Here is a 54,971-nt window from a genome sequence, read left to right on the forward strand (position 1 = left end):
TCCATAATTGAATTTGTGGGCACAACTGCTGTGCCAAAATTCGATCATGGCTGGGAGCGATTCTTACGTCCAGACGGCGCTGGCTTTACGCTTACACTTTAACAGCAAATGGGAATGGCGAAAACATTTCGACCGAGATCAGCATTAACCCGGCTAAAGCGCGTTCACGGTTCATGCGGTGAGCCGCCATCCTGGCCTGCATCGCCATGGAAGGGTGCACTGATGTTCACCGTTGGACACGTGAGATCATTGCCTGGTCATGCAACACGGGCACCGTGTTCAGTGGCGACGAAATGCGTCCAACCAGGCAAATGGTCAGGCGCCTGGACGACATATATAGCGCTTCGCATGTCGACTTTCATCGAGTTCCACTTCTATCGGGCCATGCTCCGTGGCACCAGCTTCGAAATAGAGTGACACACCCCTCTCGGCGACAGGTTGGCCCAGCCGAAAAATAAGTTCGCCTTCTGATATGCCCGGTGCGAAAGACTCGCAAACTTCGGTGTTTCTATAGCTTGGCCGACAAGTTTTTTTGCGCCACACATTCTCTGGTCTGAGATGGCGCAGATTCTTTTCGCAGTCGAAAAGTCGCAATCAGCGCCATGCCGAGGAAGAAGGCAAGGGCCAACTTTGATGGGCTATTTAGCATCGCTGAAGGTGACGTTTGTAATGAGAGGCGGCGGTTTGGCCCGACGGACGAGATCCTTCGATGGAAGGTTAGGCCTCAATCACCACCCCAGGTGCACTTGGCGAAGCCGCCAACCTGAGTTATCCGTGCTTGTTGGGCGTAAGTGCCGGCTGCAGACGTATCACCAATCAGAACGGAGAAGTCAGACAATTCGGCACTGGCGTTTGCTTCCCAGCAGTTCGCTCTTGTAAGACTCTCCGGCGGCGCGATCCTTACGGACGGTTTGGCTTCATCGAGCTTGATCCGTGTGAAGTTCGCCTTGAAGAACCGCCCCGCACCATGGAACACACCAAGTGCCGGACGAAACTCCAACTCGCCACCATCGTTTGGTTCGAACCTCAAAATGCCTGGCACCATGAGTTTTCCTACTACGTGCACAGAGCCGTAGATGCTTGCTTGGTCTGCCGACACCACAGCGGGGAGACGGTTCGCGGTGCGGCACTCCAGTAACGCCGCATCGCCGTCGCGGGCGATCTTGGTGTTGCCACGAATCGATTTAATCTCGAGGCCTGGTGGAAGTGCCGCCGTCAGTCGTGACGGCGTGGTCTCGCACTGATCCTCTTGACCACAAGCGATTCGCACGCAATCCTGGGCAAGCGCCGCTTGCGGCGGCGAAAGCAGGAGAGCGGACAAGAGAATCTGTGGTCTCATGCGGCCCGACATTGAAGGTTGCGTGCGGCGGCAGTCCCGCAGGCGCGTAGGAAGCCCAAAGAGCAGAATTGGGCCATCCAGTTGAACGAAAAGTTAGTAATCAGCGGCATAAGCTTCCATTAAAAGGCCTGCAAATTCATCAGGCAGTTGAAAAAGCATTGGTTCGATGGCTGCATATTTGCTTTCCCTGTCGTGAGACAAGCAATGGCCCGAATCAATCGCGGACAGCACAAGCAAACAACAAATAACGAACTCCCGTTCATGCCCGGGCTTGATCGAGTTAGCGCCCAACTCGATGACCTCTAAGGGGAACCAGAACTCACCATCCTTGAATTTCCCTTGATGCTCAAAGACTAGTTTGTTTAGCTCAGCGTAATGCCTTGCTTTATCTTGGCCATAATCGAGACCGGAAATAAACGCCAACTCGGCAGGGTTAGCAGTGAATACGAACGGGTGCATGGCTTACAAACGAGCAGGATAACCAGCGGTTGAAGCGGACAACGCGCAAGCCGTCCGCATGCACATTATCGCTGGATTCATTGGTTGGGCAGAGTCATGTGCGATAACGACGCATTGAGAGCATCCATCAGTTCACGGCGAGATGTTTGAACGCTCGGTCCATCCGCACGAAAACCTTTGAGGTCGCGAAGGAGCGAGCCGATGTTCGACGGCGCGAAAGACCAGCCTTCAATATCTGACCAGCCTTGCACAATTTCGAATCCTTCGCTCGTAGCAGTGCATCGTAACCAGCCAGTGTATTGGTCAGAAAAGTCGTATGGCAAAAAAGCGACTTCAGAAACAACCAGGTGTTCCAGTGTGTCCTGCCACTGCTTAAGCAGGCGCCGCAAGATTGCTCGAATTTTAGCGACTCCCTCCCCTTCCAGAGGTGGGGAATCATCGATAACCAAGTAATAGGAATCGCAGATTTGTTCATTCCCCGCGAAACGCAGCACGATGTCATTGTGCCCAGTTCCGTTATCGATGAAAGAGAGACTTAGTTCCATGGAAAAATACCCTAACGCGTCAATTCCTCTGCGCCTGCGGCGCCGGTTGGAATGCATTGTTGGGCGCATGTTCGTCGGCGAACTTGCGCGCGGCTATTAGCACCTCGACCAAGCGCGCTCGATTCTTCGGCGCCTTGAGTTTTGCGGGAAGGCGGCTAAGCCAATGCTGATTCGGCCCCCAATCCTTCCCACAAAGTCTAGAAAGCGCTCGTGAAGTCGGTAATGGTTTGCGAGAAAGCACATCGATGTAATGATCGATGTGAGCGCGTGAGCAGAATTGAAATTCGTACTCGTCGAAAGCCACATTCAGTACAGCAAACCCCTTGTGCGAAGTTTCAGGCGGAGCAGGAGGAAAAAACTCGCCAGGGGCATTTGCAACCGGTAAGTGAACCCATAACGCACCGTGAACCCAGCGCCAGTTGCCACGGAAAATAAAGCTGAACTTAGCACTCATGGATTTGCAGCCAAACGTGGGACGTAACCGGACGCTGTAAAGCGCATTGATGTAGCGATCCGGTTGACGAAGGGATTTGGCCTAATCATCGAGGTCACCAACGGACAAGTCTTCGCCTAGGAGGTCCAGGCCACCAATTACGCCGTCGCTTCGCGCAGCATCGCGAAGTTTGTAAGCGGCCGAGAAGCAAACGACTACAGAGAGCAGACCCAATGAATAGCACCAGAATGCCTCGACACCATGAGGGGAGCGCAGCAGGTGATCCAGTAGCGCAGCAACGAAGACGACAGCAAAAGAAGTGAAAACAAACTTCCACTTCCGTTCGAATCGAACAAATTCCTCGGTGTTCATCAATTCAGCCATAGGTTGTCCCTTTCACTGTTCGCATGTTCTTTTCAATCCATTGCCTTGCCAGCTTCACACAGGCGCTTCGAGAAGGTGTTGTTAGCGATCGGATTGCCGTCCACCGGGAGACGTACAGAGGCCGACGACGTTACGGAAATCGTCTGGTAACCCAGGCCATAGATGGTAGCGTACTTCCCCGATGGATCAGGGACGAATGCATAGGCTCCATCAAGCCTCGTTTTTTCTAGCTGCTGGCGAAACTGTTCGGCAGCGCTAGCGTCGCCGCGTACTGCGCGTAGCAGCAAATCGCTTTGAAGGCTCGCTGGCGGTTTTTCAATATAGGCAGTGTCAATGCCTTCGATTTCCACGAAGCTCTCATGCCAGCACTGATGTTCGTAGCCGCTCGCCCGCAGCGCTTTGAATGATGTTTTGCCGACTCCGTTCGAGTAATCGAAGAATGCGACCGACAAAGTCTTGGAACCCGCGCTTGCAAGCATTGGGCTACACAACAACAAGGAGAGGAGCGTCTTGCGGACATTCGATTTCATGTGGCGTTCAGTTATTTTTAGAATTCTGCCGCTCAGGAAACCAATACCAATAGAGTGCGGTTTCATTGGCGACTTCCTCCTGGGTGCGGTAAACGAACCGGTCGAAGCCTCCTATCTCGAATCCGTTTCGCAAATACAGTTTGCAGGCTGCGACGTTGTTGGTCTGTGTCTCGAGTCGCAGGCCTTTAAGTTGCTTGCCAACCGCCCACGACTTCGCGAAGTCGATCAAGCCGGTTGCAATGCCATGCTGGCGAAGACCGCGCGCAACGACGATTTGTTCAATTGATCCGAGGTCGTTCCAAGCCGTCGTAAGATCGATCTTCCCGGCCAGTGCACCGTTTACAAATGCCCCGTACGACTCGACGTCCTCGGTCGGTGCCTCCTCTGCCGCATACGTCTTGGTGAACTGTTCGACATTGCGCGCAGTCAGGCGAATTTTTCCATCGACGAGAAGAATGTCGAACACTTCGCTGGAAGTGAATGCATTCTCTTCGCAATCCAGCGGACCGGATGCCGCTTCCTCAAGCCGCACAATCTTCATCTCATCTCCAGTATGCGAAATGCGGGAGCGACAATCAGCCCTTCGACAAAGCTTTGAGCGCTTGCTTGATGCCGTCTGAGACCGAGGAACCCGCGGGAACGGTCTTCAACGCCTGCAGGGCCTCCTTGTCGGAGTATCCCAGCGCCAGCAGAGCATTCAGGATGTCGGATTGCGAGTCGTGTACCGGATGCGCGCCAGCGGCGCCGATGTCGGCACCGAGTTTGCCCTTCAATTCCAGCAGCAAGCGTTCTGCGGTCTTCTTGCCGATGCCAGGGATCTTCACCAGGCGGCCAGCTTCCTGCAACGTGACGGCTTGCGCCAGGTCGGCGATCGAAAGGCCGGACAGGATCGACAGCGCGGTGCGCGCGCCGATGCCGCTGATCTTGATCAGTTGGCGGAATACCGCGCGCTCTTCGGCATTGCCGAAACCGAACAGCAGGTGCGCGTCTTCGCGGATCGTCAGATGCGTGAACAGGCTGACCTTCTCGCCGACGCCGGGCAGGTTGTAAAAAGTGGACATCGGTACGTCGACTTCATAGCCGACGCCCTGCACGTCTACCAGCAGTTGCGGGGGGTTCTTTTCGAGCAGGATGCCGGTGAGACGTCCGATCATGTTCTTCCTTGGGATGCGGTTAACCCACCAGGCGACCGCGCTTCATGCGCAGGCCGGACAGAGCGGGATGGGCGTTGGTGACGATGGCCAGCGTGGCCTGGCTGTTGGCGTGGCAGATGGCGATGCCAAGGGCATCGGCGGCGTCGGTGCCGGGCAGTCCGGGCAGCGCCAGCAAGCGCGCGACCATATCCTGCACCTGCGCCTTGGTGGCGCGACCGGTGCCGACTACCGCTTGCTTCAACTGCGTCGGAGAGTATTCGGCGACTTTGAGCTCGTGCGTAACTAGGGCGCAGATTGCGGCGCCGCGGGCTTGGCCGAGCAGCAGCGTGGATTGCGGATTGACGTTGACGAAGACTTTTTCGATTGCTGCGCAATCGGGCTTGTAAGTGGCGGCCACTTCAGCCACCCCATCCAGAATGACTTTCAGCCGCTGCGGCAGGTCACCCTCGCCGCTCTTGATGGTGCCGGAGGCGATGTAGCGCAGCTTGTTGCCCACTTTTTGGATGACGCCAAAGCCAGTGGTGCGCAAGCCGGGGTCGATGCCGAGAATAATCATTCCCGGATTGTACCTTTTGTCCACCTCGGGGTCAGGAACGGAAGTGGACAATTTTTGCTTGTTAGCAAAAAATGTCCACTTTTGTTCCTGACCCCGAGGTGGACAAAGATTGCTTGAAGTACTTAGTGGCGGAAGTGGCGGGTGCCGGTGTATAGCATCACCACGCCGCGCTCGTCGGCGGCGTCGATCACTTCCTGGTCGCGCATGGAGCCGCCCGGCTGGATCACGCAGGTGGCACCTGCATCAACCACCACGTCCAGACCGTCGCGGAACGGGAAGAATGCGTCGGAAGCGACCACGGAACCAGCCAGCGACAGGCCGGCATTCTGCGCCTTGATCGAAGCGATGCGCGCGGAGTCGATACGGGACATCTGGCCAGCACCCACACCCAGGGTCATATTGCCGCCGCAGAACACGATGGCGTTCGACTTGACGTACTTGGCCACGCGCCATGCAAACATCAGGTCCGCCAGCTGCTGCTGGGTAGGCTGCAGCTTGGTCACCACGCGCAGTTCCGACTGCAGCACGTTCTTGGCGTCGGCCGACTGCACCAGCAGGCCGCCGCCCACGCGCTTGAAGTCCATGGCGTTCACGCCTTCGCCCTTTGGAATTTCCAGCAGGCGCACGTTCTGCTTGGCCGACATGATCTGGCGCGCTTCGGCGGTGAAGGAAGGAGCGATCAGCACTTCGACGAACAGCTTGGCCAGTTCAGTGGCCGCTGCGCCGTCCACTTCCACGTTGAAGGCGATGATGCCGCCGAAAGCGGAGGTCGGGTCGGTCTTCAGCGCGCGCTGGTAGGCTTCCAGTGCGCTCGCGCCCAGGGCCACGCCGCATGGGTTGGCGTGCTTGATGATCACGCAGGCGGTGGAGCCCATGGACTTCACGCACTCCCACGCTGCATCGGCGTCGGCGATATTATTGAACGACAGTTCCTTGCCCTGCAGCTGGCGATAGCTGGCCAGCGCGCCGGCAACCGGAGCCAGGTCGCGGTAGAAGGCTGCCGACTGGTGCGGGTTTTCGCCGTAGCGCATGTCCTGCACTTTTTCGAAGGCCACGTTCAGGGTTGCCGGGTAGGCGGAACGGGTTTCGTGCTTGCGGTCCGGGCCCAGGCTGGAGAAGTAGTTGGTGATGGCGCCGTCGTACTGCGCGGTGTGCGCGTAGACCTTCTTGGCCAGGTTGAAGCGGGTTTCGTACGATACGTAGCCTGGGGCGTTATCGGTGCCCTTCATCTCCGCCAGCACCACGCCGTAGTCGGTCGGATCGCAGATCACCACCACGTCCTTGTGGTTCTTGGCAGCGGAACGCAGCATGGCCGGGCCGCCGATGTCGATGTTCTCGATCGCGTCTTCCAGCGAGCACTCGGCCTTGGCCACGGTCGCCTGGAATGGGTACAGGTTCACCACCACCATGTCGATGGTCGGGATGCTGTGCTCTTCCAGCTTGGCGACGTGCTCAGGGAAGTCGCGGCGGGCCAGGATGCCGCCGTGCACTTTCGGGTGCAGCGTCTTCACGCGGCCATCCAGCATTTCCGGGAAACCGGTGTAGTCAGCCACTTCGGTGACCGGCACACCGTTATCGGCCAGCAGTTTCGCGGTACCGCCGGTGGACAGGATATTGACGCCCATGGCCGACAGGGCCTTGGCGAAATCCAGCACGCCGGTCTTGTCGGATACGGAGATGAGAGCTTGTTTGATCATAGCTGTGGGGGGAAGGTTACGGAAATCTGTACAAACCAACCGGCCCCCACGGCCCGTCGCGGCCAATAGGGACCGGGACGCGGAATCAGCCTTACAGCAGGCCGTGTTCCTGTAATTTCTTGCGCAAAGTATTGCGGTTAATACCCAGCATCTGGGCTGCGTGCGACTGGTTGCCGTCGGCGCGGCCCATCACCACTTCGAGGATCGGACGCTCAACGGTCATTACTACCATGTCGTACACGTTCGAAGCTTGCTGCTCGCCCAGGTCATTGAAGTAGTCTTCCAGGCTTTTCTGGACTACTTCCTGAATGCTTTCTTTGCTCATTTTTTATCGATCTTGCTAATTATTTGCCAATGCAGGCGCGGTTCACGCAGCCAGCGGTTCTTCGGCGAGGCGGTATTGTAACCGCTCGCCGTACTTCCATTGGGATTCGAAGAAACTGTCGACTGCGCGCAGTTGTTCTGCGGTCGACTCGAGGCGGTTCATCTCCTGCCGGAATTCCTCCCCGCCCGGGAGGTCGCGCACGTACCAGCCAATATGCTTGCGCGCGGTGCGCACGCCCAGGAATTCGCCATAGAAGGCGTAATGGGCCTGCAAGTGTTCGTCCATCAGCTTGCGCACTTCGGCCACCAGCGGCGCCGGCAAGTGTTCGCCGGTGCGCAGGAAATGGTCGATTTCGCGGAAGATCCATGGACGGCCCTGGGCGGCGCGGCCGATCATCACGGCGTCGGCGCCGGTCTTATCGAGCACATAACGCGCTTTCTCAGGGGTGGTGATGTCGCCGTTGGCGACCACCGGGATTTTCACTGCGGCCTTGACGGCGGCAATGGTGTCGTATTCGGCGTCGCCGGTGTAACCGTCGGCGCGGGTGCGGCCGTGCAGCGTCAGCATCTGGATGCCGGCTTGCTCGGCGATGCGGGCGATGCGCAGGGCGTTCCTGTTTTCGCGGTTCCAGCCGGTGCGGAACTTCAGGGTCACCGGGACGTTCACGGCCGGCACCACTGCTTCCAGGATGCGCTGGACCAGGTCTTCGTGCTGCAACAGGGCAGAGCCGCACCAGTTATTGCACACTTTTTTCACCGGGCAGCCCATATTGATGTCGATGATCTGGGCGCCGCGGTCGACGTTGAACTTGGCGCAGTCGGCCAGTTCTTCCGGCACCGCGCCGGCGATCTGCACTGCCTTGGGCTCCATCTCGCCGATATGGTCGGTACGGCGCGAGGACTTCTCGCTGGCCCACAGGCGGGGGTTGGATGCAGCCATTTCGGACACCGCATAGCCCGCACCCAGCTCCTTGCACAATTGGCGGAACGGGCGGTCCGTCACACCTGCCATAGGCGCGACAAATACGTTATTGCGGAGCTCGTGAGGTCCGATATTCACTTGATAAATCCGTAACACTGCTTGGGAAGGGGGCTATTTTAACCGATCTACTGCCCAAAAACTAAGCACTTTTTAAACAATGTCGTCCAGGCTTGCGGACAGATGGGTGACCTCCCCCCATTGGTCGAGCGACAACACCCCTTTATTTAAGGTAAAGCGATTGATGCTGGCGTTCTTGATCTGGAAATCGCGCGGGCCGTCGATCGACAGGCCGCGGGCAGCGCGGTAGGCGCATTCAAGCACGCCGCCGTGGGCCACGACCAGGATGGATTGCTGCGGGTAACGTTCGGCCCAGCGCGCAATGCCGTCCTGGCAGCGCTGATAGAACTGGCGGAAACTTTCGGCCACGCGGCCGCCGGCCGGCATCACCGCATCCACGTCCCTCGCCTGCCATTCCGCGAATTCAACCGGATAGCGTTCGGCAATCTCTGTATATAAGAGGCCTTCGAAGGCGCCGTAGCCGCGCTCGCGCAGGCCTGGGTCGGTGTGCAGCGGCAGGTGGAGATGGTGCGCGGCCACAGCCTGCGCGGTTTGCAGGGCGCGTCCCAGGTCGCTGGAAATGATAGCGTCCAGCTTTTCGGCAGCCAGCGCGCGGGCCAGCGCTTTGGCCTGGCGCTCACCTTCTTCATTCAGGGGGATATCGGTGTGGCCTTGCAGGCGGCGCGCGGCGTTCCACGCGGTTTCGCCGTGGCGGATCAGCAGGATTTTTGTCATTCAAATAGCGAGTAGCTGCCGATCACCTGCGCCTCGTCGAGGATATGGCCGTGGATGGCTTGCAGCACGTCCAGGCAGGTGAAACGGCCTTCCAGCTCCAGGCGCGGGATGTCCAGCGCGTACAGGCGGAAAACGTAATGGTGGGGGCGCTCGTCGTTCCATGGCGGGCATGGGCCGTCGTAGCCGTAATAGTCGCCGGCCATGCCCTTGTCGCTGGCGAACCAGCCGGTGTAGTCGTTGATGCCTTGGCGCAGGGGCGCTGGCAGGCTGGCCGTCTTGCCCTTTGGCGTCACCGCTTTCGAGAATTCGCCGGCCGCGATGCTGGTGCGGGTGGTCGGGATATCGATCAGGGACCAGTGGTAGAAGTCGGCGCGCGGCATCGCTCTTGGCAGCGTGTGGCCTTCCTGGTTGACGTGCGTGCCGTCGGTGGGAGCGTCGCCGTCGATGCAGAGCAGGACCAGGGATTCGGTGCCTGATGGGACTTCGGACCAGGCCAGGTGAGGGTTCTTATTGGACGACAGGCGCACTTTCGTGGCTTTGTCGCGCACAGCGAAGGCAAACTCGCCGGGGATGGCTGCGCCATTCTTGAATGAATCGCTCCAGATTTTCATCTTTATCTCCCAGCTGCTTTTTTTGAAACCGGTAAACCAGGGTCTGACCCAAGGGTCAGACCCCGTCTGCTCGACTGCCTGGGGGTGGGTTAGAGGCTTTTGACTTTCGACGAAGATCAAGAGCCTAGAACCAACACCTCCAGCAGCTGCGCTGACTGGGTCAGACCCTCGGGTCTGACCCAGGCTTACCGGTTTTATGTTCTAGGACTCACCTGCAACCAAAACGTCACCGGCCCATCATTGGTCAGCGACACCTTCATATCCGCCCCGAACACGCCCGTTCCCACAACCGCATGCTTGGCACGCGCCTGCGCAACAAAATACTCAAACAGCCGTTTGCCATCCGCCGGCGCGGCCGCCGGGCTGAACGAAGGCCGGGTGCCCGAATTGGTATCCGCCGCCAGCGTAAACTGCGGCACCAGCAGCAGCCCGCCCGCCACATCGGTCACTGACTTGTTCATTTTGCCAGCATCGTCGGAAAACACGCGATACGACAAAAGCTTGGCCAGCAACTGGTCCGCCTCCTTCTCCGTATCGCCCTTCTCCGCGCACACCAGCACCATCAGACCGCCGTCGATAGCGCCGGTCGTCTCGCCATCGACAACGACCTTGGCCGAAGTAACCCGCTGCAGCAGCCCGATCATGCCGACAGGGTCACTTTAGCGAACTTGCGCTTGCCAACCTGCATCACGAAGGTGCCTGCCTCAATTTTCAGCGCCTTATCGCTGATGACAGTGCCGTCGATACGCACACCACCCTGGTCGATCATGCGCAGCGCCTCGGAAGTCGAAGCACACAGGTTAGCCTGCTTCAACAGCTGGCCAATGCCAACCGGCGCGCCGGACAGTGCCACTTCCGGCACATCATCCGGAATCCCGCCCTTGGAACGATTGACGAAGTCCGCCAACGCCTCTTCCGCCGCCTGGCGCGAGTGGAAGCGCTCCACGATCTCCTGCGCCAGCGCCACTTTGGCGTCGCGCGGATTGGCACCGCCCTCAATCGCCTTCTTCAGGCCGGCGATGTGCTCGATCGACTGCCACGACAGCAGGTCGTAGTAACGCCACATCATCACGTCCGAAATCGACATCACCTTGGCGAACATGGTGTTGGCCGGCTCGGTGATACCAATATAGTTGCTCTTGGACTTGGACATCTTCTCGACGCCGTCCAGGCCTTCCAGCAGCGGCATGGTCAGGATGCACTGCTGCTCCTGGCCGTAATCCTTTTGCAGCTCGCGGCCCACCAGCAGGTTGAACTTCTGGTCGGTGCCGCCCAGTTCCAGGTCAGCCTTCAGCGCGACCGAGTCGTAACCCTGCATCAGCGGGTACAGGAACTCGTGCACCGAGATTGGGGTGCCATTCTTGAAACGCTTGGAAAAATCGTCGCGCTCCATCATGCGCGCCACGGTGTAGCGCGAGGACAACTGGATCATGCCGCGCGCGCCCAGCGGATCGCACCATTCCGAGTTGTAACGGATTTCGGTCTTGGCCGCGTCCAGCACCAGCGATGCCTGCTTGAAATATGTCTGGGCGTTCAGCTCGATCTGCTCGCGGGTCAGCGGCGGACGGGTCACGTTGCGGCCCGATGGATCGCCGATCATCGAAGTGAAGTCGCCGATCAGGAAGATTACCTGGTGGCCCAGGTTCTGCAACTGGCGCATCTTGTTCAACACCACGGTGTGTCCCAAGTGCAAGTCCGGAGCGGTCGGGTCCAAGCCTAATTTGATGCGCAACGGCACGCCGGTCTTTTCCGAGCGCGCCAGCTTTTGGGCGAATTCGCTTTCGATGATGAGCTCGTCCACACCACGTTTGGTGATGGCGAGGGCTTCCTGGACGCTGTCGGTCAGCGGCAGGATTTTCTTGTCTGTATCCATTTTTTGCGAAATTCTCTCAAATTGTTGGCACGGCTCAGGACTTTGTTATAATGCCCGATCCCATCAATCTTGCCCGATGAAAACGAATTAAATCAACAACTTAGAACAAAATACCAAGAATCCTAAAAGTTCAAGCGGCAAATTTTAACTGATTGCATGAACCCTATAAACAAGTTCACAAGCTCACGCTTGCACAATCTGCTCGGTTCGACGCGTAAGTCGCGAATCATTAGCGCATCGGCGATCTTCCTCGCCGTCTGCGCTTTTGGCGCTGCTGGCGTGGCTCCGCTCGCGCCCGACGCGAGCGACCTGCCCGTGAAGACCATTGCCCAGGATATCCAGTTACCTGACTTGTCCTCGCAGATTACCGCCCTGCAGCAGCAAGAAGTTTCCCAGAAATACGTCCACGAAGAAAAGATCCGCGCCGGCGACACGCTCGCGACGCTGCTCAATCGTTTGGGCGTGGAAGACGACGCTGCAGAAAACTTCATCAAGAAAGACAAGACCGCGCGCGCCATTATGCAGCTGCGCAGCGGCAAACGCGTGCAGGCGCAGACCGACGACAACGGCAACCTGCTGTGGCTGAAGGCCACCGTTGTGGACGGCAAAGACAACCCCGTCAAGAATATTATGGTCTCCCGTTCGGGCGACGCAGAGTTCACGGCTGAAGAGACCGCCGCGAAACTGGAACGCCGCGTCGAAATGCGCGCGCGCGAAATCACCTCTTCCCTGTATGCCGCGACCGACTCGAGCTCCGACGGCAGCAGCCTGCCCGACACCGTCGTCGCGCAGATCATTGAAATGTTCTCCACCAATATCGACTTCCGTTCCGACCTGAAGCGCGGTGACCGTTTCAACGTGGTGTACGAAACTTTCTGGCAGGACGGCGAGTTCGTGCGTGCCGGCCGCATCCTGGCTGGTGAATTCACCAACAAGGGCACCACGTACCAAAGCGTATGGTTTGAAGATCCGCTGACCAAATCGGGCGGCGGCTACTTCAGCTTCGACGGCAAATCGCTGAAGAAAGCCTTCCTGAAATCGCCGCTGGAGTTCTCGCGTATTTCGTCCGGCTTCGGCATGCGCTCGCACCCGATCTCCGGCAACTGGAAACAGCACAAAGGCACCGACTTCGCTGCCGCGACCGGCACCCCGATCCGCGCAGCGGGCGACGGCGTGATCGATTTCGCCGGCGTGCAAGGCGGCTACGGCAACGTAATCGTGATCAAGCACTGGGCCAACTACACCACCGCTTATGCGCACATGAGCCGCTTTGGCTCCGGCATGAAAAAAGGCGCCAAGGTCAGCCAGGGCGACATCATCGGCTACGTCGGCACCACCGGCTGGTCGACCGGCGCCCACCTGCACTATGAATTCCGTGTCGCAGGCGAAGCCAAGGACCCGAACAAGCTGAACATCACGGCGCAAGCACCGCTGACCACGGGCGAGCTGGCCCGTTTCAAATCGGTGGCCGGCGACATGATCCACCGCTTCGCGCTGCTGCGTCCGAACAGCAACACCAGCAACCTCGCAGCCAAGTAAAAGTCGGTGCCAGGTCTGTCAAACGGACAAAAGGCGCACAAATGTGCGCCTTTTTTTTATTTGACTCAACCGAGCCCGCACTACAATAGGACCATGAGCTTATATATCGGAATGATGTCGGGCACCAGCCTGGACGGCGTGGATGGCGTCCTCGTGGACTTTTGGGCCGGGGCCGCGCGCACCATGTCGGCAGCCTACGTGGAATTCCCGCCACCGCTGCGCGACGAGCTGATGGCGCTGCAGGCCGCATCAGCAAACGAAATCGAACGCGAGGCGCTGGCCGCCAACAAGCTGGCCGAGCTCTACGCCGACTGCGTGGCCGAACTGCTGGCCAAGGCCGAAATGAAATCGGCCGACGTGCGCGCCATCGGAGCGCATGGGCAAACAATCCGCCATCGCCCCGAGCTCGGCTTCACCCGCCAAATCATCAACGCCTCCCTGCTGGCCGAACTGAGCGGCATCGACGTGGTTGCCGACTTCCGCTCGCGCGATGTGGCGGCAGGCGGCCAAGGGGCTCCGCTGGTGCCGGCTGGCCACAGAGCCCTGTTCGGCAAGGAAGGAAAGATGCGCGTGCTGGCCAATATCGGCGGTATCGCCAATATCTCGCTGCTGCACGGGGATGGCACCGTCGGCGGCTATGACACCGGCCCTGGCAATGTGCTGATGAATGGCTGGATCTCGCGCCACAAAGGCGTCGAATTCGATGACAACGGCGCCTGGGCCGCTACCGGCAAGGAAGTGCCCGGCCTGCTGGCCGCGCTGCTGTCCGAGCCCTATTTCGCCCTGCCCGCCCCGAAAAGTACCGGCCGCGACCTGTTCCACGCCGACTGGCTGAACGCCCGCCTTGCGCCCTTCTCCGCAGCAAAACCGGAAGACGTGATGTTCACCCTGCTTCGCCTGACGGCGGTCACGCTGGCGCGCGAAATCGCCCCGCACGAGGCAGATGCACTCCATGTTTGCGGGGGTGGCGCCTACAACGCCACGCTGATGCGCGAGATCCAGGCAGAACTGGGCGGGACCACCAAAGTAGAATCGACAGATGCACTGGGCGTACCGCCCAACCGGGTGGAAGCGATGGTATTCGCCTGGCTGGCGCATCGCTTCGACGAACGCCAAGCCGGCAACCTTCCTTCAGTCACCGGCGCCCGAGGCGAGCGCATCCTCGGCGCCTTATATCCCCGTTAACGGCAGAGCCCGTGTCCCACCATGGGGTCACACCCCATTTGAGACACGGGCTCGACAATTCAGCAGCAGAGACCGTGTCTCATTTCGGGTGTGACCCCATGGTGGGACACGGGCTGAGCCGTAGTGGATTGCTTAGACGGAGAAGGAGGAGCCGCAGCCGCAGGTCGACGTTGCGGATGGGTTCTTGATCACGAATTGCGCGCCTTCCAGGTCGTCCTTGTAGTCGATCTCGGCGCCTACCAGGTACTGGTAGCTCATCGAGTCGATCAACAGCTGGACGCCGTTTTTCACCATGGTGGTGTCGTCTTCGTTGACGATTTCGTCAAAGGTGAAGCCGTATTGGAAGCCGGAGCAACCGCCACCCTGCACGAATACGCGCAGCTTCAGGTCCGGATTGCCTTCCTCTTCGATCAGTTGCGCTACTTTCTCGGCCGCGGCGTCGGTGAAAACGATCGGTGCCGGAATCACGTCTTCGGCTACTGCAGTCATGTGTTACTCCTACTTAAAATCAGTTGTCCCATTATAGTCCATGCCGGACTTGGCCGCTTTAGAGGCTGCGCACGGTCCTTGTCTCATCGGCAACGACTTTGCCGTTTTCCGACAGGCTGACCTTGACCGCCACCACTTTGGCGCCTTCCGGCACTTCCAGCGTGCCGTCGATGCGCTGGTAGCGATCCACTTTCAGGTCGTAGCGCTCGGCGCTGTCTTTCGGGTATTCGAGCACCGCTTTCTTGCCATCCTGGATCACAGCGACCGCCAGCTTGAGCCGGCCGGCGAAGGCGGATGGGCCCTTCTTCTTCGCACCATATTGGAGCAAAACCGTGTAATGCAAGAGCTTGGGCGCAGCCATGCGGGCTTGCATGCCGCGGATGAGCAACCCTGAACCGGCCTTCGCTGGCGCTAGCGCCTCTTCCAGCAACGCCAGGTCGGCCTGCAATCTTGCCAGTTCGGCTGAGGAAGCGGGCGGCGCCGCCACTGCGGCTGGGACTGCTTTCAGCTTCGCTGCCAGTTCATCGCGCTCAGCCGACACGCGCGCCAACTCCAGCTCGGCGGCCGCAAGTTGTTTGGCAACGCTAGGGCCGGACTCGCCTTTCGACACGCCGACTACCCGCTGGCCCAAGTCGACGCCCCACATCACCAGCACGCCGCCGGCGACCAGGACCGCAGCCAGGCCAAACACGCGCACCAGCAACGGCACGCGTGCCTTCTCCACGCCTGCTTCCACTTAAGGCATCAGGGCGATGGTTTGCAGGCCCAGGCCCTCATCCAGGCCGAACATCAGGTTCATGCACTGCACAGCCTGGCCGGAGGCGCCCTTTACCAGGTTGTCCTGCACCACCAGCACGATCAGGGTGTCGCCATTGTCCGGACGGTGCAGCGCCAGGCGCAGCATATTAGCGCCGCGGGTGCTGCGGGTTTCCGGGTGCGAACCCCACGGCATCACGTCGACGAAGGGCTGGTTGGAGTAGGCGTCTTCGAACAGCTTTTGCAGCGCTTCGTTGCTCACTTCCTTGGTCAGGCGCGCGTACAGGGTCGAGTGCATGCCGCGGATCATCGGGGTCAGGTGCGGCGTGAAGATCAGGTTGACCTTCTCGCTGGTATAGCGCTGCAGCTGGGCCGCGGTTTCCGGGGTGTGGCGATGGCCGCTCACGCCGTAAGCCTTGAAGTTGTCCGACGATTCGGAGAACAGGGTGCCGATTTCCGCCTTGCGGCCAGCGCCGGACACGCCGGATTTGCAGTCGGCGATCAGGTGGCCGGCATCGATCAGGCCTGCCTTCAGCAGCGGCACGAAGCCCAGCTGCATGGTGGTCGGGTAGCAGCCAGGATTGGCGATCAGCGTCGCCTTCTTGATGTCGTCGCGGTTCAGCTCCGGCAGGCCGTACACGGCTTGCTCCAGCAGCTCGGGCGCGGTGTGGTCGATCTTGTAGGTCTTTTCGAACACGGCGCGGTCCTTGATGCGGAAGTCCGCAGCCAGGTCGATCACTTTCACGCCCTTGGCCAGCAGCTCAGGCGCTTGCGCCATCGCCACGCCGTGCGGGGTGGCGAAGAACACCACGTCGCATTGGGTCAGGTCGACCTTGTCGGGCGAGGAGAAAGCGATGTTCACGCGGCCGCGCAGGGAAGGATACATCTCAGCCACCGGCAAGCCGTCCTCTTTGCGCGAGGTGATCGCGGTCAGTTCGACTTCTGGGTGTGCGGCCAACAGTCGCAGCAGTTCCACACCCGTGTAACCAGTGCCGCCGACGATGCCTACTTTGATCATGATCTCTTCCTTGCGAAGTAAAAATTATACGAGGGGGCCATTTTAAGGCAAAAATAAAAAAAGCCGCTGGAGACCAGCGGCTTTTTGTACGAGAGCGTAAAGATTAACGCTTCGAGAATTGCTTTGCGCGACGTGCTTTGCGCAGACCAACTTTTTTACGTTCAACTTCACGTGCATCGCGAGTGACGAAGCCGGCACGTGCCAGGTCGCCCTTCAGGCCTGCATCGTAGTCGATCAGTGCGCGGGTGATGCCGTGACGCACTGCACCTGCCTGGCCGGACTCGCCGCCGCCGTGCACGTTGACTTTGATGTCGAAACGTTCAACGTTGCCGGTCAGTTCCAGCGGCTGACGGATCACCATCAGGCCGGTTTCACGGGAGAAGTACTCAGCTGCTGGCTTGCCGTTCACGATGATCTGGCCGGTGCCAGCTTTGATGAACACGCGAGCAACTGCACTCTTGCGACGGCCGGTGCCGTAGTTGTAGTTACCGATCATGTCAGTTCCTTAGAATTCGAGTGCTTTAGGTTGCTGGGCAGCGTGTGGGTGGGAACCCTCAGCGTACACTTTCAGCTTCTTGATCATGGCGTAGCCCAGAGGACCCTTCGGCAGCATGCCTTTCACTGCCTTTTCCAGGGCGCGGCCTGGGAAGCGCTGTTGCATCTTCAGGAAGTTGGTCTCGTAGATGCCGCCTGGGTAACCGGAGTGACGGTAGTAGGTCTTCTCGGTTGCTTTGGTACCGGTCACGCGCAGTTTGCCTGCGTTCACGACAACGATGAAGTCGCCGGTGTCAACGTGAGGGGTGAATTCTGGCTTATGCTTGCCGCGCAGTCGGCGTGCCACTTCGCTGGCAACACGGCCGAGGACTTTGTCCGTCGCGTCAATCACGAACCAATCGCGCTGGACTTCATGGCCCTTAGCGGAAAAAGTTTTCATGTTTGAACTTTCTGTGAAAGATAAAAAACGCTCTATCGGTGGTTCCGCCCCTATGTTTCAGCGGACGCAGCCTTCTTGTTTATTTCCCGAGCGAAAAGGAAAGCTGATGATTATAGCCCGGCCCGGCCCGCAGGGTCAACCCCGCCCTGTATCGGGTTGCCGTTGCTAAGCAGATATTGCCGAGCTACTATGGAAGCCCAGAATCACAAGAGGAGACCGCCATGCGATCGCTCATGCTGGCCTCGCTGTTGGCACTGGCGCCGGCCCTTGCCCTGGCCCAGCCCGGCAAGGATTGCCACCTGCCCGGCACCGAGGAATTCCTGCGCTGCCTGCGGCTGACGGTCCCGCTCGACCACCACGCCGCCGGCGCCACGCTCAGCCTGCACGTGACCGTCGCCCCCGCCCTGCGCGAATCGGCCCGGCGCGATCCGCTGTTCCTGCTGGCCGGCGGCCCGGGCGAGGCAGGCTCCGACCTGGTGCCGCTGCTGAATACCACCTTCCGCAAGGTGCGCGCCACGCGCGACATCGTGCTGATCGACCAGCGCGGCACTGGATTGTCCGGCAAGCTTGATTGCAAACCCGGCAAGAATGCCGAAACGGCCTCGGAAGACGAACTGCTGGCCGAAACCCGCGCCTGCATCAAAGGCCTGAACAAGCGCTTCAACCTGTATACCACCGAGCAGGCGGCGCGCGATATCGAAGCCGTGCGCGGCGCCCTGGGCTATGGCCGCATCAATTTGTGGGGCGGCTCCTATGGCAGCCGGCTGGCCCAGGCCTATGCCCGCTTGTACCCCGGCAGCGTGCGCGCCATGGTCCTGGATGGCGTGGCGGCGCCCGACCAGGTGGTGCCGGCCGGCGCGCACGATGCGCAAGCGGCACTCGACGCCCTGTTCAAGCAATGCGCCGACGACCGGGTCTGCGCCACCGCTTTCCCCAGCCTGCGCTCCGAGTTCGAGGCGTTGGCGGGACGCCTGGCCAAGTCGCCTCAATCATTGACCCTGCCCGATCCGCGCACGGCCGAAGTCACCAAGGTCGAAATGACCAGCATGCGCTTCATCGGCACCGTGCATAACATCCTGTATTCGCAGGCGGACAGCCGGCGCCTGCCCTTCCTGATTCACAGCGCCTACCAGGACCGCTGGCAGCCATTCATCGCGCGCAGCAATGTGTCGCGCGACTTTTCCTCCGAGGGCGGGCCGGCCATGCCGCTGCACCTGGCCGTGGTATGCGCCGAAGACTTCCCGCGCCTGACGCCGCAACTGCTGGAACAGGACACCAAGGGATCCTTCCTCGGCGCGCCGCAGATCATGCGCATCGGGAAAATGTGCGAGACCATGTCGGTACCGGCCGTGCCTTACAAGGAGCCGGCGACGATCGAGGCGCCGGTGCTGCTGATGTCCGGCGCGCTCGATCCGGTCACGCCGCCGCGCCGCGCCGAAGCCGCACGCAAGTATATGAAAAATGCCCAGCACCTGATCGTCAAGAACGGCGGCCATATCGTGTCGCCGCTGGGGTGCATGCCGCGTCTGCTGCGCGGCTTCCTCGACCAGCCGGACACACCGTTGAAGGCGGAATGCCTCAACGAGATTCCGGCGCCGACCTTCCAGCTCAATAGCGCGGGGCCACAGCCATGATCGAAGTCCAAAACCTCTGCAAGCGCTTCGGCAAGGTGCAGGCGCTGGCCGGCGCCAGTTTCACCGCGCGCGACGGCATCATCACCGCCCTGCTGGGACCGAACGGCGCCGGCAAGACCACCTTGCTGCGCACCCTGGTCGGGTTGCTGCAGCGCGACCACGGCACCATTTCCATCGACGGCGTCGATCCCGCCATCGACCCGATGGCGGTGCGCCGCAACGTCGGCGTGCTGACCGACCAATTCGGCCTGTACGAGCGGCTGACCACGCGCGAGTACCTGCGCTACTTCGGCGAATTGAACGACATGGAAGACAGCGCGATCGAACAGCGCACCAAGGAAGTCACCGAGCTGCTGTCGCTGGAAGACATCATCGACCGCCGCGCCAAGGGCTTCTCGCAGGGCCAGCGCATCAAGGTCGCCCTGGCGCGTACCCTGCTGCACCGCCCGCGCCACCTGCTGCTCGATGAGCCAAGCCGCGGTCTGGACGTGATGAGCACGCGCGCCCTGCGCCGCGCCTTGGCCGCGCTGAAAGCGGACGGTTGCTGCGTGATCATGGCCACCCACGTGATGCAGGAGGTGATCCACTCCTGCGACGACGTGATCGTGATCGCCAACGGCACCACGGTCACGCAAGGCACGCCGCAACAGCTTTGCGAACAAGCCGGCTTGCCAAGCCTGGAAGACGCTTTCGTGCGCCTGGTGGGCACCGAGGAGGGCATCGAGCTATGAAAATGAAATTCCCCATCGTGCTGCGCAAGGAGTTGGTGGAAACCTTGCGCGACCGCCGCGCCCTCAGCCTGTTGCTGCTGTTCGTGCTGATGTATCCCATCCTGGTCGGTTTCATGCTGCACCGGCAGATCGACCGTGCCACCAAGCCTGAACGCGAAGGCGTGGAGATCGCGGTGATCGGCAGCGACCAGGCGCCGACGCTGATGAACCAGCTACGCCAGCGCAACGTGAACATCACCGAGCTGGAGCCGATGGGCGAGGAAGAGATCAGCGCCCTGGTGCGGAAGCAGACCGCGACAGCCGTGCTGCGCCTGACGCCGGAGTTCGCGGAAAACTATCACGCCATGCGCCCGGCACGCGTCGAGCTATGGTTCGATTCGGCCTCCGACAGTTCGCGCAAGATCGATGAAGTGGAATATGTGCTGCGCGACTACAGCCGCAATATCGCGAGCGCGCGCCTGCTGGCGCACGGCGTGTCGCCGGTCAATTTGAACCCGGTGCTGGTGCAGCGCTACGACGCCGGCACCAGCGCCTCGCGTTCGGCCAATACCATCAGCACCATGCTGGGCATCTTCTTCATCCCGGCTTTCATGTTCTGCATGAGCACTGCGGTGGACAGCACGGCCGGCGAACGCGAGCGGCGCTCGCTGGAAGTGCTGATGGCGCAGCCGCTGCGCCCGTCCGACCTGATCATCGGCAAATGGCTGGCCGCTTCGCTGTTGTCGATTGTCGGCATCACGCTGGAACTGGCCATTGCCCACGGCATCCTGAAATGGCTGCCGCTGGAGGAAATCGGCCTGTCCTGGCGCCTGGGCTGGCGCGACCTGGCGATGGTGTGCCTGGCCTCCGCCACCTTGTCGCTGTTCGCAGCGGCGCTGGAAATTGCGCTGGCCATCAACGCGCGCTCGTTCAAGGAGGCGCAGACCCTGGTCAGCTTCACCATGATCGTGCCGCTGGTGCCGGTGATCCTGGTGCCGATGATGAACCTGACCAATAGCTGGTGGATGTACATGGTTCCCGTGCTGTCCAACCAGACCTTGCTGCGCGAGCTGGCCAAGGGCGGCAGCATCGGCATGCTGCCCTTCCTGCAAACCTTCTTCAGCAGCCTGCTGCTGGCCATGCTGTGCGTCTGGTATACCGAGCGGCGCATGAAGAGCGAGAAATACATGATGACCGTATAATGCCCGGACGCATTTAACGGAGAGTTCAATGGAAGTTAAAGTCAGCTGGAATGGCCCATCGGGCATGAGTTTCCGCGCCCAGACCGGTTCTGGTCACATGGTTGCCATGGACGGCGCCCCGGAAGGCGGCGGCCATAACCTGGCACCGCGTCCGATGGAGATGGTGTTGCTGGGCACCGGCGGCTGCACCGCCTATGACGTGGTGCTGATCCTGAAAAAGGGCCGCGCCGATGTCCGCGGTTGCGAAGTGGTGCTGCAAGCCGAACGCGCCGAAACCGAGCCAAAGGTCTTCACCAAGATTAACTTCCACTTCGTCGTCACCGGTAAGGACCTGAAGCCGGAAGTGGTTGACCGCGCCATCACCCTGTCGCACGACAAGTACTGCTCCGCCAGCATCATGCTGGCCAAGACGGCGCAAATCACCCACACCTTCGAAATCATCGAAGCCTGAGCAGCGTTTCGGCAAAGCCCTGCCCGAACATGCGGGCGGTCTTGATGTCGCCGGCGGCGAATTCATGCGCCGCCGTTCCATGCCCGGCCTGCGCCATCATGCCGGACCACGAACCGAGGCGATTGGCCGCTTCGTCGTAAGGCACGCCCGCATGCTGCTCCGGCAGGATCGGATTGCCGGACCAGATCATCCCATGCTGCATGCAGAAGGTGAACATCGACACCAGCGTCGATTGCTTGTCGCCGGCCGGCAGCGACGACACCGTGAAGCCTCCCGCCAGCTTGCCCTTCAGTTGCTGCGTGCGCCACATTTTTCCGGTCGCGTCCATGAAGGTCTTGAACACGCCCGACACGCCGCCCAGGTAGGTCGGCGAACCAAGCAGCACCCCATCGTATTGCAGCAGCGCGTCCGGCGCCCCGGCCAGCTCCGAAGCCTTCAAGACATGCACTTCCGTTCCCGTCACGCTGGCCGCGCCCTGCGCGATGTGCGAGGCGATATGTTCCGTGTGGCCGTTGACACTGTGGTAAATGACTGCGAGTTTCTTCATTGCGAAATTCCTTTGATGAGTAAGGCGGAAAGGTAAAGGCCAAGGCCAAAGACAGTGTGATTCGCCAGGCTGCGCAGGCAGTTTTTCAGCGGCGTCGGCGTCTTGCTTGAGGCCACGCCGAGTCCCATCGAAGGCTGCATCACGAACAGCGGGGCACCCACGGTTGCCATGCCGACTGCCAGCGCTGGTCCGATGCTGGGCGCATGCAGCCAGCCCTGGCCCGCCACCGCCACCAGCGCGCCGGCAAACGCCACGCCCGTCGCGTAATGCACCAGCCATCCCAGTGCATGCTCACCGCTGACCGCCGGCGATGCGGCAATCGAGTCATGCGCGAAGCGGCCTTGCGCCAGGTGCCCGGCCCAGCGGCCGATAAAGGCCATGTTCATGGTCTTCACGCCCATGCGCTTGAGCAGCACCAGCCACAAGTCAAAAACGATGGTGGCGCCAATGCCGATGATGATGATTTCCATTGCAATCTCCCTGGTTGATGTGCACACTGTAGAAGTTGAAGTCAACTTCAAGTCAAGGAATTTTTGATGGATATCGCCGAAGTCGCGCAGCGCTCGGGCATGGCGGCCTCGACGCGGCGCTATTACGAGAAAAAAGGCCTGATCAAGCCGGCCGGCCGCCATGGCCTGCGGCGCACCTACGCGCCCGGCGTGCTTGACACTTTGGCCATCATTTCGCTCGGCCAGTCAGCCGGTCTGTCGCTCGACGAAATCGGCGCGATGTTCACGCCCGAAGGCGGCACCTCCATCGACCGCGCCTTCCTGTTGGCCAAGGCAGAACAAATCGAGGCGCTGGCCAGGCGCCTGAAGGCAATGAGCGAAGGCCTGCGCCACGCCGCTGCCTGCCCCGCGCCCAGTCATGCCGAATGCCCGAAATTCCAGCGCCTGTTGAAGGCCGCCGCTTCCGGCGCCATCGAACGCAGCCTGCGGATGTGAGAAAGCGCGCATTTTGAAAGGGTATCGAACTGCTATCCTCTTGGGTTTATCCAAAAAAAAACTCAACGGGGAAATAACAATGAAGATTCGTAACTGGGTGATTGCGCTTGCGCTGGTGCCGGTATTTGCCATGGCCGACATGACTGCCGAACAGCGCAAGGCAGAATTCAACAAACTGGATTGGCACACTGGCCCGCGCGCCGAATCCATCGCGTCCAAGGCCACGCTGAAAACGCCAAGCGACAAGATCCAGTTCCTGGACGATAAGAACTCGCGCCGCTTCCTGGAACTCACCGGCAACCTGCCGGAAGACGGCAACTACACCATCCTGGATATGGAAGGCGGCTGGTGGGCCACCTTCTCCTTCGACCAAAGCGGCTATGTGAAGGAAGGCGACAAGATCGATGCCGACGCTTTGCTGAAAACCCTGAAGGACAGCGATGGCCCGGCCAACGAAGAGCGCAAGCGCCTCGGCATGGGCGCCCTGTACACAGAAGGCTGGTACGTTCCGCCGCACTACGACGAAAAGACCAAGCAACTGGAATGGGGCCTGAAAGTCCGCTCGGATAACGGCATTTCGCTGAACTACACGATCCGCCTGTTGGGACGCAGCGGCGTGATGAGCGCGACCCTGGTGTCGTCGCCCGAAACGCTGGACGCCGACGTGGCGAGCTTCCGCAAAGTGTTGACCGGCTTCGATTACAACGATGGCGAAAAGTACTCTGAGTTCAAGCCAGGCGACCACGTTGCCGAATTCGGCCTGGCCGCGCTGGTGACCGGCGGCGCCGCTGTCATCGCCACCAAAAAAGGCTTCTGGGCTGCCGCTGCCCTCTTCCTGGCCAAGATGTGGAAACTGGTTGCGGTGGGCGGCATTGCAGTCCTGGCGGGCCTGAAGTCGCTGTTCAAAAAGAAAGAAAGCAGCAATTGAACGCACTCCACGCCGAAATCCTGCTGGTAGCGGCCATGGTGGGCCTCTACCTGTACGACTCGGCGCGGCTGCTGCATTCGAATGAAGGCGTGCTGGCGGCTACCCTGGGCGGCCGCTGGTCGCTGCATTTCGGCGCGGAGCATTACACCCTGCGCGGCAAGGAACCGTTCGTGCCGAATCCGCTGCTGCCGCACCGCCCGGTATTCCCGTTGCGCTGGAAGCAGCAGCTGCTCGCCGCAGCCCCTGCCGCGCAACGCTGGACGCCGCCGCCATTCGGCCCCTACAAAGTGCTGGCGCCGTTTGTCTGGCTGATGGCACTGGCCCTGTTCGGCCTTATTCCTGCTGGCTTGTTTTCCCGCTACGGCAACCTGGCTATCGCGGCCGGCATCTTGCTGTTCTACGTCACCGCATTCCTTGCGCTGGCCTACGTATGGTTCAAACGCAGCGCCTTGAAGCTGACCGGCCGCCAGGTCGGCGCCCTCGCATTCGAATCGCTGACCTGTCCACCGTTCGCCCTGAACCTGGTGCGCCATATCAGCTGGCACGCAGCGCCGTCCGAAGAACTGATCTCCGCCGGCCGCCGGCTGCTGCGCAAGGACGACTGGATCGCCACCTTGCCCGCCGTGATCAAACGCGTCGACAACGCCATTGAGTGGGAAAGCGAAGGCACGCCGCGTGCCCTGGCCCTGACCGAATACCAGGCATTACTCAACAGCGAACTGGGATCGGACAGCTGACGCGGAACTTTCTGCACTCGCCCCTGTCCAAGCTCAAAGCCTCCCACCGCAAACTGCGGCAGAGTCTAACCACAGTCGAGCGGGAGGGTGCAATGGACTACGAACCGAGAATCGTCAAGCTAGAGGTGACTGTGGATACTTTAAAGGAAGAGCTCACTCTTCTGCGAGGCAAAGTCGATGAACGATTTAACGAAATGCACGCAGAACAACTTCAGCTACGTAGAGACTTCGAAAAACTGATCTATTGGGTTGCTGGCCTGACAGTCACGAACTTGGTAGCGATCATCGGGTTGGTTCTGAAGGCTGCCGGCGTGTTTTAAATGTAGTAGGTGGTTGAGGTCATTACCTTCGACATGGCCTTCATCGCTAGCTGGATCGGCAGCGGGGTTTTCTCAGCCCCCATGTCTTCCGCCGCTTTGCCATGCGCGATTTCATCAACGCGCATTTGCTCGACGATGGCGCGCGACTTGGCGTCCTGCGCTGGCAATCGGTCCAAGTGGCTGGCCAGGTGTGCTTCAACCTGGCGCTCGGTCTCCACCACAAAACCAAGGCTTTGCTTATCGCCCGCCAGTGCGGCGGCCGTGCCCAGCGCGTACGCGCCAGCATAGAACAGCGGATTCAGGAAGCTCGGTTGCGAGCCCAATTCCGCCAAGCGCTGCGCGCACCAAGCCAAGTGATCTTCTTCCTCTCGGCTGGCCTTATCGAAAGCCGCACGCGCCTCGTCGCTCCTGGCAAAGCGCGCCTGCGAGTTGTACAGTGCCTGCGCCATCACCTCGCCCACATGGTTCACCCGCATCAAGCCCGCGCTATGGCGGTGCTCCTGCTCCGTCATCTCCGCATCCGCCGCATGCACCGCCGGATTCGGGCGCGATGCCGAGTGCACGCCAGCCAGCACACGCAAGGCCTTGTCGGCGCCAGTAATGAAACGGTCGAGAGGGTTATGGTAGCGGTTCATGGCGATCTATCCAGCTTGTTCGGAAAGCCACATTATAGGACTTCCTCAAGCGCGGCACACGCGCACTGCGATTCCCGATTGTTGCGCCAGCTCGACCGCATGACGGGTGCCTCGAGCACAGCCAGGTGTATCGAAGTCCGCATGGAACGCCAGCACCAAGTCCACGCCCATCTCGAGCATCCGCACGTTCAGGCCTTTCCAGCCTTCTCCCGGAAATGCCTTGTAATCGGCGCGGTTCTTTTTCATCGGAACGACCTCGAAGCCCAGCTCGCGGGCCACCGAAATCGCCACCGCATCAATACCTGGCGTATCGCCGGTAATGACTGTTCCAACCCTGCCCAGCGCGCTCAACTCGCGCCGGATCGCCTGGTCGTCATGCCATGTCGTGGCCCCCGTGATCAAAACGCGCACAGGACTCTCCGGCACGCCCATTACGAACCCTCGCGAAGAATACGTTGTTTTTCCAGCCAGTCGGCAACGGGGCCGCGGGCGTCGATCTTGGAGATATCCTTTGCCACGCCCAGGTTCAGGCCAAGCAGGAAGGGAATCGAATCCACCGGCACCTCCGGCAGGTAGTCGGCCATGGCGCGCATGAAGCGCGGCGACTCCAGCACCTCCACCACCTTCGCGCCGCTCATGAACTGCAGGATGCTGGTCATGCTGTGCCCACCGCCAATCGAGCGGTACACGAAGCGGTTGAACGCTTTGTCCAAGGCCTTGAAGTCAAGCTGCTCCTTGGTCATCAGGCTGGCCAGGTAATACAGCCCGATCGCGGTGCGGAAAAAGCCGCTGGACTCGCTCGCCGTCAGGCCGCAACGGGTCACGGTCAGGATCTTTTCCTGCACTAGCGCGTCAAGTTTTGAATGGTGTACTTGCATTGCTAGGAACTATATAGCAGTTTTGTCCAGATTTGTTCCTTGCGCGGGGGTATCAACCTTGTTACCCTTGAAACTTTAGTGCTAAACCAACGCCGAAAGCGCACTTTTCGTTCCCCGGAAAGTGCATCCTGGGGCGCTGAATGTGCGGGCTATCGCATGCGGGCAACCGATATGTCGCGCATTCAATACAATGCCATCATGTGAAAAGGGGTTAGCGGAGCCACCATGCAATTGCGCATCAAGAATTTATCAAAGACCTATGCCAATGGGGTCGTCGCGCTCGACAATGTGTCGCTGACCATCCCGTCCGGCATGTTCGGCTTGCTGGGCCCCAATGGCGCCGGCAAGTCGACCCTGATGCGCACCTTGGCCACCCTGCAGGAATGCGATTCCGGCTCGGTGTTTTTCGGCGACCTCGATGTGCTGGATGAAAAGGACGACATTCGCCGCCTGCTGGGCTACCTGCCGCAGGATTTCGGCGTCTACCCGAAAGTCACCGCTTATGAAATGCTGGATCACTTCGCGATCCTGAAAGGGCTGTCCAACCGGTCCCGCCGCCGCGAAGTGGTCGACGGCCTGCTGCAGCAAACCAACCTGTTTGAAGTACGCAACCAGCGCCTGGGCGGCTTCTCCGGCGGCATGCGCCAGCGCTTCGGCATCGCGCAAGCCCTGCTGGGCGACCCGAAACTGATCATCGTCGACGAGCCGACCGCCGGCCTGGACCCGCAGGAACGCGTGCGCTTCCACAACCTGCTGTCCGATATCGGCGAAGACCGCACCGTGATCCTGTCGACCCACATCGTGTCCGACGTGGCCGACCTGTGTGCAAATATGGCAATCATCAACAAGGGCCAGCTGATGGTGGCTGGCGCCACCCAGCAACTGATCGATGATGTGAGCTGCAAGATCTGGGCGCGCTTCATCGACAAGAAGGAGCTGGCCTACTTCCAGCAACGCCATGCCGTGATCTCGACCCGCCTGATGTCCGGCCGCACCCTGATCCACGTCTACAACGACGACGATCCGGGCGACGGCTTCGAGGAAGCGCTGGGCGACCTGGAAGACCTGTACTTCGCGACCATCCTCGGCCGCCACGACGTCAGCAAAGCCTGCGACTGACCGGGGCCGCCATGTTCGCCATCGCCCTCTTTGAAGCGAAACAGCGCCTGAAGCTGTTCTCGACCTGGGTCTACTTCGGCATGTTCCTGCTGCTGGCCGTCCTGTGGATGGCAGCTGCCGGCGGCGTGTTCAAGGAAGCCATCGTCAGCTTCGGCGGCCGCGTGTTCATCAACGCGCCGCGCTCGATCATGCTGACCTCTTCCTTCCTCGGCTGCATGGGCGTGATCATCATCGCCGCCATGATGGGGCGCTCGGTGCAGCAGGACTTCGAGTACGAAACGCACCACTTCTTCTTCTCCGCCCCGATCCACAAGTTCCAGTACATGCTGGGCCGTTTTCTCGGCGCCTGGCTGGTGCTATGCGTGGTGTTTGCCTCGATCCCGTTGGGCGTATGGCTTGGCACGCAGGTGCCGGGCATCGATCCAGAACGCCTTGGCCCCTTCAATCTGCTGCACTACCTGCTGCCTTACGCGCTGTCGCTGCTGCCCAACCTGTTCATCTTCGGCGCCATTTTCTTCGTGCTGGCGGCGCTGACGCGGCGCATGCTGCCGGTGTACGTGTCGAGCGTGGTGATGCTGGTCGGCTATATCGTGGCGCCGGGCCTGGCGCGCGACCTTGACTACAAGACGCTGGCGGCGCTGATCGACCCCTTCGGCACCACCGCCGTGATCCGCCTCACCGAATACTGGCCGATCGCCGAGCGCAATGTACGCCTGGTGCTGCCGGAAGGCGTGTTCCTGCTGAACCGCGCGATCTGGTCTTCCTTCGCCCTGGTGGCGCTGCTGCTTGGCTACTGGCGCTTCCACTTCGTCAGCACGGTCGACAGCGGCGCCGCGGCGCGCACCGATAGCGACCTGCCGGCCAACCTGACCCAGGTTGCCGCTTCGACCAATGAGAAGCCGGACTTCAAGGCGCGCAGCCTTGGCCTGCTGCTGTTGCGTTTCAGCTATTTGAACCTGCGCGAGACCACCAAGAACATCTACTTCTTCGTCATCGTGCTGGCCGGCGTGCTGACCATGTTTGCCGGCTCGCTGGACATGGGTTCGATGTACGGCACCGGCACCTACCCGGTCACTTACCTGGTGCTGGAAATGGTGACCAACACCTTCTCGCTGTTCATGCTGGTGGTCACCACCTTCTACGCCGGCGAAATGGTGTGGCGCGAGCGCGAGCATCGCATGTCGCAGATGCTGGACGCGCTGCCGGTGCCCAGCTGGCTGCCCATCCTGTCCAAACTGTTTGGCCTGATCGGGGTGCAGGCGCTGCTGCTGTTCATCGTCATGCTGGTCGGCATGTCGATCCAGCTGTTCCGCGGCTACTTCAACCTGCAGCCCGGCCTGTATTTCGAATGGCTGTTCACCGTGCAGCTTCCGGCCTGCGCCCTGATCGCCGTGCTGGCGATTGCCACGCAGGTGCTGGTGAACCACAAATACGTGGCCTATTTCGTGATGATCATCTACTACGTGGCCACCATCACCTTTGCCGCCCTGGGCCTGGACCATCCGCTGCTGATGTACGGGGTAACGCCGGAACTGCCCTACTCCGACATGAACGGCTTCGGCCACTTCATGGCGCGCGAACGCTGGTTCGAACTGTACTGGGCCGGCGCTGCCGTGATGCTGATGGTGCTGACCGTGGTGTTCTGGCCGCGCGGCACCAACGAAGAATGGCGCCAGCGCGTCAGCCTGGCGCGCCACGCCCTGACGCTGCCGGTGCTGGGCGCCTTTGGCTTTGGCCTGGCCCTGTTCCTCGGCGCCGGCGGGGTGCTGACTTACAACCTGTGCGTCAACAACTTCAAGACCCCGTATGGCCGCGACTCCTTGCGCGCCGACTATGAGCGCAAGTACAAGCAGGTGCTGCAAGCGGCACAGCCGCGCATCGTCGACGTGCGCCTTGGCCTGGACATGTATCCGGAACAGCGCATGCTCAAAGTGAAAGGCTGGTACCAGCTCGAGAACAAGACCCGGCAGCCGATCAGCACCATCTACGTGCAGCAGGATACCGACGCCGACCTGCAGCCCTTGCAATTCGGCCGCAAGGCCTTCCGCGTGCTGAACGACACGGAGCTGGGCTTCTACAGCTATCGCCTGGAGCAGCCGCTGCAACCGGGCGAAAAGATCACACTGGACTTTGCGTTGAGCTACGAACCGAAGGGCATCTTCAACCTCGGCAAGACCACGCCGGTGATGAACAATGGCACCTTCTTCAACAACACCGTGCTGCCGCACATCGGCTACCAGCGCCACGCCGAACTGACCGACCCACGCGACCGCAAGAAGCATGGCTTGCCGGCGCAGGAGCGCAAGCTGCCGCGCGACGATCCGAAAGGCTTGTCCAGCAACTACCTGGGCGCGGATGCCGACTGGGTCGGCTTTGAAGCGACGCTCGGCACTTCCGGCGACCAGACTGCCGTGGCGCCAGGCTCGCTGGTGAAGGAATGGCGCAAGAATGGACGCCGCTATTTCCACTACAAGATGGAGCAGCCGATCCTGAATTTCTACGCCTTCCAGTCGGCGCGCTATGCGGTCAAGCATGACTGGTGGCAGGACGTGGGCATCGAGATCTACTACCAGCCCGGCCACGAATATAACCTGGACCGCATGGTCAAGGGCGTCAAGGACTCGCTCGACTATTACACGCGCAACTTCAGCCCTTACCAGCACAAGATCGTGCGTATCGTGGAGTTCCCGCGTTACGAGCGTTATGCCCAGTCGTTCCCGAACACGATTCCGTATTCGGAAGCAGTAGGCTTCATCGCCCGCGTGGACGACAAGAACCCGAAAGACATCGACTACCCGACCTACGTCACCGCGCACGAAGTGGCGCACCAATGGTGGGCGCACCAGCTGGTGGGCGGCAACACGCGCGGCGCCACCGTGCTGAGCGAAACCCTGGCCGAATACTCCGCCCTGATGGTGATGAAGAGAAGTTTCGGCCCGCAACGCATGCGCCGCTTCCTGCGCTATGACCTGAACAAATACCTGTTCGGCCGCGCCACGGAAAACAAGAAGGAGCTGCCGCTGGCCGATAACGAAGACCAGGGCTACATCCATTACCACAAGGGCAGCCTGGCCATGTACCTGCTGGCCGATATCGTGGGCGAGGCCAAAGTCAATGAATTGCTGGCGGAGCTGCTGCGCAAGTATTCCTACCACGGCGACCCATATCCAAGCGTGACGGTGCTGGTGGATGGCCTGCGCCGCATCGTGCCGCCGGAGCAGGCCTACCTGGTGGACGACCTGTTCAACTCCATCGTCCTGTTCGACAACCGCATGGTGGCTGCCACCGCCGAGAAACGGGCAGACGGCAGATACGATGTCACGCTGACCGTGCACGCGGCCAAGCTGCGCTCCGACGAACTGGGTGCGGAAAAGGAAATTCCGCTGCACGACCTGATCGAGATCGGCGTCGACGACAAGGACGGCAATACCCTGCTGCGTGAACGCAAGCTGGTCGAGCGCAACGCATCGACCTTCAAAGTGGTCGTCAACGGCCGCCCGGCTAAGGCAGGCATTGATCCGGACAATAAGCTGATCGACCGCAAGCCGGACGATAACCTGGGCAATGTGGAAATCTCGCGCTGAGATGCGCTGAGTTGCGCTAAGGTGCGCCAAGGGTTAGGCAACGCACTTTGTGTCCCGCCCATGCTTGTTAAGCTTTCCGCAAATGAAAGCGAGGCAAACATGGGCATCCTAAGCAAGATTTTCCACAAGATTTTCCCGTCGTCGCATCAAGAGGCCGCCCCATCGCCGGCCTCTGGTGCGCCCTCTACCGCGCCTGGCGGGCCCGCCGCAACGCCGGCGCCCATGCCGACCCAGCCTGCGCCGGCGCCCGCCGCAGTGGAGCCAGTCGACGTCGAAGCGATCCTCAATGCGAAAGCCGCCCAGGCCGGCCAGCCGCTGAACTGGCGCAGCTCGATCGTCGACCTGCTTAAGCTGCTGGACATCGACTCCAGCTTGCAGGCCCGCAAGGAACTGGCGCAGGAGCTGCACTACACCGGCGACACCGGTGACTCCGCCGCCATGAACATCTGGCTGCATAAGCAAGTGATGCACAAGCTGGAGGAAAACGGCGGCACAGTGCCCGCCGAGCTGAAGGGGTAAAATGGCCGGATGAATCCCATCCGACGCGCGCTTGCCGGCGCCTTACTGGCAACCTGCACCCTGCCGCTGCTGCCCTTGCATGCCGCGGACAAAACCTACGGCACCCACGGCATGGCGCTGTTCGGCGGGCAGGAAGGCTTGTATGCCTCCCACCTGCCGATGTTCCATGCGCCGCACGAGTACCAGGTCATCTTGCAAGTCCATATTGCCGATCCGGCCACCGATGCCGCCTTGCGCCAGCGCCTGGACGGCAAGGACGCGCTGTGGACCATCGACCCGGAGAAATTCGAGCTGAGCACCCTGGCGCCGGAAGCCAAGGCGCCGCGCAAGGAGTTCAAGGCCGATCTGGTGCAGGGCCATTTCGAACGGGGCGGCAGCACCCAGTACAAGCATGCGAAGGTAGTGATCGACAAGGTGCTGGTATTCCGCCAGCTGGACGACAAGCCGGCCAACGCCAGCATGTCGCGCTACATGCAAATCGGCAGCGGCGCGCAGCGCTTCCTCGTCAAGGAAATTGACAGCCGCCCCGACTTCGACCATATCGTGTCTTACCACGCCGCCCCCGGTGCACCGACCGCTGCGGTCCAGGTGCGCAAATGGGGCTTGCAAGCCGCCGGCAACGACGCCCTGGCGATGGCGCTGAAAACCAAGATGGCTGCCATCGGCGGCACCATCTACTTCGAAACCGAAGACCTGAAATGAGCGTACCGCAGGCATACGAAGGGCTGTGGCGCCGCAAGGGCATCTGGCGTACCAACGGCAGCAGCGACCTGGTGACGCCGGTCTGGTGGTTCCAGGCCGCCGACTTCCATATCGACCTGCGCATACCGGTCGACCGCAAGGCCATGACAGGCTTCGCCGGCACCACGGTGGTCGAGGGCGAGCGCTGCGAATGGCGCCCCGAAATCGCCTACCCCTTCGTCAGCCCGGAACTTGACGCGGGTTTCATGCGCTTCGACAGCGACGATGCGCTGCACGAGGCGGGCGTGGACGGCAGTTACAAGGAAGATTGGTGGCGCGAAGCCGGCGGACCGGCAACGTCCAACCGCACGGTGCTGGAAGATGGCCGCATCCAGTATGAAATCGCCTGCGGCGAGTTCCTCGCGCGCGCAACGGGCAAGCCGCACAAGGCAGCCGACATCACGATCTGGCGCCAGACGCCGGGCGGGCCGTGGCGCATCATTGCATCCACCACGGCGGCACGCGAAAACGTGATCGTCGAAACGCCTTAAAGGCTCAGCAGGCTGCCGCTGCGGAACGGCTTGTTGCCCGCGATCTTGGCCACGTTCATGCCGCGGATGATGTAGCGGTGCGACAGGCGCGTGAACAGCACCCCATCCACTTCCGACTTCAGATGCGTGGTGTCGCCGCTGACCGGGTCTATCAGGTCGGCGATCACTTCGCCAGCGCGCACCAGCGCGCCGACTTCCTTCAGGTAGACCAGCAGGCCCGCATGTGGTGCGTCCAGGCGCTGGGTGCCTTCCAGCGGCATCGGCGTGCAGCCCTGCTCCGGCACCTTGACTTCGCCCGCATCGACGATGCCGCGCACGTGCAGGTAGCCGATGATCGCGTCGGCATCGCGTGCCGCCAGTTCATAGTTGACTTCCACTTCGCCGCGCAGTTCGACCGTCGCCGCCATGCAGGCGGATGGAATCGGGTAGCCGGGACCGAAGTGTTCGGCCAGGTCCCACCACAGGCGGCTGCAGGCCTCGTCGAACGGCTCGCCGCCGGCGCCGGTTGTGTGCAGCACTGCGCAAGCGCCCATCAGGTTGGCCAGCGGCTGCGCGCTTTCGCACAGCGAGGTGCCGACGTACAGGTGCAGTGCGCCCTCGTTCTCGCAATGCAGGTCGAGCACGATGTCGGCGTCGATGGCCATCGCAAACAGTGCCTTCTTGAGCGTGGCGGCATCCGAGTTGGGCTGCCATTGCCCGGCCAGCTCGCGCAGGTGGCGGCGGATGGTGCGCACGTTGGCGTCGGCATCGCTGCCCAGTTGCCCCTTCAGGAGGGTCGTGAGCTGCGCGAAATAATGCGGGTAGCCGCGGTTGAAATTGATGCCGGTGCTCAGGTCGAAACGCCCGAACGGACGTTCGTTGATGACTTGCGCCAACCCGATCGGGTTGGCCGCCGGCACCAGGATCACTTCGCCCTTCACCTTGCCTGCCGCTTCCAGCGCCTGCAGGCGCTGGCGCAGCTGCTGCGCCACCAGCATGGCCGGCACCTCGTCGGCATGCAGCGCCGCCTGGATATAGGCCTTGGGGCCGCCCGGCTTGCCAAAGTGGTAGCTGGTCAGTTCGTACTGCGCCGTGCCATGGGGCGCGGAGAGCGGGTGCTTGATGGTATCCATGTCTGTCATCCTACCAGTTCATGAGGCAAGGCGGCACCAGCAACACCAGCGCCAGGACGAGGTAAATCAACTGCAACGGCACCATCCAGCGCGCCCAGGTCAGCCACGGAATGCGCGCCAGCGCCAGCACGCCGACCGTGATACCGGACGTCGGGATCATCGGCGTGGTGAACTCGCCGAACTGGAAAGCCAGGATCGCCGTCTGGCGCGAGACGCCGACCAGGTCGGCCAGCGGTGCCATGATCGGCATGGTCAGCGCGGCCTGGCCGCTGCCGGAGTGGATGAAGAAGTTGATCACCGACTGGATCAGGAACATCTTCTGCGCCGCAAAGACTGGCGAGGAAGATGCCACCAGCGGCATCAGGCCATGCAGCATGGTATCGATGATATGGGCGTCGCGCGCCAGCACCATGGTGCCGCGGGCCAGCGCAATCACCAGGCCGGTGCCGACCAGGTCTTTGGCACCCTGCACGAAGGCGGCCACCGCCTCGTCGGAATCGAGGCGGCCGATCAGGGCCACCACGATGGTCATGGCCAGGAACAGCGCGCCGATCTCTTCGATGAACCAGCCGAACTTCACCACGCCGAACACCATGCCGCCCAACGAAGCGGCGAAGACCCACAATACCAGGCGATGGCGCGCGGTCATGCCTTCAAAGCCGCCGAAATCGACCACGCCTTCGGCGCGCTTCTCGATGTCGAGCAGGTAGGTCGGGCTCTTTTCCGGGTGACGCTTGATGCGCGCGGCATACCACATCAGGAAGATGATGGTGACGGCGGTAGCAATGAACCACACGATCACGCGGTAGCCGATGCCGGAGAATAGCGGCACGCCCGCGATGCCTTGCGCGATGCCGACGTTGAACGGGTTGAGAAAAGCGGCGCAGAAGCCGACCTGCGAGCCGAGGAAGGGAATCGATACGCCGGTGATGGTGTCATATCCAAGCGCCAGTGCCAGCGGCACGAAGATCAGGATGAAAGGGATCGCTTCCTCGTTCATGCCGAAGGTGGCGCCGCCGATCGAGAACAGCGTGACGAACACCGGGATCAGGGCCACGCGCACCAGGTTCGAACGCGAGTGCGCCTTGGCGATCGACTTGATCATGGCGTCGATGGCCTGGGTCTTGTGCAGCACGTTGAAGGCACCGCCGGTCAACATCACAAATCCGATGATCAGTCCTGCTTCCGCGAAGCCCTTGATCGGCGCCATCAGCAACGCCGCCAGGCCCTGCGGCTTACTCTCGATGTAGTGGAAAGTGTCCGGGTCGACCAGTTGCTTGCCGTTGACCAGATGGGTCTCGTACTTGCCGCCCGGGACCAGCCAGGTCGCCAGCGCGATCAGCGCCAGGATCATGAACAGCAGGACGAAGGTATTGGGGAGTTTGAGCTTCTTCATTGGTTCGGCAACAGGTAGTTGCAGCTTTGGTCGGCCGGGTCGCGGGCCAGGATGCGGTCGTACAGGCCGGCGCGCTCGGTGACGGTGCGCTCGACGTCTTCCTGTAGCAGCAGGCGCGCGGCGACCTGGCGTGCGGCGGCGGCGCGGGTGGCGGCGATGAAGGCGTCGCGATTGGCGTAGCGGGCCTGAAGGCTGGGGCGCGGATCGTTGGCGGCCTTGCGTTCGGCTTCAGTGCGGGCGAATGGGACGAAGCTGCCGTCGTAGCGCGAGGTAGCCCAGGCGAAGCCTGTCTCCGGTGCGCGCAGGTTCCAGCCGGTGTGGGTGCCCAGCGGCGCCTGCATCTCCACCAGGCGCACCCCGCCGCGGTCGTTGCCGTCGGCATCCGGCGCCGGAACACGGGTTTCGAAAGCCATCTTCTGCGCCGCCGGCACCATGTCGGCAATGCCTTGCGACAGGAAGCGCGCGCCGTGGTCGAGGCGCGGCTCGCGCAGGTTCTGTTCCGGCGGCGTCAGGCCCGGCACGGCGGGGAAAGCCTTACGGTAAGCCTCGACCGAAACCAGGGTGCCGTCTTCCAGGCGCGGATAGGCGCTGGCTGGAGGCGGCGTGCCTTTGCTGGTCCAGCCGTCCAGCGCCAGCATCAGGGCGCGCAACGGCAGGTAGTAGTTGGTGGGCGAAACGCAGGCCGTGAATGGGGCGCGGGTGGGCGAGCGGCCGACGTAGTGCTGGGCGCCCATCAGGCCGTACACGCGCACATTGGGTGCCGGTGCGGCGTCGCCCACACCGTCCGGCGCGGTGGTCAGCAGCGAGGCGCCGCGGTTCCAGAATTCCGCCGAGGTGTTGGCGATCAGGAGCTTGGGAACGCGGCCATGCTTGTCCTTCGCGTGATCCAGCGTGGAAGCCACGCGCCCGGTCACCGGATCGCGCGTCGGGGTGCTGGTAAACGGGAAGGAATCGGTCGGGTAGTCGTGCTCTTCCAGCATCGAGGGGTGGCGCGTGACTTGCACGAAGCGGCTGTTGAAGCCGCCCGATCCGCCCGCGCCGGGCACTTCCAGCAAGGCGCCATCAAACACCATGCGGCCTTGCTCGTCGAGATTCAGTCCGTCATGCAGCATGCGGCCGATCAGGCGCGCCGACTGGCTGTAGCCGAACATCAGCACCGTCTTGGGCAGCGAAGCGCCTTCGACCTGGTTCTCGCGGAAATACGCCAACAGGTCGCGGATACCGGCCAGGCCGGCGCCGGTCACGCGCGGATCTTTCGCCTCATAGCGCACTTCATAGATGGTGCCGGGCTGGAAGCCGCCCTGCAGCTTGATGCGGCCCGGGCCGCCCGGCTGCTCCGGCGCCACGAATTCCCAGCGATTGCGCTCGACCGGGCGGCGCATGTCGCCCTGGCGGGTGCGCTCCGTCAGCACGGCTTCCGGGTCGTTCGGGGTGGCTGGCTCGTAGCCGATGCCGCGCAGGCCGGCGTAGCTTGCCACCTCCGTGGCGGCGTCGACGATGAACTCATTGGCCGACATGCCACGCGGGCCTTTTACCACGGGCGCCTTGAAGACCAGCGGCCGCACGCCGGCCGGCGATGGCGCCACGTCCCAGGTCCAGGCCGAGAACAGCATGCTGAAACCATGCCGCATCATGAAGCCGTCGCCGGCATCTTCCGCCGTGGTAGGGTCGTTGTTCTTCGGTGCCTTGCCATTCAGCTGGCCGAGCACGACGATGTTGCCGCGGTTGTTGACGTCGTACACCAGGGTGCCGGTCTTGCCGCTCGCAGGACGCAGCAGCACGAACTCGCTGGAGAAGCGCACCATGCCGCGCTTGTCGCGCGGCGCGCGTTTCAGGTCGACGATAGGCAGGTTGGCGGAGGCCTTGGGGTTGAGCGAGAAGTAGGCGATGCCGCGCAGCTTTTCGTACTCGCCGGCTTCGCCGAACTTGACGCCCGGCGCGAACGGCACGCGTTCGGTGATCTCGATGCGATCGACTGCGGCCTGCGATGCGCCGGCTACAAGCATGGTGGCAGCAATCGCCGCCCAGCGGGATTTCTTCATGTACTCGAACAAAGTAAAACGGGACCGCGCGGGTCCCGTTGGTTTATTCCGCTGCCGCGGTTTTCTTGGCAGCTGCCTTTTTCGCTGCCGGCTTTTTGGCTGCAGCTTTTTTGGCTGGCGCCTTTTTGGCTGGTGCTTTTTTGGCGGCTGCTTTCTTGGCGGCCGGCTTGGCGGCTGCCGGTGCTGCCTCGGCCGCGCCTTCCGCGCCGTCGCCCTTCGCTGCCGTTTTCTTGGCCGCGCCCGGCTTGGCCTTGCGCTCTTCAAACTCGAAGCTGATCTTGCCGTCCTTGCCGCGTACCAGGAAGGCCTTGAACGGCCGGCGGGTACGCTGCGAGATGAAGCCCGGCAGCAGGTCGGTCTTGCCTTCGTTGAGCAGCTTGGCCATCTGCTCCGGCAGGATCTCCTGTTGCAGGATGATGCGGCTGGAACGGAAGTCGCAAGTCTTTGGCTTGGCTACCTGGTTTTCGCAGGTATAGGCCAGGCCCATCTCGTACACGCCGCCGGCGCATTTCGGGCACGGGCCAAGCGAAGTCTGTCCGGTGAAGTCGACGCCTTCGCCGTCTTCCCCTTCCTCATCGTTCTGGCCGAAGTCGAACTCCAGCTTGAAGTTCTTGATTTCCTCGTCCTTCACGATGCGCAGGATCGCCGCGAACGGACGGCCCATCTTCGAGCGGAAGCCTTGCAGCGGCCCGATGGTACGGTCGCGCAGCAGTTGTTCCACTTCCTCGATTTCGAACTGGCGGCCGCCAGGCACCTTGGTCATCGAGAACTCGCACTTGGTGCAGGCGAAACGGCGGTAGTTTTCCTTGACCACGCCGCTGCAGTTCGGGCACGGCGTCTGGAGCGTCGCGTAATCGCCTGGGATGGTGTCGTTATCGTATTCCTTGGCGCGCTTGACGATGATCTGGGTCATCTGGGCGATTTCACGCATGAATTCTTCACGCGAGATCTTGCCCTTCTCCATCTGCGACAGCTTGTATTCCCACTCGCCGGTCAGTTCCGGCGCGGTCAGTTCGCTGACACCCAGCCCGCGCAGCAGCGTCATGAGCTGGAACGCTTTCGCGGTCGGCATCATCTCGCGGCCTTCGCGCAGCAGGTATTTCTCGCCCAGCAGGCCCTCGATGATGGCTGCGCGGGTGGCCGGCGTACCCAGGCCCTTGCCGGCCATGGCGTCGCGCAGTTCGTCGGAGTCGACCAGCTTGCCGGCGCCTTCCATTGCCGACAGCAGCGTCGCTTCGGTATAGCGTGCAGGCGGTTTGGTCACCAGGCCGTTGGGCGTGACTTTCTCGGTCAGGACTTTTTCGCCCTTGGCCACCGGCACCAGGTTGCCGCCGCTGCCTTCCTTCTCGTCGTCGCCCGCGGCATCCTTGCCGTAGATCGCCAGCCAGCCCGGATTGGTCATCACCTTGCCTTCGGTCTTGAACTGGTGGCCGGCGACTTCGGTGAAGCGGGTGGTGACCAGGAATTCCGCGGCCGGGAAGAACACCGCCATGAAGCGGCGGGTGACCAGGTCGTACAGCTTCTGTTCCGGTTCGCTCAGGTTCTTCGGCACGATGCCGGTCGGGATGATCGCGAAGTGGTCGCTGATCTTGGTGTTGTCGAAGATGCGCTTGTTCGGCTTGACCCAGCCCTTGTCCAGGATCTGCTTGGCGAACTGGTTGTAGTTATTGCTTCCCTTGAGAACCTCCAGCGTATCCTTCACGGTCGGCAGGTAGTCTTCCGGCAGGTGGCGCGAATCGGTACGCGGGTAAGTCAGCACCTTGTGCTTTTCGTACAGCGCCTGCGCCAGGCCCAGGGTGTTCTTGGCCGAGAAGCCGAAGCGCGAGTTGGCTTCGCGCTGCAGCGAGGTCAGGTCGAACAGGCCGGGCGACATCGAGGTGGTCGGCTTGGACTCCTCGGTGACGTTGCCTTGCTTGCCCCGGCAAGCCAGCGCGATCGTATCGGCGGCGGTCTTGCTCCACAGGCGCTCCGCGCGCTTCTCCGGATCGTTCTCGTCTTTCTTGAAGCTGGTGTCCAGCCAGCGGCCTTCATAGATGCCGGCGGCGCACACGAACTCGGCGCGCACTTCCCAGTAATCGCGCGAGACGAAGCTCTTGATCTTCTCTTCGCGCTCGACCACGATCGACAGGGTCGGCGTCTGCACGCGGCCCACGGTGGTCAGGTAGAAGCCGCCCTCTTTCGAGTTGAAGGCAGTCATGGCGCGGGTGCCGTTGATGCCGATCAGCCAGTCCGCTTCCGAGCGGCAGCGCGCGGCATCGGCCAGCGGCAGCATTTCGTCGTCGCTGCGCAGGTGGGTGAAGCCGTCGCGAATCGCGGTCGGCGTCATCGATTGCAGCCACAGGCGCTTGACCGGCTGCTTGGCTTTCGCATTCTGCGCGATCAGGCGGAAGATCAGTTCACCTTCGCGGCCCGCGTCGCATGCGTTGATCAGGGTGGTGACGTCCTTGCGCTTGATCAGCTTGTTCAGCACCTTGAGGCGCGATTCGGTCTTGGCGATCGGGTTCAGCGCAAAGTACGGCGGGATCATCGGCAAATGGGTGAAGGTCCATTTGCCGCGCTTGACGTCGTGCTCTTCCGGCACGGCGATTTCCAGCAGGTGACCCACCGCGGAAGACAGCACGTAGTCGTCGGATTCGAAATACTCATCGTGCTTGCTGAAGCCGCCAAGGGCTTTCGCGATGTCGTTCGCGACAGAAGGTTTCTCAGCGATGATGAGGGCTTTACTCATATTTATAGTTCTCGTCGGTGTATGCGGCAGCGCGCATAATACAACATTCGCAAGTAAGCGCTGGCTTGCGGCTTCGTATGAAAGCCACAATGCTGCAAATATTATTACGGAAACGGCCGGCGTTGGGCAACGCCGGCAAGAGTGTGCTTAGTGCAACAGGCGCGGCGCCTGGTCTTCTTCGGCGCCAAACAGGTCGTCGAACATCAGGGCGTCCGGCTCCTTGCCCTGGCTCCACAGCAGCATCAGTACGATGATCTTCAGCTTGCCCAGCGACACCGGGGCCTCGTCCAGCGCCAGGGCGCGTTCGATGACGATTTCCCGTTGCAACGGGGACAGCAGGCCGGCGCTCTCCAGGAACTGGATGAAACCGACAGCAGGGGCGCCCAGTACGTCCAACTCCTGGCGCACGTAGAAGCGCGTGCCAGAAGATGCGGCCGTCAGCGACTGCTCGACGCCAGCCATGGCGGCGAGGTCATTCAGCCAGACCAGCGCCTCGGAAATCTCGACGTCGTCAAAACCGACTGCGGAGAGTTTCTTTGCCAATGCTGCGGGTTCAGGGCAGGCATCAGGGCGGTAATAGGTCTCGTACAGGTAAACCAGGATGTCAAACATGGCGCTACTTTAGCAGCATCTGTGAGCCGGGCACAAGCATAACGGCGGTTCAGGAGCCTTTCAGGCGCTGGAAAGCGCCGCCCGGCAGCCTTTCCACCACACCCGCCAGCTCGAGGGCAAGCAAGCTTGCCTGCATGTCACTTGGCGGAAGTTGCAACCTTATAGCAAGCTCATCGGCGCCGATCGGATCATGGCCGAGGGCGGCCAACAACCAGCCCGCCGCCTGGTCCATTTGCACCGCCGCCTGGTCCGGCATGGCCAAGCCCAGGTCTTCCATCAGGTGCTCGGGCGTGGCGACCAGGCGCGCGCCTTCCCTGATCAGCGCATGGCAGCCGACCGATTGCGGCGACAAGATGGAGCCGGGCAGCACGAACACTTCGCGGCCGGCGTTGATAGCCGCATGGGCCGTGATCAGGGAGCCGGAGCGCGCGGCCGCTTCGATCACCAGCGTGGCGCGGGTCATGCCCGCGATGATGCGGTTGCGAATCGGGAAGTGCTCGGCCCGCGCCGCCGTGCCAAGGACAAATTCGCTGAGCAGGCAGCCCTGTTCCGCGATGCGGTGCGCCAGGGCCGCGTTGCGGCGTGGGTAGATGCGGTCGATGCCGGTGCCGATCACGGCCACGGTACGGCCCGGCCCTTCCAGGCCGCCTTCGTGCGCGGCAGCATCGATGCCAAGGGCCAGGCCGGAGACCACCGTCATGCCGGCATCGCTCAGCACCCGTGCGAACTGGCGTGCGTTGGAGCGGCCTTGCACGGTGCCGTTGCGAGCGCCCACTACCGCGACCGACTCGCACTGGAGCAGCGCCAGCTCGCCTTTGGCGTACAGCAGCAGCGGCGGATCGGCGATGTGCCGCAAGGTCGGCGGGTACTCCGGGTCGCCGAACAGGACCAGGTGATTGCCGGGCTGCGCAGCCCACGCCAGGGAAGCCTGCGCCATGGCGCGCAGGCGCTCGGGCATGGGGCCGGCAAGGCAGCGTGCCGCCGCAATCGAGATGTCGTCTTCGTCATCGCCGGCCGGGCGCTGCCCGCTACGCACGATGCCGGCATCGGCGTGGTCCAGCATGCGCAATGGCAGCGGCGCGGCATCATCCTGTGCGGGTGGCGCGGCGAGGCGGGCATTGGCGGCGGTGAAGACGGCTTGGGGAGAGAGGTACTGCTGGAGCAGCTTGCTGGCTGCGTGGCGGCCGACGCCTGGCGTGTTCGCCAGGCGCAGCCACATCGCCAGGCTCTCGGAGTCCTGGCGGGCGGGGTTTGGGGCATCCGTGACTTGCACGGCCATGGGATTTACTCCGCGGTCTTGGCGACATCCCCTACAACGATTGGTTCAGTCACCTGCATGATCAAGCCATACGACACGTGCTTGAACACTCGGAAGACAAACAAGCTACCCACGCGTTCATCCGGCAGCTTGACCGTCGGGTTGCGCAGATTGAACGCACCTTTCGACGCGCCCGGATCGCTCACCACTTCACCCTTATGGTACAGCTGCAGCACGGAACCGATATCGAGTCCGTCAAGCTTTCCGCGATTAATGCTGACAACCTGATTCTGGCCGGCGTGCGTGACACCGTTGTAGACGGCCAGCACGTGGGCATTGACTTCGACGTCCGGCGGATGCGGAACGTAGTTCTGCATCGGCATCGGCGGCATTGCCATCAGCAAGTCGCCCTTGCCCATTTCTTCCTTGGCGCTGGCGACAACGAAGGTATGGACGTCGCTGCCCGCTTCGGCCTGCGCTTCCAGTTTCAGGGTGCCGAGGTAGAACGCTTCCAGCGCCACGGTCTTCTTGGTGACCGGGTCTTTCAGCGGCTTACCTGGACGGAACACCTGGAACGAGGTGCTGCCTTTCAGGTTGCCGCGGACATAGGCTTTGTCATCCTTGCCGATGAACACGCGGGCGCCACGCGTCGCGATGATGCGCGGGGCGTTTTTGAGTTCATCTTCTTCGATAATCAGGGGTTGCGTCAGGAACGGTTCGATCACGCCGGACGGGATCGACTGGACGGCATCCTTGCCCAGGCCTTCGGTCCGCAATTGCGGGCCAAGGCGCGTATCGCCGGCGCTGCCGTCGCCACCGACCTTGGTGCCAAGGCGCAGGCGACCGGCTTCGCGGTCGAACCAGACGATCTGCCCTGGATAAATCCAGTGCGGGTTCGCGATTTCTTCTTTATTCATCCCCCAAACCTGCGGCCAGCACCAAGGCTTGTCGAGGAAGGTTCCGGAAATACCCCACAGGGTGTCTCCCTTTACAACGGTATGGCTATCCGGTGCGTTCGGCTTGAATTCACAGACGATTGTCTTGGCGTGGGCCGGAACGGCCGTCACACCGCAAAACAGTGCTGCGGCCAACAGGCGGCTGCTGCTTGTGCTAAAATTTTTCATTGATATATCCGTTAGGTGCGGCAATGACGGAAGGCCACAAAGGCTTGCCTCACTGAAATCAAATTCTGCCCATATTACCCTGATCAAGCAAGGAATTCGTGTCACAGAAGCAATCGTGCACGCATAATATGCGCCTTTTACCGCACAATCATTGTCGTTTAACTAAGATTCTCCCGTGAAACTGAATATTCTCCGCTATCCAGACCCTCGTCTGCACAAAATTGCAAAACCTGTTGCCGTGTTCGACGAGCGCCTGGCCAAACTGGTGGAAGACATGGCAGAAACCATGTACGACGCACCAGGCATCGGCCTGGCCGCCACCCAGGTGGACGTGCACGAGCAGGTTGTTGTCATCGATATCACGGAAGACAAAACCGGCCTGACCGCCTTCATCAACCCGGAAATCCTGTGGTCGAGCGAAGAAAAACAGGTTTACGACGAAGGTTGCCTGTCGGTTCCCGGTATTTATGATGGCGTCGAGCGTCCGTCCGCAGTCAAAGTTCGTGCTTACAACGTCAAAGGCGAAGTGTTCGAGATCGACGCCGACGGCCTGCTGGCAGTCTGCATCCAGCATGAAATGGATCACTTGCTGGGCAAAGTGTTCGTTGAATACCTGTCCCCCTTGAAACGCAATCGTATCAAGACCAAACTGCAAAAGGAAGAACGTGGCATTCAGCGCGACGAAGCGCTGCGCGCCTCGGGCCGCCGTTACTGATACCAGCGGGGGAAGCATGAAAGTGATCTTCGCGGGAACGCCTGAGTTTGCGGCCGTTGCCCTCCAGGCCCTGCACGAAGCAGGTTTCGAGATTCCCCTGGTACTGACCCAGCCCGACCGCCCGGCCGGCCGCGGCATGCAGCTGCAGCCATCGGCGGTCAAGCAATACGCCGTCAAACACGGCATCGACGTGCTGCAGCCGCTGTCGCTGCGCATGGACGCCAAGGACCCGCAGCGCGCGGCGGAAGCCAAAGCCGCCCACGACCGCCTGCTGGCCACCGACTACGACGTGATGGTCGTCGCCGCCTACGGCCTGATCCTGCCGCGCGCCACCCTCGACATCAAGCCCTGCCTGAACATCCACGGCTCCCTGCTGCCACGCTGGCGCGGCGCCGCCCCGATCCACCGCGCGATCGAATCGGGCGATGCGGAGACCGGCGTCACGATCATGGAAATGGAAGAAGGCCTGGACACCGGCCCGATGCTGCTGATCGAACGCACCCCGATCACGCCGCAGGACAGCACCGCCACCCTGCACGACAAGCTGGCCGCCATGGGCGCCCAGATGATGGTCAAGGTGCTGCGCAAGATGGAGCACGGCGTGGTGGAAGCGGTGCCGCAGCCCGAGCAAGGCGTCACTTACGCCAACAAGATCCTCAAGGAAGAAGCGGCGCTGGACTTCACCCAGCCTGCGCGCGAGATCAGCCGCAAGATCCGCGCCTTCAACCCCTTCCCGGGCGCCCATGGCGAGGTCGGTGGCACGGTGATCAAGCTGTGGGGCGCTGAAGTGCTGGACGAAGGCAGCAGCGCCGCCCCTGGCCAGGTGATCGCCGCCGACGCGCAGCACGGCATCATTGTCGCTTGCGGCGAAGGCGCGCTACGCCTGACCCAGTTGCAAAAACCTGGCGGCAAGCGCCTGCCGGCCGCCGAATTCATCAAAGGCTTCCCGCTCGACGGGCAGCGCTTCCAGTAAATGGACCAACTCGCGGCGCTGCGCGCGCTCCGCCGCGTTGTTGAACTGGGCAGCTTTACGGCTGCCGCCGAGGCCCTCGGCATTTCCCACACCATCGTTTCGCGCCAGGTGCGCCAGCTCGAAGAACACCTCGGCGCCCAACTCCTGAACCGCACCACGCGCCGCTTCGCCCTGACCGACGCGGGACGCGATTATTATGAATCCGCCCGCGAAGTGCTCGACCTGCTGGACGACGCCGACCGCAACGTCGGCCGCCACCAGAGTGAACCCACCGGCGTCCTGCGCATCAACGCGCCGATGGCGTTTGGCACCATCGAGGTGGCGCAATGGCTGCCGGGATTCATGGCTCGCTACCCCGGCCTGCAGGTCGACCTGCTCTGCAATGACCGCATGGTCGACCTGATCGAGGACGGCTTCGACGTCGCGCTACGGCTGGCGCGTGCGTTGCCGGATTCGACGCTTGTCGCCCGCCGCCTCGCCACCAGCAAAGTGCTGCTGGTCGCCAGCCCCGATTACCTGCGCAAGCACGGCGCGCCGGCCGCGCCCGCCGACCTGGCGCAGCACAACTGCCTGGTCTACACGGCGGCGACGCGGGCCAATGAATGGATACTGTTGGGAACGGACGGCACGGAACATGCGGTCCCGGTGCGCGGCACGCTGCAGGCCAACACCAACGTCGCACTGCGCGCGGCGGCAGCGGGCGGCCTTGGCATTGCCAACGCCGCCGCCTTCATCGTGCGCGAAGAGCTGGAGCGCGGAGCGCTGGTGGAAGTCCTGCCCGGCTACACGCCCAAGCCGCGCGAGCTGTACGCCCTCTATCCGCAGAACCGCCACCTGTCGCCCAAGGTGCGCGCCTTCGTCGACTACGCCGCCAGCGTTTACATCAGCATCTTCTGAACCGCGCGGAATTGCTGCGTAAGGCCGCCCCAGCCCCAGGCTGCCGGGCGCGCGTCGTCGATGTGGATGTAGCTCACTTCGTGCAATTCGCCGAGCAGCTCCTGCAAGTCCTTGTAGACCGCCGCGATATAGGCCGACTTCTCATTGGCGGTGTTGGTTTCGTCGGTCACCTTGATGTCGAAGAAGAAGCTCGACTTGCCCAATTCCACCAGCGACTCGCCGCCGACAAACCACTGCTCGCGCGGCGTGTAGTGCACGGCGATGGCGGTGAGAGCTGGTGCCTTGTGCAGGATTTCGCCGGTGTGCTTCATCAGGATGTTGGTGACTTTCTTGGCTGGCACTTGTTCCGGGGTGCCGCTGACGGTGATGTTCAGGATGGGCATTTGAAGCTCCTTCAAAGTGGTTGGTTGATGGAGTCATCTTAGGGGTATCCACGGCGCTTTGCTAGCAGACTGGCAACACATGATTTGTGCAAATTCAGCACAAATCGCGCAAGAAATGTCCACTTGGTTCCTGACCCCAAGTGGACATTTTGCATAAGCAAATGCCGAATTTGTATCGGCCGGCGGGGGTGGTGGCCGGGGAAAAATGCTGCTTTGCCGTATAATTTCAGGTCCACGTTGCCCAATCTGCGATATCAAAATGACTAACACGACCCGTCCAACCACCAAGACCGAAGCCCAGCTGCGCGAGATCCTCGCGCAGCGCATCATGTTCCTGGATGGCGCGATGGGCACCATCATCCAGCAATACAAGCTGGACGAAAAAGCGTATCGCGGCGAGCGCTTCGCCGATTTCGCCGCGCCGGAAGGCAGTGGCCACCGTGAGCTGTTCGTCAAAGGCAATAACGAGCTGCTGACGCTGACCCAGCCGCACGTGATCCAGGAAATCCACGAGCGTTACCTGGCCGCCGGCGCCGACCTGATCGAAACCAACACCTTCGGCGCCACCTCGATCGCGCAAGACGACTATTTCATGGCCCACCTGGCCTATGAAATGAACGTGGAAGCGGCCAGGCTGGCCAAGGCAGCCACTGCCAAGTATTCCACCGCCGACAAACCGCGCTTCGTCTGCGGCGCCCTGGGCCCGACCCCGAAGACCGCATCGATTTCGCCGGACGTGAACGATCCGGCCGCGCGTAACGTCACCTTCGACCAGCTGGTGGCCGCCTACTACGAGCAGGTGCGCGGCCTGGTGGACGGCGGCTCCGACGTGCTGCTGGTGGAAACCATCTTCGACACCCTGAACTGCAAGGCGGCGCTGTTCGCAATCGACCAGTACTTCGACGAGCGTCCTGAAATCGAACGCCTGCCGCTGATGATCTCGGGTACCGTGACCGATGCCTCCGGCCGCATCCTGTCCGGCCAGACGGTACCGGCGTTCTGGAATTCGGTGCGCCATGCCAGGCCGCTGACCATTGGCCTGAACTGCGCACTGGGTGCGACACTGATGCGCCCTTACGCCGAGGAGTTGTCGCAGATTGCCGATACCTTCGTCTGTATCTACCCTAACGCCGGCCTGCCCAACCCGATGAGCGACACCGGCTTCGACGAGCTGCCGGAAGATACTTCGCGCCTGCTGCGCGAATTCGCCGACGCGGGCTTCATCAACGTGGCCGGCGGCTGCTGCGGCACCACGCCTGACCACATCGCCGCTGTCGCCAAGCTGCTGTCGACCGCCACGCCGCGCAAGTTGCCGCATGTGCCGGTGGCACAGCGCCTGTCCGGCCTGGAGCCGTTCACCATCGACGACGACTCGCTGTTCGTCAACGTCGGCGAACGCACCAACGTGACCGGCTCGAAAGCCTTCGCGCGCATGATCCTGAACGAGCAGTACGACGAGGCGCTGTCCGTCGCCCGCCAGCAGGTGGAGAACGGCGCCCAGGTCATCGACATCAACATGGACGAGGCGATGCTGGATTCCCAGGCCGCCATGACCCGCTTCCTGAACCTGATCGCTTCCGAGCCGGATATCTCGCGCGTACCGATCATGATCGACTCCTCCAAGTGGTCGGTCATTGAGGCGGGCCTCAAGTGCGTGCAGGGCAAGGCCGTGGTGAACTCGATCTCCATGAAGGAAGGCGAGGAGGAATTCATCCGCCAGGCGAAGCTGTGCCGCCGCTACGGCGCCGCCGTGATCGTGATGGCCTTCGATGAAACCGGCCAGGCCGACACTTTCGCACGCAAGATCGAGATTTGCGAACGCGCCTACAAGGTGCTGACCGGGAAAGTCGGCTTCCCGCCGGAAGACATCATCTTCGACCCGAACATCTTCGCCATCGCGACCGGCATCGAAGAGCACAACAATTACGCCGTGGACTTCATCGAAGCCACGCGCTGGATCAAGGACAACCTGCCGCATGCGAAGATTTCCGGCGGCGTGTCGAACGTGTCCTTCTCCTTCCGCGGCAATGACCCGGCGCGTGAAGCGATCCACACCGTGTTCCTGTACCACGCCATCAAGGCGGGCATGACCATGGGCATCGTCAACGCCGGCATGGTGGGCGTATACGACGATCTGCCGGCCGAATTGCGCGAGCGCGTGGAAGACGTGGTGTTGAACCGCCGCGACGACGCCACCGAGCGCATGATCGAATTCGCGGCGACGCTGAAGGGCGGCGCCAAGCAGGAAGCCGCCAACCTCGAATGGCGCAATGCGCCGGTCGAGAAGCGCCTGGCGCACGCGCTGGTGCACGGCATCACGCAGTTCATCACCGACGACACGGAAGAAATGCGCCAGCAGGTGTTCAACAGCGGCGGCCGCCCGATCAATGTGATCGAAGGCCCGCTGATGGACGGCATGAATATCGTCGGCGACCTGTTCGGCCAGGGCAAGATGTTCCTGCCGCAGGTGGTGAAGTCGGCGCGCGTGATGAAGCAGGCCGTAGCCCACCTGATTCCTTACATCGAGGAAGAGAAGAAGGCGGAAGAAGCGCGTACCGGCATCGTCGCCAAGCCCAAGGGCAAGATCGTGATCGCCACCGTGAAGGGCGATGTGCACGACATCGGCAAGAACATCGTGTCGGTGGTCCTGCAATGCAATAACTTTGAAGTGGTGAACATGGGCGTGATGGTGCCGGCTTCCGAGATCCTGGCGCGCGCCAAGCTGGAAAACGCCGACATCATCGGCCTGTCCGGCCTGATCACGCCGTCGCTGGAAGAAATGGCCCACGTCGCGAAAGAAATGCAGCGCGACGAACACTTCCGCATGATGAAGATCCCGCTGCTGATCGGTGGTGCGACCACCAGCCGCGCCCATACTGCGGTGAAGATCGCGCATAACTACGAAGGCCCGGTGGTGTATGTGCCGGATGCTTCGCGTTCCGTCTCGGTGGCGCAGTCGCTGCTGACCGACGAACAGCGTGGCAAGTTCGTGGAGGAACTGGACCACGACTACGCGCGTATCCGTGAGCAGCACGCCAACAAGAAGGCGCTGCCGACCGTCTCGCTGGAAACCGCGCGCGCCAACAAGGCGAAGCTGGAGTTTGCGCCGGTGCGTCCGAAATTCGTCGGCCGCCGCCTGTTCAAGAATGTGGACCTGGCTGCAATTGCCGAGTACATCGACTGGGGCCCGTTCTTCCAGACCTGGGACCTGGCCGGCCCCTTCCCTGCCATCCTGACCGATGAAGTGGTTGGCGAAGCCGCATCGAAAGTGTTCGAGGAAGGCAAGGCGCTGCTGAAGAAGATTATCGAAGGCCGCTGGCTGACCGCCAATGGCGTGATCGCGCTGCTGCCCGCGAATACCGTCAATGACGACGATATCGAGATCTACACCGACGAGTCGCGCGCGGAAGTGGCATTCACGTATTACGGCCTGCGCCAGCAGGGCCTGAAGCCGGTGATCGATGGCGTTCAGCGCCCGAACCAGTGTCTATCGGATTTTATCGCACCGAAGGAATCGGGCAAACAGGATTACATCGGCATGTTTGCGGTGACGGCGGGCCTGGGCATCGAGAAGTATGAGAAGCGCTTTGAAGATGCGCATGACGATTATTCGTCGATCATGCTGAAGGCGCTGGCTGACCGTTTGGCTGAGGCGTTCGCGGAATACCTGCATGTACGTGTGCGCAAGGACCTGTGGGGCTATGCCGCCGAGGAAGCGCTGTCGAACGAGCAGTTGATCAAGGAAGAGTACAAAGGCATTCGCCCTGCGCCTGGCTACCCGGCCTGCCCTGAGCATACTGTGAAGGCGGATGTGTTCCGTGTGTTGAACGCGAATGAGATCGGGATGGAACTGACGGAATCGTTCGCGATGTTCCCTGGCGCCGCGGTGAGCGGCTTCTACTTTGCTCACCCGGAATCGAAGTACTTCACGGTTGGGAAAATCAACGAAGACCAGGTGGTTGACATGGCTGCTCGCCGTGATGTGGCGAAGGACCAGCTCGAACGCTGGTTGGCGCCGAACCTCTAAACCGCTACCCAGGTGTCTGACCCGCGGGGTCAGACACCGCTTTCTCACTTTCTCACCTTCTCACTTTCTCGCCTTATCGGTCTTGGGCGCGGAAACGCCAGATCGCCAGCGTCCCGAACACCACCGCAAACGCAAGCTGCACGCCAGCCGTCTGCAATGCCACATCCATTCCCAGCCCGCGCCAGGTCATGGCATCGAGCCCATCAACCGCCCAGCGCGTGGGCACCACAACGGTCAGCTGCTGCATCCAGGCCGGGAACACGAACGTCGGCACCCAGGCCCCACCCAGCATCACCAGGATCAAGGTAGCGAACGTCGCCAGCCCGCGCGCCGCTTCAGGCGTCTTGCCAAACGCTGCAATCAGCAAGCCGAACGAAGCCGTCATCAGCGCGAACGCCACCACCACCAGTGCGAAGCCCGCCACATTGGTAATCTCCACCTTGAACATCAGCATCGCCGCCAAGAAGATCGCCACCATCAGTCCCGCCGCGATCATGGCACCCGACAATGCGCGCGACAGCAGCACCTGCGACATCGTAATCGGCGCCGCCAGCAAGCGATTCCAGATCCCCATGCGGCGCGCCAGCAGGATGCCGATGCCAACGTCAATCCCCATGAACAGGATGAACTGCACGCCCATACCCGCAAACGCATGCGCGTAACCGTTGTACTTCGGCCCCGAGCTGAGCGCCTCGTCCTTGGTGGTAAACGGCACGCTCATGCCGGCGCCGCTGCCCGCTTCCTTGGCCGGCTTTGCCGCCTCGTGCTCCTGGAATTTCTTCAGGCTGCCCAACAAGCCAACCAGCGCCTCCTTGTCTTCGCTGGCAGGAGAACCTTCGAGCTTCTGCAAGCTGTCATCCGTGAACTTGGCGCCCGATGCACCGCCGCCCATCACCTCGCCGGTCACACCCTGCATGACGTGCTGCGTCAGCAAACCCTTCACCATCGCCAGCACGGTCGATTGCGAAGGGTCGTAATACACCGGCAATTCCGGCTTGTCGCCGGACTGGAACAACGACTGGCCGGCAGCATCGCCAAAGCCTGCTGGAATCACGACTGCCACCATCAGCTTGCCCGCGCGGACCTTGTCTTGCGCTTCCTGCAGGCTCATTTCCTTGACCGTCAACGAGGCATCGCGTTTGAGCGAATCGCCAACCTTGCGGCCAATCACGCTGCTGTCCTGCTGCACCAGGCCGATTTCGATCTTGCTGTTGTTGCCGCTGCCGGCGCCGCCGAATAAAGAGCCAAAGAAGGCTGCCAGCACGATCGGCATCAGCAGGTTGAGCATCAGCGCACGCTTGTCGTTCAGGTAGAGAATCAAGTCCTTGCGGATCATTGCAATAATTGCTGTCATCGGAATTCCTTAGTCGCGCAAGGTACGGCCGGTCAGGGATAGGAAGATGTCTTCCAGCTTGGTGCGGGCGGTGGCGAAGTGGGCCAGCGTGTGGCCCTGCTCGTCCAGCCAGCGCAGCACAGGTGCCGCGTGGGCGGCACCGTGCAGGCTGATGTTCAGCGATACGCCATCACGGCGCACGCCGGCGACCCCCGGCAATCCAGCCAGCGCAGCGACCAGCAGTTCGACCGGCAGAAGATCGGTGTCCGCCAGTTCCACCTGCAGCGCAGCTTGCGTCGGGAGACGGCGGTACAGCTCGGCCGGCGCTGCATCCGCCAGCACCTTGCCGTGATCGATGATCACGATATGGTCTGCCAACCGCTCCACTTCTTCCATGTAATGGCTGGTGTAGATCAACGAACGGCCTTGCGCCTTCAAGGCTTCCAGCGTATCGAAGATGGCATTGCGGCTCTGCGGGTCGACGCCCACTGTCGGCTCGTCGAGAATCAGCAGTTGCGGGTCATGCAGCAGCGCCGCGGCGATATTCAGCCGGCGCTTCATGCCGCCGGAGAATGTGGACGGTTTCTCCTTCGCGCGATCGGACAGTCCCACCAGCGCCAGCGCTTCCTCCGCGCGCCTGGCCAGCGGCGCCCCCTTTAAGCCATACAGCGCGCCAAACAGCTTGAGGTTCTCAATCGCCGGCAGTTCTTCATACAAAGCCAGGTCTTGCGGCACCAGCCCCAGTTTCTGCTTGGCCGCACTGGCACCCTGCACCACCGGCTCGCCATCCAAGGTGACACTGCCCGCATCCGCCTTGATCAAGCCACAGATCATGCTGACCGTCGTCGACTTGCCGGCCCCATTAGGGCCCAACAGGCCCACGGTCTGCCCGCGCTGCACCTGGAACGAAACGCCATCGACCGCGCGCCGCTCGCCAAAAGACTTGCTCAACCCACTGACACTTAACACTCTTCGTCCTCCAGAAAAAAAACGGCGCCGCTGTTGCGGCGCCGCTATCGGTGCGTACATCTCTACAGGGCGTATCGCACCACGTTGTCACTCCATTCGAATGCCGACATTTCCAGCTCCACCAGTTCCTCGGTCGATATCGCGAGATCGGCCAACGCCGGCAGGATGCGGGTGTCCATGTCTTCCAGGCGCTCGATGCACTCGGCCAGCTTGAGCAGGTCGCCAAAGAAGCCGCCGCGGAACATCAAGGCTTCGCCAACCTCATCGCCCATCGGGATCTGGACCAGGAGTTCCTGCATCGGGATGCCGAACAGCGTATCCATCAGCGACATGATGCCGACGGTGAAGGCAATATCGGCGACATGCCGATGCGCCGGGCGCAGCTTGGTAGCCAGCAGTTCCAGCAGGCGGCCGCGCGTGGTGGCCAGCATCAGCAAAGGCGTCATCGAATGACCGCGCTTGCCCGGCTCCGCGTACAGCATGATCTGCAGCCAGCGTTGGAGCTGGCGGCGGCCCAGGATATGCACCGCCTGGCTCAGGGAGTCGATGCGCTGGCGTGCGCCGACAGCCGGCGTATTCACCAGGCGCAGCAGGTTCAGTGCCAGCGACACATCCTTCTTGATGGCGCGTTCGATCTCGGCGTTGTCCGCATCCGAGGTCACGAGGGTCATCAGCTCCATCACCGCCATTTGCGACGGCGACAGCTTCTTGCCGCTCATGATGACCGGCTTGGCGAAGTAATAGCCCTGGAAGTAATCGCAGCCCAGATCCAGGCAATTCTTGAATTCGTCGCGGTTCTCGACCTTGCAGGCCACCAGCTTCTTGCCGTCCTGCTTGATGCGCGGCGCCAGCTTGGCCAAGCCATCCAACGGCATGTCGCGCATCGACAGCTTGACGTATTCCACCATCGGCATCAGCGCCGGCAATTGCGGAGAATCGGGATTGATGTCGTCCAGCGAGAAGCGGAAACCTTGGCTGACCAGCTCGGACATGCGCGACAGCACGGCCGGCGCCAGCGGATTGGCAGCGCTAACTTCCAGCACCAGCTTTTCGCGTGGCAGGAAGCCAAAGATATCGCTCAGGATGGCGTCCGAATCGACGTTGACGAAGCCGATGGCATCGCCGATGGTGCGCTCCAGGCCCAGTTGCGCGGCGTGCGCGACTACCGCAGCGGTCGCGGACAGGGCCGAAGTATTGATGTTGGCCGGCCCCACCGGAGCGTTGCGAAAAAGCAACTCGTAACCGTACAAGGCCTGGTTCCGGTCCAAGATCGGCTGCCGGCCCAGATAAAATTCGCGAACTTTCAGGCTCTGGGAGGCCGCATCGTTGCTGGAAAGGTCGATCATAGGGTAATTCCTGACGTGTACTGACATTTTGGCATCAAATTCTGCCGGTGTCTGTTAAATTTTCTCGAAGTCCCGCTTTTGCGGCAGGCCATCCACAAAGCATTTCATCTCGCCCGGCAGGAAGGCCGTCCATTGCTCATTAGTAGTTAATGGCTGCGTGACGATCACTGCCACCCGATCATTGGGCGTGGTGACCTGCGAGAAGTCCACGCTCACGTCCTCGTCGGACAGCTTGGCCTTGTCGAACGGGTACTGGCGCACGATGTAATGCAAATGGGTCGAGCAATGCGCGAACATCGTGCGGCCGTCGGAGAGCATCATGTTGAAGGTGCCATGCGCGGCAATACTGCGCACCGTCTTCTCGATCTGGGCACGCAACATCGGCAGCGGCGGGCACGTATCGCCGAAACGCTCGCTCAACTCCTGCATGATCAGGCAGAAGGCCTGTTCGCTGTCAGTGGTGCCGACCGGGCGGAACGGCCCGTGCAGCACCGGCGCAAATTCCTTCAGGTCGCCGTTGTGTGCGAACACCCAGTAACGGCCCCATAGCTCGCGCACGAAGGGATGGCAGTTCTCCAGCATGACCTCGCCCTGCGTGGCCTTGCGGATATGCGCGATCACGTTCTTAGACTTGATCGGATAGTTCTTGATCAACTCCGCAATCGGCGAATGGACCGCGGCCTGGTGGTCGACAAAATGGCGTACGCCGGCGCCTTCGAAAAAGGCGATGCCCCAGCCGTCATGATGGGTATCGGTCTGCCCGCCGCGCAGGGCAAAGCCGGTGAAACTGAACACAATGTCGGTCGGGACATTGCAATTCATTGCAAGTAATTGGCACATCCCTCAACTTTAACATGCAGGCGCCGGGCGCTTGGCCGCATAGTAGGCCGATACAACAAGAATCGCGCCAATCCAGAGATAGCCGCCGGCGCTCAATCCGAGGGATATGTTTGCAATATCGGGGCCGCAGCCAGGCCCGCCCGCCAAACCCGCAATTGCCAGGAACGACGCTGCCC

58 protein-coding genes (1 of these 58 running past the window's edge) are annotated in these 54,971 nt (G+C 61.6%); 19 read left to right on the plus strand and 39 right to left on the minus strand.

Features of this window, described 5'->3' with window-relative positions; all coding sequences use genetic code 11:
- Positions 1-724: 724 nt before the first annotated feature.
- The 16 genes from BM269_RS25025 to tyrS all read right to left on the minus strand — a co-directional run bounded on the left by BM269_RS25025 (position 725) and on the right by tyrS (position 11,679).
- Positions 725-1,339 (minus strand): hypothetical protein, encoded by a 615-nt coding sequence (locus tag BM269_RS25025; RefSeq protein WP_139232866.1) that lies wholly within the window; start codon positions 1,337-1,339, stop codon positions 725-727.
- A gap of 93 nt (positions 1,340-1,432) precedes the next feature.
- Entirely contained in the window at positions 1,433-1,798 is a 366-nt protein-coding gene (locus tag BM269_RS25030) for a hypothetical protein (protein WP_090443869.1), read from the minus strand.
- 77 nt (positions 1,799-1,875) lie between these two features.
- Entirely contained in the window at positions 1,876-2,343 is a 468-nt protein-coding gene (locus BM269_RS25035; RefSeq protein WP_090443872.1) for a hypothetical protein, read from the minus strand.
- Between the two features lie 19 nt (positions 2,344-2,362).
- Positions 2,363-2,797, minus strand: coding sequence for a hypothetical protein (locus BM269_RS29245; RefSeq protein ID WP_139232867.1), 435 nt, complete (start codon positions 2,795-2,797; stop codon positions 2,363-2,365).
- A gap of 81 nt (positions 2,798-2,878) precedes the next feature.
- Positions 2,879-3,160, minus strand: coding sequence for a hypothetical protein (locus BM269_RS25040; RefSeq protein WP_090443875.1), 282 nt, complete (start codon positions 3,158-3,160; stop codon positions 2,879-2,881).
- Positions 3,161-3,192: 32 nt separating this feature from the next.
- Complete coding sequence (locus BM269_RS25045) at positions 3,193-3,756, minus strand: hypothetical protein (protein ID WP_170860480.1); 564 nt, start codon at positions 3,754-3,756, stop codon at positions 3,193-3,195.
- Positions 3,698-4,231, minus strand: coding sequence for a GNAT family N-acetyltransferase (locus BM269_RS25050; RefSeq protein ID WP_090443881.1), 534 nt, complete (start codon positions 4,229-4,231; stop codon positions 3,698-3,700). The genes BM269_RS25045 and BM269_RS25050 overlap by 59 nt, the downstream gene beginning before the upstream one ends.
- A gap of 34 nt (positions 4,232-4,265) precedes the next feature.
- On the minus strand, positions 4,266-4,844 hold the full coding sequence (gene ruvA / locus BM269_RS25055) for a Holliday junction branch migration protein RuvA (protein WP_090443884.1): 579 nt from the start codon (positions 4,842-4,844) through the stop codon (positions 4,266-4,268).
- Between the two features lie 19 nt (positions 4,845-4,863).
- Positions 4,864-5,400 (minus strand): crossover junction endodeoxyribonuclease RuvC, encoded by a 537-nt coding sequence (gene ruvC, locus BM269_RS25060; RefSeq protein ID WP_090443886.1) that lies wholly within the window; start codon positions 5,398-5,400, stop codon positions 4,864-4,866.
- Between the two features lie 122 nt (positions 5,401-5,522).
- The gene (gene purH, locus BM269_RS25065; protein WP_090443889.1) at positions 5,523-7,097 is read right to left on the minus strand and encodes a bifunctional phosphoribosylaminoimidazolecarboxamide formyltransferase/IMP cyclohydrolase; all 1,575 of its coding nucleotides are present in this window, start codon (positions 7,095-7,097) and stop codon (positions 5,523-5,525) included.
- A gap of 91 nt (positions 7,098-7,188) precedes the next feature.
- Complete coding sequence (locus BM269_RS25070; protein WP_028102293.1) at positions 7,189-7,422, minus strand: helix-turn-helix domain-containing protein; 234 nt, start codon at positions 7,420-7,422, stop codon at positions 7,189-7,191.
- Positions 7,423-7,464: 42 nt separating this feature from the next.
- The gene (gene dusB / locus BM269_RS25075; RefSeq protein ID WP_090443892.1) at positions 7,465-8,481 is read right to left on the minus strand and encodes a tRNA dihydrouridine synthase DusB; all 1,017 of its coding nucleotides are present in this window, start codon (positions 8,479-8,481) and stop codon (positions 7,465-7,467) included.
- A gap of 72 nt (positions 8,482-8,553) precedes the next feature.
- Entirely contained in the window at positions 8,554-9,195 is a 642-nt protein-coding gene (locus BM269_RS25080; RefSeq protein ID WP_170860481.1) for a histidine phosphatase family protein, read from the minus strand.
- Positions 9,192-9,806 (minus strand): YbhB/YbcL family Raf kinase inhibitor-like protein, encoded by a 615-nt coding sequence (locus BM269_RS25085; protein WP_170860482.1) that lies wholly within the window; start codon positions 9,804-9,806, stop codon positions 9,192-9,194. Before BM269_RS25085 ends, BM269_RS25080 begins: the two co-directional genes overlap by 4 nt.
- Positions 9,807-10,000: 194 nt before the next feature.
- The gene (gene dtd, locus BM269_RS25090) at positions 10,001-10,450 is read right to left on the minus strand and encodes a D-aminoacyl-tRNA deacylase (RefSeq protein ID WP_090443895.1); all 450 of its coding nucleotides are present in this window, start codon (positions 10,448-10,450) and stop codon (positions 10,001-10,003) included.
- Positions 10,447-11,679, minus strand: a complete 1,233-nt coding sequence (gene tyrS, locus BM269_RS25095) for a tyrosine--tRNA ligase (RefSeq protein WP_090443898.1) — start codon at positions 11,677-11,679, stop codon at positions 10,447-10,449. Before tyrS ends, dtd begins: the two co-directional genes overlap by 4 nt.
- 156 nt (positions 11,680-11,835) lie before the next feature.
- On the opposite strand from tyrS, the gene BM269_RS25100 reads away from it, so the two are divergent.
- Together BM269_RS25100 and BM269_RS25105 are read left to right on the plus strand one after the other, a co-directional pair.
- Complete coding sequence (locus tag BM269_RS25100; protein ID WP_090443901.1) at positions 11,836-13,218, plus strand: M23 family metallopeptidase; 1,383 nt, start codon at positions 11,836-11,838, stop codon at positions 13,216-13,218.
- A 93-nt stretch (positions 13,219-13,311) separates the two neighbouring features.
- Positions 13,312-14,403 (plus strand): anhydro-N-acetylmuramic acid kinase, encoded by a 1,092-nt coding sequence (locus tag BM269_RS25105; protein WP_090443904.1) that lies wholly within the window; start codon positions 13,312-13,314, stop codon positions 14,401-14,403.
- Between the two features lie 132 nt (positions 14,404-14,535).
- Here BM269_RS25105 and erpA read toward each other — a convergent pair whose 3' ends face one another.
- The 5 genes from erpA to rplM form a co-directional block, all read right to left on the minus strand.
- The gene (gene erpA, locus BM269_RS25110; protein ID WP_028102302.1) at positions 14,536-14,892 is read right to left on the minus strand and encodes an iron-sulfur cluster insertion protein ErpA; all 357 of its coding nucleotides are present in this window, start codon (positions 14,890-14,892) and stop codon (positions 14,536-14,538) included.
- Positions 14,893-14,950: 58 nt separating this feature from the next.
- Positions 14,951-15,616 (minus strand): DUF6776 family protein, encoded by a 666-nt coding sequence (locus BM269_RS25115; RefSeq protein WP_139232868.1) that lies wholly within the window; start codon positions 15,614-15,616, stop codon positions 14,951-14,953.
- 12 nt (positions 15,617-15,628) lie between these two features.
- Positions 15,629-16,666, minus strand: coding sequence for an N-acetyl-gamma-glutamyl-phosphate reductase (gene argC / locus BM269_RS25120; protein ID WP_090443910.1), 1,038 nt, complete (start codon positions 16,664-16,666; stop codon positions 15,629-15,631).
- Positions 16,667-16,769: 103 nt separating this feature from the next.
- Positions 16,770-17,162, minus strand: a complete 393-nt coding sequence (gene rpsI, locus BM269_RS25125) for a 30S ribosomal protein S9 (protein ID WP_028102305.1) — start codon at positions 17,160-17,162, stop codon at positions 16,770-16,772.
- 9 nt (positions 17,163-17,171) lie between these two features.
- On the minus strand, positions 17,172-17,600 hold the full coding sequence (gene rplM, locus BM269_RS25130; protein WP_028102306.1) for a 50S ribosomal protein L13: 429 nt from the start codon (positions 17,598-17,600) through the stop codon (positions 17,172-17,174).
- A gap of 221 nt (positions 17,601-17,821) precedes the next feature.
- Here rplM and BM269_RS25135 point away from each other — a divergent pair, with 221 nt between their 5' ends.
- Genes BM269_RS25135 through BM269_RS25150 form a run of 4 tightly spaced genes read left to right on the plus strand, consistent with a single transcriptional unit; the run spans position 17,822 to position 21,597 of the window.
- Positions 17,822-19,234 (plus strand): alpha/beta hydrolase, encoded by a 1,413-nt coding sequence (locus tag BM269_RS25135; protein ID WP_090443912.1) that lies wholly within the window; start codon positions 17,822-17,824, stop codon positions 19,232-19,234.
- Complete coding sequence (locus BM269_RS25140; protein WP_090443914.1) at positions 19,231-19,965, plus strand: ABC transporter ATP-binding protein; 735 nt, start codon at positions 19,231-19,233, stop codon at positions 19,963-19,965. Before BM269_RS25135 ends, BM269_RS25140 begins: the two co-directional genes overlap by 4 nt.
- The gene (locus BM269_RS25145; protein ID WP_090443917.1) at positions 19,962-21,146 is read left to right on the plus strand and encodes an ABC transporter permease; all 1,185 of its coding nucleotides are present in this window, start codon (positions 19,962-19,964) and stop codon (positions 21,144-21,146) included. The genes BM269_RS25140 and BM269_RS25145 overlap by 4 nt, the downstream gene beginning before the upstream one ends.
- 28 nt (positions 21,147-21,174) lie before the next feature.
- Positions 21,175-21,597, plus strand: coding sequence for an OsmC family protein (locus BM269_RS25150; RefSeq protein ID WP_090443920.1), 423 nt, complete (start codon positions 21,175-21,177; stop codon positions 21,595-21,597).
- On the opposite strand, the gene BM269_RS25155 is transcribed toward BM269_RS25150, so the two are convergent.
- Both BM269_RS25155 and BM269_RS25160 read right to left on the minus strand, forming a co-directional pair.
- Positions 21,584-22,144, minus strand: coding sequence for a flavodoxin family protein (locus BM269_RS25155; protein ID WP_090443923.1), 561 nt, complete (start codon positions 22,142-22,144; stop codon positions 21,584-21,586). The two genes, BM269_RS25150 and BM269_RS25155, sit on opposite strands and share 14 nt — an antisense overlap.
- Positions 22,141-22,614, minus strand: coding sequence for a DUF2938 domain-containing protein (locus BM269_RS25160; RefSeq protein WP_090443926.1), 474 nt, complete (start codon positions 22,612-22,614; stop codon positions 22,141-22,143). The genes BM269_RS25155 and BM269_RS25160 overlap by 4 nt, the downstream gene beginning before the upstream one ends.
- 66 nt (positions 22,615-22,680) lie before the next feature.
- On the opposite strand from BM269_RS25160, the gene BM269_RS25165 reads away from it, so the two are divergent.
- The 4 genes from BM269_RS25165 to BM269_RS25180 all read left to right on the plus strand — a co-directional run bounded on the left by BM269_RS25165 (position 22,681) and on the right by BM269_RS25180 (position 25,073).
- Entirely contained in the window at positions 22,681-23,088 is a 408-nt protein-coding gene (locus tag BM269_RS25165) for a helix-turn-helix domain-containing protein (protein ID WP_090443929.1), read from the plus strand.
- Positions 23,089-23,167: 79 nt separating this feature from the next.
- Entirely contained in the window at positions 23,168-24,016 is an 849-nt protein-coding gene (locus BM269_RS25170) for a DUF2167 domain-containing protein (protein ID WP_090443932.1), read from the plus strand.
- Positions 24,013-24,753 carry a hypothetical protein gene (locus BM269_RS25175; RefSeq protein WP_090443935.1) on the plus strand — a complete coding sequence of 247 codons (741 nt, stop codon included), beginning with the start codon at positions 24,013-24,015 and terminating at the stop codon, positions 24,751-24,753. The genes BM269_RS25170 and BM269_RS25175 overlap by 4 nt, the downstream gene beginning before the upstream one ends.
- 92 nt (positions 24,754-24,845) lie before the next feature.
- Positions 24,846-25,073, plus strand: a complete 228-nt coding sequence (locus BM269_RS25180; RefSeq protein ID WP_090443938.1) for a hypothetical protein — start codon at positions 24,846-24,848, stop codon at positions 25,071-25,073.
- Here the strand turns inward: BM269_RS25180 and coq7 are convergent.
- The 3 genes from coq7 to BM269_RS25195 are packed head-to-tail and all read right to left on the minus strand — an operon-like array spanning position 25,070 to position 26,586.
- Positions 25,070-25,708, minus strand: coding sequence for a 2-polyprenyl-3-methyl-6-methoxy-1,4-benzoquinone monooxygenase (gene coq7 / locus BM269_RS25185; protein WP_090443941.1), 639 nt, complete (start codon positions 25,706-25,708; stop codon positions 25,070-25,072). The genes BM269_RS25180 and coq7 overlap by 4 nt on opposite strands.
- Positions 25,709-25,753: 45 nt before the next feature.
- Positions 25,754-26,119, minus strand: a complete 366-nt coding sequence (locus tag BM269_RS25190) for an SLOG family protein (protein ID WP_170860483.1) — start codon at positions 26,117-26,119, stop codon at positions 25,754-25,756.
- 20 nt (positions 26,120-26,139) lie between these two features.
- Positions 26,140-26,586, minus strand: coding sequence for a hypothetical protein (locus BM269_RS25195; protein WP_090443947.1), 447 nt, complete (start codon positions 26,584-26,586; stop codon positions 26,140-26,142).
- 225 nt (positions 26,587-26,811) lie between these two features.
- On the opposite strand from BM269_RS25195, the gene BM269_RS25200 reads away from it, so the two are divergent.
- The 5 genes from BM269_RS25200 to BM269_RS25220 all read left to right on the plus strand — a co-directional run bounded on the left by BM269_RS25200 (position 26,812) and on the right by BM269_RS25220 (position 33,040).
- Positions 26,812-27,705: an ABC transporter ATP-binding protein gene (locus BM269_RS25200; RefSeq protein ID WP_090443950.1), complete on the plus strand. Its 894-nt coding sequence runs from the start codon at positions 26,812-26,814 to the stop codon at positions 27,703-27,705.
- An 11-nt stretch (positions 27,706-27,716) separates the two neighbouring features.
- Positions 27,717-31,289: an ABC transporter permease/M1 family aminopeptidase gene (locus BM269_RS25205; RefSeq protein WP_090443953.1), complete on the plus strand. Its 3,573-nt coding sequence runs from the start codon at positions 27,717-27,719 to the stop codon at positions 31,287-31,289.
- A gap of 99 nt (positions 31,290-31,388) precedes the next feature.
- Complete coding sequence (locus tag BM269_RS25210; RefSeq protein WP_090443956.1) at positions 31,389-31,808, plus strand: DUF3597 domain-containing protein; 420 nt, start codon at positions 31,389-31,391, stop codon at positions 31,806-31,808.
- 9 nt (positions 31,809-31,817) lie between these two features.
- Positions 31,818-32,510, plus strand: coding sequence for a hypothetical protein (locus BM269_RS25215; protein ID WP_229204794.1), 693 nt, complete (start codon positions 31,818-31,820; stop codon positions 32,508-32,510).
- On the plus strand, positions 32,507-33,040 hold the full coding sequence (locus tag BM269_RS25220; protein ID WP_090443959.1) for a hypothetical protein: 534 nt from the start codon (positions 32,507-32,509) through the stop codon (positions 33,038-33,040). Before BM269_RS25215 ends, BM269_RS25220 begins: the two co-directional genes overlap by 4 nt.
- Here the strand turns inward: BM269_RS25220 and BM269_RS25225 are convergent.
- From BM269_RS25225 to BM269_RS25255, 7 genes are all read right to left on the minus strand, one after another.
- Complete coding sequence (locus BM269_RS25225) at positions 33,037-34,152, minus strand: succinylglutamate desuccinylase/aspartoacylase family protein (RefSeq protein WP_090444143.1); 1,116 nt, start codon at positions 34,150-34,152, stop codon at positions 33,037-33,039. The two genes, BM269_RS25220 and BM269_RS25225, sit on opposite strands and share 4 nt — an antisense overlap.
- Positions 34,153-34,162: 10 nt before the next feature.
- Positions 34,163-35,548, minus strand: coding sequence for a YfcC family protein (locus BM269_RS25230; RefSeq protein ID WP_090443963.1), 1,386 nt, complete (start codon positions 35,546-35,548; stop codon positions 34,163-34,165).
- Positions 35,545-37,590, minus strand: coding sequence for an alpha/beta hydrolase domain-containing protein (locus BM269_RS25235; RefSeq protein WP_139232869.1), 2,046 nt, complete (start codon positions 37,588-37,590; stop codon positions 35,545-35,547). Before BM269_RS25235 ends, BM269_RS25230 begins: the two co-directional genes overlap by 4 nt.
- A gap of 43 nt (positions 37,591-37,633) precedes the next feature.
- Positions 37,634-40,318, minus strand: coding sequence for a DNA topoisomerase III (locus BM269_RS25240; protein WP_090443969.1), 2,685 nt, complete (start codon positions 40,316-40,318; stop codon positions 37,634-37,636).
- A 147-nt stretch (positions 40,319-40,465) separates the two neighbouring features.
- Entirely contained in the window at positions 40,466-40,930 is a 465-nt protein-coding gene (locus tag BM269_RS25245) for a Smg family protein (protein WP_057261121.1), read from the minus strand.
- A 49-nt stretch (positions 40,931-40,979) separates the two neighbouring features.
- Positions 40,980-42,209 carry a DNA-processing protein DprA gene (gene dprA, locus BM269_RS25250; protein ID WP_229204795.1) on the minus strand — a complete coding sequence of 410 codons (1,230 nt, stop codon included), beginning with the start codon at positions 42,207-42,209 and terminating at the stop codon, positions 40,980-40,982.
- Between the two features lie 5 nt (positions 42,210-42,214).
- Positions 42,215-43,312 (minus strand): LysM peptidoglycan-binding domain-containing protein, encoded by a 1,098-nt coding sequence (locus BM269_RS25255; protein ID WP_090443972.1) that lies wholly within the window; start codon positions 43,310-43,312, stop codon positions 42,215-42,217.
- A gap of 175 nt (positions 43,313-43,487) precedes the next feature.
- On the opposite strand from BM269_RS25255, the gene def reads away from it, so the two are divergent.
- The 3 genes from def to BM269_RS25270 are packed head-to-tail and all read left to right on the plus strand — an operon-like array spanning position 43,488 to position 45,897.
- Entirely contained in the window at positions 43,488-44,027 is a 540-nt protein-coding gene (gene def / locus BM269_RS25260; protein WP_090443975.1) for a peptide deformylase, read from the plus strand.
- 16 nt (positions 44,028-44,043) lie between these two features.
- Positions 44,044-45,000 carry a methionyl-tRNA formyltransferase gene (fmt, locus tag BM269_RS25265; RefSeq protein WP_090443980.1) on the plus strand — a complete coding sequence of 319 codons (957 nt, stop codon included), beginning with the start codon at positions 44,044-44,046 and terminating at the stop codon, positions 44,998-45,000.
- Positions 45,001-45,897, plus strand: coding sequence for a LysR family transcriptional regulator (locus BM269_RS25270; protein WP_090443983.1), 897 nt, complete (start codon positions 45,001-45,003; stop codon positions 45,895-45,897).
- Here the strand turns inward: BM269_RS25270 and BM269_RS25275 are convergent.
- Positions 45,879-46,280: a tautomerase family protein gene (locus BM269_RS25275; RefSeq protein WP_090443986.1), complete on the minus strand. Its 402-nt coding sequence runs from the start codon at positions 46,278-46,280 to the stop codon at positions 45,879-45,881. The genes BM269_RS25270 and BM269_RS25275 overlap by 19 nt on opposite strands.
- A gap of 259 nt (positions 46,281-46,539) precedes the next feature.
- Here BM269_RS25275 and metH point away from each other — a divergent pair, with 259 nt between their 5' ends.
- Positions 46,540-50,307, plus strand: a complete 3,768-nt coding sequence (metH, locus tag BM269_RS25280; RefSeq protein ID WP_090443989.1) for a methionine synthase — start codon at positions 46,540-46,542, stop codon at positions 50,305-50,307.
- Positions 50,308-50,380: 73 nt separating this feature from the next.
- On the opposite strand, the gene BM269_RS25285 is transcribed toward metH, so the two are convergent.
- The 5 genes from BM269_RS25285 to BM269_RS25305 form a co-directional block, all read right to left on the minus strand.
- Positions 50,381-51,661: an ABC transporter permease gene (locus tag BM269_RS25285; protein WP_090443992.1), complete on the minus strand. Its 1,281-nt coding sequence runs from the start codon at positions 51,659-51,661 to the stop codon at positions 50,381-50,383.
- A 9-nt stretch (positions 51,662-51,670) separates the two neighbouring features.
- Positions 51,671-52,591: an ABC transporter ATP-binding protein gene (locus tag BM269_RS25290; protein WP_229204796.1), complete on the minus strand. Its 921-nt coding sequence runs from the start codon at positions 52,589-52,591 to the stop codon at positions 51,671-51,673.
- An 80-nt stretch (positions 52,592-52,671) separates the two neighbouring features.
- Positions 52,672-53,955, minus strand: coding sequence for an EAL and HDOD domain-containing protein (locus tag BM269_RS25295; RefSeq protein WP_090443999.1), 1,284 nt, complete (start codon positions 53,953-53,955; stop codon positions 52,672-52,674).
- Positions 53,956-54,009: 54 nt separating this feature from the next.
- Positions 54,010-54,795 carry a class II glutamine amidotransferase gene (locus tag BM269_RS25300; protein ID WP_090444002.1) on the minus strand — a complete coding sequence of 262 codons (786 nt, stop codon included), beginning with the start codon at positions 54,793-54,795 and terminating at the stop codon, positions 54,010-54,012.
- Positions 54,796-54,804: 9 nt separating this feature from the next.
- Positions 54,805-54,971 carry the final stretch of a hypothetical protein gene (locus tag BM269_RS25305; protein WP_090444005.1) on the minus strand. Its footprint extends 247 nt past the window's final position, so 167 of the gene's 414 nt are visible here — the last part of the coding sequence; the start codon falls outside the window, past its right edge — the gene reads right to left on this strand; it ends in the stop codon at positions 54,805-54,807.

The organism is Duganella sp. CF458 (assembly GCF_900113115.1).
Taxonomy (GTDB): domain Bacteria; phylum Pseudomonadota; class Gammaproteobacteria; order Burkholderiales; family Burkholderiaceae_D; genus Rugamonas.

Excerpts from the sequence above, each read along its gene's own strand:
- BM269_RS25220 (WP_090443959.1), top strand. The coding sequence starts at position 32,507 with ATGAGCGTACCGCAGGCATACGAAGGGCTGTGGCGCCGCAAGGGCATC.
- purH (WP_090443889.1), bottom strand. The coding sequence starts at position 7,097 with ATGATCAAACAAGCTCTCATCTCCGTATCCGACAAGACCGGCGTGCTG.
- BM269_RS25270 (WP_090443983.1), top strand. The coding sequence starts at position 45,001 with ATGGACCAACTCGCGGCGCTGCGCGCGCTCCGCCGCGTTGTTGAACTG.
- BM269_RS25040 (WP_090443875.1), bottom strand. The coding sequence starts at position 3,160 with ATGGCTGAATTGATGAACACCGAGGAATTTGTTCGATTCGAACGGAAG.
- BM269_RS25045 (WP_170860480.1), bottom strand. The coding sequence starts at position 3,756 with ATGAAACCGCACTCTATTGGTATTGGTTTCCTGAGCGGCAGAATTCTA.
- BM269_RS25235 (WP_139232869.1), bottom strand. The coding sequence starts at position 37,590 with ATGAAGAAATCCCGCTGGGCGGCGATTGCTGCCACCATGCTTGTAGCC.
- BM269_RS25145 (WP_090443917.1), top strand. The coding sequence starts at position 19,962 with ATGAAAATGAAATTCCCCATCGTGCTGCGCAAGGAGTTGGTGGAAACC.
- rplM (WP_028102306.1), bottom strand. The coding sequence starts at position 17,600 with ATGAAAACTTTTTCCGCTAAGGGCCATGAAGTCCAGCGCGATTGGTTC.
- BM269_RS25140 (WP_090443914.1), top strand. The coding sequence starts at position 19,231 with ATGATCGAAGTCCAAAACCTCTGCAAGCGCTTCGGCAAGGTGCAGGCG.
- BM269_RS25275 (WP_090443986.1), bottom strand. The coding sequence starts at position 46,280 with ATGCCCATCCTGAACATCACCGTCAGCGGCACCCCGGAACAAGTGCCA.
- erpA (WP_028102302.1), bottom strand. The coding sequence starts at position 14,892 with ATGACTGCAGTAGCCGAAGACGTGATTCCGGCACCGATCGTTTTCACC.
- BM269_RS25070 (WP_028102293.1), bottom strand. The coding sequence starts at position 7,422 with ATGAGCAAAGAAAGCATTCAGGAAGTAGTCCAGAAAAGCCTGGAAGAC.
- BM269_RS29245 (WP_139232867.1), bottom strand. The coding sequence starts at position 2,797 with ATGAGTGCTAAGTTCAGCTTTATTTTCCGTGGCAACTGGCGCTGGGTT.
- BM269_RS25180 (WP_090443938.1), top strand. The coding sequence starts at position 24,846 with ATGGACTACGAACCGAGAATCGTCAAGCTAGAGGTGACTGTGGATACT.
- BM269_RS25085 (WP_170860482.1), bottom strand. The coding sequence starts at position 9,806 with ATGAAAATCTGGAGCGATTCATTCAAGAATGGCGCAGCCATCCCCGGC.
- BM269_RS25255 (WP_090443972.1), bottom strand. The coding sequence starts at position 43,312 with ATGAAAAATTTTAGCACAAGCAGCAGCCGCCTGTTGGCCGCAGCACTG.
- coq7 (WP_090443941.1), bottom strand. The coding sequence starts at position 25,708 with ATGAACCGCTACCATAACCCTCTCGACCGTTTCATTACTGGCGCCGAC.
- dtd (WP_090443895.1), bottom strand. The coding sequence starts at position 10,450 with ATGATCGGGCTGCTGCAGCGGGTTACTTCGGCCAAGGTCGTTGTCGAT.
- BM269_RS25030 (WP_090443869.1), bottom strand. The coding sequence starts at position 1,798 with ATGCACCCGTTCGTATTCACTGCTAACCCTGCCGAGTTGGCGTTTATT.
- rpsI (WP_028102305.1), bottom strand. The coding sequence starts at position 17,162 with ATGATCGGTAACTACAACTACGGCACCGGCCGTCGCAAGAGTGCAGTT.
- BM269_RS25160 (WP_090443926.1), bottom strand. The coding sequence starts at position 22,614 with ATGGAAATCATCATCATCGGCATTGGCGCCACCATCGTTTTTGACTTG.
- ruvC (WP_090443886.1), bottom strand. The coding sequence starts at position 5,400 with ATGATTATTCTCGGCATCGACCCCGGCTTGCGCACCACTGGCTTTGGC.
- BM269_RS25165 (WP_090443929.1), top strand. The coding sequence starts at position 22,681 with ATGGATATCGCCGAAGTCGCGCAGCGCTCGGGCATGGCGGCCTCGACG.
- BM269_RS25225 (WP_090444143.1), bottom strand. The coding sequence starts at position 34,152 with ATGGATACCATCAAGCACCCGCTCTCCGCGCCCCATGGCACGGCGCAG.
- BM269_RS25195 (WP_090443947.1), bottom strand. The coding sequence starts at position 26,586 with ATGCAAGTACACCATTCAAAACTTGACGCGCTAGTGCAGGAAAAGATC.
- BM269_RS25300 (WP_090444002.1), bottom strand. The coding sequence starts at position 54,795 with ATGTGCCAATTACTTGCAATGAATTGCAATGTCCCGACCGACATTGTG.
- metH (WP_090443989.1), top strand. The coding sequence starts at position 46,540 with ATGACTAACACGACCCGTCCAACCACCAAGACCGAAGCCCAGCTGCGC.
- ruvA (WP_090443884.1), bottom strand. The coding sequence starts at position 4,844 with ATGATCGGACGTCTCACCGGCATCCTGCTCGAAAAGAACCCCCCGCAA.
- BM269_RS25230 (WP_090443963.1), bottom strand. The coding sequence starts at position 35,548 with ATGAAGAAGCTCAAACTCCCCAATACCTTCGTCCTGCTGTTCATGATC.
- BM269_RS25155 (WP_090443923.1), bottom strand. The coding sequence starts at position 22,144 with ATGAAGAAACTCGCAGTCATTTACCACAGTGTCAACGGCCACACGGAA.
- BM269_RS25215 (WP_229204794.1), top strand. The coding sequence starts at position 31,818 with ATGAATCCCATCCGACGCGCGCTTGCCGGCGCCTTACTGGCAACCTGC.
- fmt (WP_090443980.1), top strand. The coding sequence starts at position 44,044 with ATGAAAGTGATCTTCGCGGGAACGCCTGAGTTTGCGGCCGTTGCCCTC.
- BM269_RS25210 (WP_090443956.1), top strand. The coding sequence starts at position 31,389 with ATGGGCATCCTAAGCAAGATTTTCCACAAGATTTTCCCGTCGTCGCAT.
- BM269_RS25080 (WP_170860481.1), bottom strand. The coding sequence starts at position 9,195 with ATGACAAAAATCCTGCTGATCCGCCACGGCGAAACCGCGTGGAACGCC.
- BM269_RS25050 (WP_090443881.1), bottom strand. The coding sequence starts at position 4,231 with ATGAAGATTGTGCGGCTTGAGGAAGCGGCATCCGGTCCGCTGGATTGC.
- BM269_RS25170 (WP_090443932.1), top strand. The coding sequence starts at position 23,168 with ATGAAGATTCGTAACTGGGTGATTGCGCTTGCGCTGGTGCCGGTATTT.
- BM269_RS25245 (WP_057261121.1), bottom strand. The coding sequence starts at position 40,930 with ATGTTTGACATCCTGGTTTACCTGTACGAGACCTATTACCGCCCTGAT.
- BM269_RS25100 (WP_090443901.1), top strand. The coding sequence starts at position 11,836 with ATGAACCCTATAAACAAGTTCACAAGCTCACGCTTGCACAATCTGCTC.
- BM269_RS25150 (WP_090443920.1), top strand. The coding sequence starts at position 21,175 with ATGGAAGTTAAAGTCAGCTGGAATGGCCCATCGGGCATGAGTTTCCGC.
- argC (WP_090443910.1), bottom strand. The coding sequence starts at position 16,666 with ATGATCAAAGTAGGCATCGTCGGCGGCACTGGTTACACGGGTGTGGAA.
- dprA (WP_229204795.1), bottom strand. The coding sequence starts at position 42,209 with ATGGCCGTGCAAGTCACGGATGCCCCAAACCCCGCCCGCCAGGACTCC.
- BM269_RS25035 (WP_090443872.1), bottom strand. The coding sequence starts at position 2,343 with ATGGAACTAAGTCTCTCTTTCATCGATAACGGAACTGGGCACAATGAC.
- BM269_RS25200 (WP_090443950.1), top strand. The coding sequence starts at position 26,812 with ATGCAATTGCGCATCAAGAATTTATCAAAGACCTATGCCAATGGGGTC.
- BM269_RS25295 (WP_090443999.1), bottom strand. The coding sequence starts at position 53,955 with ATGATCGACCTTTCCAGCAACGATGCGGCCTCCCAGAGCCTGAAAGTT.
- BM269_RS25205 (WP_090443953.1), top strand. The coding sequence starts at position 27,717 with ATGTTCGCCATCGCCCTCTTTGAAGCGAAACAGCGCCTGAAGCTGTTC.
- BM269_RS25025 (WP_139232866.1), bottom strand. The coding sequence starts at position 1,339 with ATGAGACCACAGATTCTCTTGTCCGCTCTCCTGCTTTCGCCGCCGCAA.
- BM269_RS25135 (WP_090443912.1), top strand. The coding sequence starts at position 17,822 with ATGCGATCGCTCATGCTGGCCTCGCTGTTGGCACTGGCGCCGGCCCTT.
- BM269_RS25240 (WP_090443969.1), bottom strand. The coding sequence starts at position 40,318 with ATGAGTAAAGCCCTCATCATCGCTGAGAAACCTTCTGTCGCGAACGAC.
- tyrS (WP_090443898.1), bottom strand. The coding sequence starts at position 11,679 with ATGGATACAGACAAGAAAATCCTGCCGCTGACCGACAGCGTCCAGGAA.
- BM269_RS25285 (WP_090443992.1), bottom strand. The coding sequence starts at position 51,661 with ATGACAGCAATTATTGCAATGATCCGCAAGGACTTGATTCTCTACCTG.
- BM269_RS25105 (WP_090443904.1), top strand. The coding sequence starts at position 13,312 with ATGAGCTTATATATCGGAATGATGTCGGGCACCAGCCTGGACGGCGTG.